The 52,929-nt window shown below is 72.0% G+C and carries 68 protein-coding genes and 1 riboswitch (2 of these 69 running past the window's edge); of the genes, 8 read left to right on the top strand and 60 right to left on the bottom strand.

Annotated features, from left to right (window positions below; genetic code table 11):
- The 6 genes from glmM to GA0070213_RS18940 all read right to left on the bottom strand — a co-directional run.
- Positions 1–1,226, bottom strand: the 5' portion of a protein-coding gene (gene glmM, locus GA0070213_RS18965; RefSeq protein ID WP_091065922.1) for a phosphoglucosamine mutase. 130 nt of this gene lie to the left of the window's left edge; 1,226 of the gene's 1,356 nt are visible here — the first part of the coding sequence; the start codon lies at positions 1,224–1,226; its stop codon lies beyond the left edge, outside the window.
- Between the two features lie 116 nt (positions 1,227–1,342).
- Positions 1,343–1,807 (bottom strand): 30S ribosomal protein S9, encoded by a 465-nt coding sequence (rpsI, locus tag GA0070213_RS18960; RefSeq protein WP_089155217.1) that lies wholly within the window; start codon positions 1,805–1,807, stop codon positions 1,343–1,345.
- A 20-nt stretch (positions 1,808–1,827) separates the two neighbouring features.
- Positions 1,828–2,271, bottom strand: coding sequence for a 50S ribosomal protein L13 (rplM, locus tag GA0070213_RS18955; protein WP_091065920.1), 444 nt, complete (start codon positions 2,269–2,271; stop codon positions 1,828–1,830).
- Between the two features lie 240 nt (positions 2,272–2,511).
- The gene (locus GA0070213_RS18950) at positions 2,512–2,805 is read right to left on the bottom strand and encodes a type II toxin-antitoxin system PemK/MazF family toxin (RefSeq protein WP_091065917.1); all 294 of its coding nucleotides are present in this window, start codon (positions 2,803–2,805) and stop codon (positions 2,512–2,514) included.
- Positions 2,795–3,055 (bottom strand): DUF6364 family protein, encoded by a 261-nt coding sequence (locus tag GA0070213_RS18945; protein ID WP_091065914.1) that lies wholly within the window; start codon positions 3,053–3,055, stop codon positions 2,795–2,797. Before GA0070213_RS18945 ends, GA0070213_RS18950 begins: the two co-directional genes overlap by 11 nt.
- A 74-nt stretch (positions 3,056–3,129) precedes the next feature.
- Positions 3,130–3,831: a class I SAM-dependent methyltransferase gene (locus GA0070213_RS18940; RefSeq protein WP_091065910.1), complete on the bottom strand. Its 702-nt coding sequence runs from the start codon at positions 3,829–3,831 to the stop codon at positions 3,130–3,132.
- 165 nt (positions 3,832–3,996) lie between these two features.
- Between GA0070213_RS18940 and GA0070213_RS31615 the strand changes: the two genes are divergently transcribed.
- Together GA0070213_RS31615 and GA0070213_RS18935 are read left to right on the top strand one after the other, a co-directional pair.
- Entirely contained in the window at positions 3,997–4,149 is a 153-nt protein-coding gene (locus tag GA0070213_RS31615; protein WP_175441403.1) for a hypothetical protein, read from the top strand.
- Positions 4,150–5,238 carry a uroporphyrinogen-III synthase gene (locus GA0070213_RS18935; protein WP_091065906.1) on the top strand — a complete coding sequence of 363 codons (1,089 nt, stop codon included), beginning with the start codon at positions 4,150–4,152 and terminating at the stop codon, positions 5,236–5,238. It abuts the gene before it with no gap.
- Between the two features lie 7 nt (positions 5,239–5,245).
- On the opposite strand, the gene GA0070213_RS18930 is transcribed toward GA0070213_RS18935, so the two are convergent.
- The 5 genes from GA0070213_RS18930 to GA0070213_RS18910 form a co-directional block, all read right to left on the bottom strand.
- Positions 5,246–6,193, bottom strand: a complete 948-nt coding sequence (locus GA0070213_RS18930) for a ferritin family protein (RefSeq protein WP_217628634.1) — start codon at positions 6,191–6,193, stop codon at positions 5,246–5,248.
- Positions 6,194–6,314: 121 nt separating this feature from the next.
- Complete coding sequence (locus GA0070213_RS18925) at positions 6,315–6,932, bottom strand: GTP-binding protein (protein WP_091065903.1); 618 nt, start codon at positions 6,930–6,932, stop codon at positions 6,315–6,317.
- Positions 6,913–7,275, bottom strand: coding sequence for a DUF742 domain-containing protein (locus GA0070213_RS18920; protein ID WP_091065900.1), 363 nt, complete (start codon positions 7,273–7,275; stop codon positions 6,913–6,915). Before GA0070213_RS18920 ends, GA0070213_RS18925 begins: the two co-directional genes overlap by 20 nt.
- Positions 7,276–7,337: 62 nt before the next feature.
- Complete coding sequence (locus tag GA0070213_RS18915; protein ID WP_013288588.1) at positions 7,338–7,745, bottom strand: roadblock/LC7 domain-containing protein; 408 nt, start codon at positions 7,743–7,745, stop codon at positions 7,338–7,340.
- The gene (locus GA0070213_RS18910; protein ID WP_091065896.1) at positions 7,742–10,762 is read right to left on the bottom strand and encodes a sensor histidine kinase; all 3,021 of its coding nucleotides are present in this window, start codon (positions 10,760–10,762) and stop codon (positions 7,742–7,744) included. The genes GA0070213_RS18915 and GA0070213_RS18910 overlap by 4 nt, the downstream gene beginning before the upstream one ends.
- Before the next feature lie 448 nt (positions 10,763–11,210).
- On the opposite strand from GA0070213_RS18910, the gene GA0070213_RS18905 reads away from it, so the two are divergent.
- Positions 11,211–12,392 carry an ABC transporter substrate-binding protein gene (locus GA0070213_RS18905; protein WP_091065893.1) on the top strand — a complete coding sequence of 394 codons (1,182 nt, stop codon included), beginning with the start codon at positions 11,211–11,213 and terminating at the stop codon, positions 12,390–12,392.
- Between the two features lie 214 nt (positions 12,393–12,606).
- Here the strand turns inward: GA0070213_RS18905 and GA0070213_RS18900 are convergent, their stop codons facing one another.
- Positions 12,607–13,446, bottom strand: a complete 840-nt coding sequence (locus tag GA0070213_RS18900; protein ID WP_091065890.1) for an ABC transporter permease — start codon at positions 13,444–13,446, stop codon at positions 12,607–12,609.
- 101 nt (positions 13,447–13,547) lie between these two features.
- Entirely contained in the window at positions 13,548–14,579 is a 1,032-nt protein-coding gene (locus GA0070213_RS18895; RefSeq protein WP_091065886.1) for an ABC transporter substrate-binding protein, read from the bottom strand.
- Between the two features lie 286 nt (positions 14,580–14,865).
- Here GA0070213_RS18895 and GA0070213_RS18890 point away from each other — a divergent pair, with 286 nt between their 5' ends.
- The 4 genes from GA0070213_RS18890 to GA0070213_RS18875 all read left to right on the top strand — a co-directional run bounded on the left by GA0070213_RS18890 (position 14,866) and on the right by GA0070213_RS18875 (position 19,645).
- Positions 14,866–15,651, top strand: a complete 786-nt coding sequence (locus GA0070213_RS18890; protein WP_091065883.1) for an ABC transporter ATP-binding protein — start codon at positions 14,866–14,868, stop codon at positions 15,649–15,651.
- A gap of 2 nt (positions 15,652–15,653) precedes the next feature.
- Entirely contained in the window at positions 15,654–16,604 is a 951-nt protein-coding gene (locus tag GA0070213_RS18885; protein ID WP_091065879.1) for an LLM class F420-dependent oxidoreductase, read from the top strand.
- Complete coding sequence (locus GA0070213_RS18880) at positions 16,601–16,909, top strand: cupin domain-containing protein (RefSeq protein WP_091065876.1); 309 nt, start codon at positions 16,601–16,603, stop codon at positions 16,907–16,909. The genes GA0070213_RS18885 and GA0070213_RS18880 overlap by 4 nt, the downstream gene beginning before the upstream one ends.
- 75 nt (positions 16,910–16,984) lie before the next feature.
- Positions 16,985–19,645, top strand: coding sequence for a hypothetical protein (locus GA0070213_RS18875; protein WP_091065873.1), 2,661 nt, complete (start codon positions 16,985–16,987; stop codon positions 19,643–19,645).
- 71 nt (positions 19,646–19,716) lie between these two features.
- Here the strand turns inward: GA0070213_RS18875 and thiC are convergent, their stop codons facing one another.
- The 12 genes from thiC to GA0070213_RS18815 form a co-directional block, all read right to left on the bottom strand.
- Positions 19,717–21,300: a phosphomethylpyrimidine synthase ThiC gene (gene thiC, locus GA0070213_RS18870; RefSeq protein WP_091065869.1), complete on the bottom strand. Its 1,584-nt coding sequence runs from the start codon at positions 21,298–21,300 to the stop codon at positions 19,717–19,719.
- Positions 21,301–21,317: 17 nt separating this feature from the next.
- Complete coding sequence (gene thiD, locus GA0070213_RS18865; protein ID WP_091065865.1) at positions 21,318–22,106, bottom strand: bifunctional hydroxymethylpyrimidine kinase/phosphomethylpyrimidine kinase; 789 nt, start codon at positions 22,104–22,106, stop codon at positions 21,318–21,320.
- Positions 22,103–22,786, bottom strand: coding sequence for a thiamine phosphate synthase (locus GA0070213_RS18860; RefSeq protein WP_091066150.1), 684 nt, complete (start codon positions 22,784–22,786; stop codon positions 22,103–22,105). Before GA0070213_RS18860 ends, thiD begins: the two co-directional genes overlap by 4 nt.
- Positions 22,787–22,791: 5 nt before the next feature.
- Positions 22,792–23,571, bottom strand: coding sequence for a thiazole synthase (locus GA0070213_RS18855; RefSeq protein WP_175441402.1), 780 nt, complete (start codon positions 23,569–23,571; stop codon positions 22,792–22,794).
- Entirely contained in the window at positions 23,568–23,768 is a 201-nt protein-coding gene (gene thiS, locus GA0070213_RS18850; protein WP_091065859.1) for a sulfur carrier protein ThiS, read from the bottom strand. Before thiS ends, GA0070213_RS18855 begins: the two co-directional genes overlap by 4 nt.
- Positions 23,759–24,889, bottom strand: a complete 1,131-nt coding sequence (thiO, locus tag GA0070213_RS18845) for a glycine oxidase ThiO (protein ID WP_425412841.1) — start codon at positions 24,887–24,889, stop codon at positions 23,759–23,761. The genes thiS and thiO overlap by 10 nt, the downstream gene beginning before the upstream one ends.
- Positions 24,883–25,509: a thiamine phosphate synthase gene (locus GA0070213_RS18840; protein ID WP_091065853.1), complete on the bottom strand. Its 627-nt coding sequence runs from the start codon at positions 25,507–25,509 to the stop codon at positions 24,883–24,885. Before GA0070213_RS18840 ends, thiO begins: the two co-directional genes overlap by 7 nt.
- A riboswitch (TPP riboswitch) is annotated at positions 25,504–25,615 on the bottom strand. Its footprint overlaps the gene before it by 6 nt.
- 459 nt (positions 25,616–26,074) lie before the next feature.
- Positions 26,075–26,476 carry a hypothetical protein gene (locus GA0070213_RS31610; RefSeq protein ID WP_175441401.1) on the bottom strand — a complete coding sequence of 134 codons (402 nt, stop codon included), beginning with the start codon at positions 26,474–26,476 and terminating at the stop codon, positions 26,075–26,077.
- A 320-nt stretch (positions 26,477–26,796) separates the two neighbouring features.
- Entirely contained in the window at positions 26,797–27,759 is a 963-nt protein-coding gene (locus GA0070213_RS18830; RefSeq protein ID WP_175441400.1) for an aldo/keto reductase, read from the bottom strand.
- Positions 27,760–27,999: 240 nt separating this feature from the next.
- Positions 28,000–28,797 carry a nucleotidyltransferase domain-containing protein gene (locus GA0070213_RS18825; protein ID WP_091065850.1) on the bottom strand — a complete coding sequence of 266 codons (798 nt, stop codon included), beginning with the start codon at positions 28,795–28,797 and terminating at the stop codon, positions 28,000–28,002.
- A complete protein-coding gene (locus GA0070213_RS18820; protein WP_091065847.1) occupies positions 28,794–30,473 on the bottom strand; it encodes an ABC-F family ATP-binding cassette domain-containing protein in 1,680 nt (559 codons plus the stop codon). The genes GA0070213_RS18825 and GA0070213_RS18820 overlap by 4 nt, the downstream gene beginning before the upstream one ends.
- Before the next feature lie 41 nt (positions 30,474–30,514).
- Positions 30,515–31,120, bottom strand: coding sequence for a class I SAM-dependent methyltransferase (locus GA0070213_RS18815; RefSeq protein ID WP_175441399.1), 606 nt, complete (start codon positions 31,118–31,120; stop codon positions 30,515–30,517).
- Positions 31,121–31,245: 125 nt separating this feature from the next.
- Between GA0070213_RS18815 and GA0070213_RS18810 the strand changes: the two genes are divergently transcribed.
- A complete protein-coding gene (locus GA0070213_RS18810) occupies positions 31,246–32,394 on the top strand; it encodes a hypothetical protein (protein WP_245716457.1) in 1,149 nt (382 codons plus the stop codon).
- A 69-nt stretch (positions 32,395–32,463) separates the two neighbouring features.
- Here the strand turns inward: GA0070213_RS18810 and truA are convergent, their stop codons facing one another.
- From truA to fusA, 35 genes are all read right to left on the bottom strand, one after another.
- Positions 32,464–33,300 carry a tRNA pseudouridine(38-40) synthase TruA gene (gene truA, locus GA0070213_RS18805; protein ID WP_091065840.1) on the bottom strand — a complete coding sequence of 279 codons (837 nt, stop codon included), beginning with the start codon at positions 33,298–33,300 and terminating at the stop codon, positions 32,464–32,466.
- Between the two features lie 74 nt (positions 33,301–33,374).
- Entirely contained in the window at positions 33,375–33,935 is a 561-nt protein-coding gene (gene rplQ / locus GA0070213_RS18800; RefSeq protein ID WP_091065837.1) for a 50S ribosomal protein L17, read from the bottom strand.
- Between the two features lie 34 nt (positions 33,936–33,969).
- Positions 33,970–34,992, bottom strand: coding sequence for a DNA-directed RNA polymerase subunit alpha (locus GA0070213_RS18795; RefSeq protein ID WP_007073009.1), 1,023 nt, complete (start codon positions 34,990–34,992; stop codon positions 33,970–33,972).
- Between the two features lie 95 nt (positions 34,993–35,087).
- Positions 35,088–35,714, bottom strand: coding sequence for a 30S ribosomal protein S4 (gene rpsD / locus GA0070213_RS18790; protein ID WP_091065834.1), 627 nt, complete (start codon positions 35,712–35,714; stop codon positions 35,088–35,090).
- A gap of 14 nt (positions 35,715–35,728) precedes the next feature.
- Positions 35,729–36,136, bottom strand: coding sequence for a 30S ribosomal protein S11 (rpsK, locus tag GA0070213_RS18785; protein WP_014440747.1), 408 nt, complete (start codon positions 36,134–36,136; stop codon positions 35,729–35,731).
- Positions 36,137–36,154: 18 nt separating this feature from the next.
- Complete coding sequence (rpsM, locus tag GA0070213_RS18780; RefSeq protein WP_013288614.1) at positions 36,155–36,535, bottom strand: 30S ribosomal protein S13; 381 nt, start codon at positions 36,533–36,535, stop codon at positions 36,155–36,157.
- 152 nt (positions 36,536–36,687) lie between these two features.
- Positions 36,688–36,801, bottom strand: coding sequence for a 50S ribosomal protein L36 (gene rpmJ, locus GA0070213_RS18775; RefSeq protein ID WP_012184307.1), 114 nt, complete (start codon positions 36,799–36,801; stop codon positions 36,688–36,690).
- Positions 36,802–36,889: 88 nt separating this feature from the next.
- On the bottom strand, positions 36,890–37,111 hold the full coding sequence (gene infA / locus GA0070213_RS18770; RefSeq protein WP_007073013.1) for a translation initiation factor IF-1: 222 nt from the start codon (positions 37,109–37,111) through the stop codon (positions 36,890–36,892).
- A gap of 239 nt (positions 37,112–37,350) precedes the next feature.
- Positions 37,351–37,890, bottom strand: a complete 540-nt coding sequence (locus GA0070213_RS18765; protein WP_245716456.1) for a DUF1707 SHOCT-like domain-containing protein — start codon at positions 37,888–37,890, stop codon at positions 37,351–37,353.
- A 283-nt stretch (positions 37,891–38,173) separates the two neighbouring features.
- Positions 38,174–39,025, bottom strand: coding sequence for a type I methionyl aminopeptidase (gene map / locus GA0070213_RS18760; protein WP_091065829.1), 852 nt, complete (start codon positions 39,023–39,025; stop codon positions 38,174–38,176).
- 82 nt (positions 39,026–39,107) lie between these two features.
- Entirely contained in the window at positions 39,108–39,761 is a 654-nt protein-coding gene (locus tag GA0070213_RS18755) for an adenylate kinase (RefSeq protein ID WP_091065826.1), read from the bottom strand.
- Entirely contained in the window at positions 39,762–41,087 is a 1,326-nt protein-coding gene (secY, locus tag GA0070213_RS18750; RefSeq protein ID WP_091065823.1) for a preprotein translocase subunit SecY, read from the bottom strand.
- Positions 41,088–41,323: 236 nt separating this feature from the next.
- Positions 41,324–41,767 carry a 50S ribosomal protein L15 gene (gene rplO / locus GA0070213_RS18745; protein WP_091065821.1) on the bottom strand — a complete coding sequence of 148 codons (444 nt, stop codon included), beginning with the start codon at positions 41,765–41,767 and terminating at the stop codon, positions 41,324–41,326.
- On the bottom strand, positions 41,767–41,949 hold the full coding sequence (gene rpmD / locus GA0070213_RS18740) for a 50S ribosomal protein L30 (protein ID WP_091065818.1): 183 nt from the start codon (positions 41,947–41,949) through the stop codon (positions 41,767–41,769). The genes rplO and rpmD overlap by 1 nt, the downstream gene beginning before the upstream one ends.
- Positions 41,949–42,563: a 30S ribosomal protein S5 gene (gene rpsE / locus GA0070213_RS18735; protein ID WP_013288621.1), complete on the bottom strand. Its 615-nt coding sequence runs from the start codon at positions 42,561–42,563 to the stop codon at positions 41,949–41,951. The genes rpmD and rpsE overlap by 1 nt, the downstream gene beginning before the upstream one ends.
- A 33-nt stretch (positions 42,564–42,596) precedes the next feature.
- Positions 42,597–42,986 carry a 50S ribosomal protein L18 gene (gene rplR, locus GA0070213_RS18730; protein WP_091065815.1) on the bottom strand — a complete coding sequence of 130 codons (390 nt, stop codon included), beginning with the start codon at positions 42,984–42,986 and terminating at the stop codon, positions 42,597–42,599.
- On the bottom strand, positions 42,983–43,525 hold the full coding sequence (gene rplF / locus GA0070213_RS18725; protein WP_091065811.1) for a 50S ribosomal protein L6: 543 nt from the start codon (positions 43,523–43,525) through the stop codon (positions 42,983–42,985). The genes rplR and rplF overlap by 4 nt, the downstream gene beginning before the upstream one ends.
- 16 nt (positions 43,526–43,541) lie before the next feature.
- Positions 43,542–43,949 carry a 30S ribosomal protein S8 gene (gene rpsH / locus GA0070213_RS18720; protein ID WP_091065808.1) on the bottom strand — a complete coding sequence of 136 codons (408 nt, stop codon included), beginning with the start codon at positions 43,947–43,949 and terminating at the stop codon, positions 43,542–43,544.
- A gap of 98 nt (positions 43,950–44,047) precedes the next feature.
- A complete protein-coding gene (locus GA0070213_RS18715; RefSeq protein ID WP_007073023.1) occupies positions 44,048–44,233 on the bottom strand; it encodes a type Z 30S ribosomal protein S14 in 186 nt (61 codons plus the stop codon).
- A gap of 1 nt (position 44,234) precedes the next feature.
- The gene (gene rplE / locus GA0070213_RS18710; RefSeq protein WP_091065804.1) at positions 44,235–44,804 is read right to left on the bottom strand and encodes a 50S ribosomal protein L5; all 570 of its coding nucleotides are present in this window, start codon (positions 44,802–44,804) and stop codon (positions 44,235–44,237) included.
- Entirely contained in the window at positions 44,804–45,124 is a 321-nt protein-coding gene (rplX, locus tag GA0070213_RS18705; protein WP_018217055.1) for a 50S ribosomal protein L24, read from the bottom strand. The genes rplE and rplX overlap by 1 nt, the downstream gene beginning before the upstream one ends.
- Complete coding sequence (gene rplN / locus GA0070213_RS18700) at positions 45,121–45,489, bottom strand: 50S ribosomal protein L14 (protein ID WP_007465279.1); 369 nt, start codon at positions 45,487–45,489, stop codon at positions 45,121–45,123. Before rplN ends, rplX begins: the two co-directional genes overlap by 4 nt.
- A gap of 97 nt (positions 45,490–45,586) precedes the next feature.
- Complete coding sequence (rpsQ, locus tag GA0070213_RS18695) at positions 45,587–45,865, bottom strand: 30S ribosomal protein S17 (protein ID WP_091065800.1); 279 nt, start codon at positions 45,863–45,865, stop codon at positions 45,587–45,589.
- Positions 45,862–46,098, bottom strand: coding sequence for a 50S ribosomal protein L29 (gene rpmC / locus GA0070213_RS18690; protein ID WP_091065796.1), 237 nt, complete (start codon positions 46,096–46,098; stop codon positions 45,862–45,864). Before rpmC ends, rpsQ begins: the two co-directional genes overlap by 4 nt.
- Positions 46,098–46,523: a 50S ribosomal protein L16 gene (rplP, locus tag GA0070213_RS18685; RefSeq protein WP_073834927.1), complete on the bottom strand. Its 426-nt coding sequence runs from the start codon at positions 46,521–46,523 to the stop codon at positions 46,098–46,100. Before rplP ends, rpmC begins: the two co-directional genes overlap by 1 nt.
- A gap of 3 nt (positions 46,524–46,526) precedes the next feature.
- On the bottom strand, positions 46,527–47,414 hold the full coding sequence (gene rpsC / locus GA0070213_RS18680) for a 30S ribosomal protein S3 (RefSeq protein ID WP_091065794.1): 888 nt from the start codon (positions 47,412–47,414) through the stop codon (positions 46,527–46,529).
- Complete coding sequence (rplV, locus tag GA0070213_RS18675; RefSeq protein ID WP_091065791.1) at positions 47,414–47,869, bottom strand: 50S ribosomal protein L22; 456 nt, start codon at positions 47,867–47,869, stop codon at positions 47,414–47,416. Before rplV ends, rpsC begins: the two co-directional genes overlap by 1 nt.
- 40 nt (positions 47,870–47,909) lie before the next feature.
- Entirely contained in the window at positions 47,910–48,191 is a 282-nt protein-coding gene (gene rpsS / locus GA0070213_RS18670; RefSeq protein ID WP_007073032.1) for a 30S ribosomal protein S19, read from the bottom strand.
- Positions 48,192–48,203: 12 nt separating this feature from the next.
- Positions 48,204–49,043 carry a 50S ribosomal protein L2 gene (gene rplB, locus GA0070213_RS18665; protein ID WP_091065788.1) on the bottom strand — a complete coding sequence of 280 codons (840 nt, stop codon included), beginning with the start codon at positions 49,041–49,043 and terminating at the stop codon, positions 48,204–48,206.
- A gap of 12 nt (positions 49,044–49,055) precedes the next feature.
- The gene (gene rplW / locus GA0070213_RS18660; RefSeq protein ID WP_013288632.1) at positions 49,056–49,358 is read right to left on the bottom strand and encodes a 50S ribosomal protein L23; all 303 of its coding nucleotides are present in this window, start codon (positions 49,356–49,358) and stop codon (positions 49,056–49,058) included.
- The gene (gene rplD / locus GA0070213_RS18655; RefSeq protein ID WP_091065780.1) at positions 49,355–50,020 is read right to left on the bottom strand and encodes a 50S ribosomal protein L4; all 666 of its coding nucleotides are present in this window, start codon (positions 50,018–50,020) and stop codon (positions 49,355–49,357) included. The genes rplW and rplD overlap by 4 nt, the downstream gene beginning before the upstream one ends.
- Positions 50,017–50,682, bottom strand: coding sequence for a 50S ribosomal protein L3 (rplC, locus tag GA0070213_RS18650; RefSeq protein ID WP_091065776.1), 666 nt, complete (start codon positions 50,680–50,682; stop codon positions 50,017–50,019). The genes rplD and rplC overlap by 4 nt, the downstream gene beginning before the upstream one ends.
- An 11-nt stretch (positions 50,683–50,693) precedes the next feature.
- Entirely contained in the window at positions 50,694–51,002 is a 309-nt protein-coding gene (gene rpsJ, locus GA0070213_RS18645) for a 30S ribosomal protein S10 (protein WP_007073037.1), read from the bottom strand.
- Between the two features lie 355 nt (positions 51,003–51,357).
- The gene (gene tuf / locus GA0070213_RS18640; RefSeq protein ID WP_091065773.1) at positions 51,358–52,551 is read right to left on the bottom strand and encodes an elongation factor Tu; all 1,194 of its coding nucleotides are present in this window, start codon (positions 52,549–52,551) and stop codon (positions 51,358–51,360) included.
- 224 nt (positions 52,552–52,775) lie between these two features.
- A protein-coding gene (gene fusA, locus GA0070213_RS18635; protein ID WP_091065770.1) for an elongation factor G crosses the window boundary here: on the bottom strand, positions 52,776–52,929 show its 3' end. The gene runs 1,943 nt beyond the window's last position; only the last 154 of its 2,097 coding nucleotides appear in the window; its start codon lies beyond the right edge, outside the window; the stop codon is at positions 52,776–52,778.

Below are 52,929 nucleotides of genomic sequence, written 5' to 3'. Positions count from 1 at the left end.
CGGCCGGTCTCGCCCAGCTCGGCCTCGGCCCGCTCGACCTCGGCGCGCACGGCCGGTGCCGCGGCGCCGACGGTACGGTCGCCGACCGGCACGTTGATCAGCACCTGGGGCAGCTTGGTGACCACGGCGGCCAGTTCGGCCAGGGAGGTGCCGGTGGCGGCCATCCGGGCCATCAGGTGCAGGCCGGTGAGTACGCCGTCGCCGGTGGTGGCGTACGCGGGCAGCACGATGTGGCCGCTCTGCTCGCCGCCCAGCGCCAGGCCGGAGGCGCGCAGCTCCTCCAGCACGTACCGGTCGCCGACCTTGGTCTCGACCAGCCGGATGCCGTGCGCGGACATGGCCAGCCGCAGGCCGAGGTTGCTCATCACGGTGGCGACCAGGGTGTCCTGGGTCAGCTCGCCGGCCTCGCGCATGGCCAGGGCGAGGATCGCCATGACCTGGTCGCCGTCGACCTCCTCGCCGTCGGCGGTGACCGCGACGCACCGGTCGGCGTCGCCGTCGTGGGCGAGGCCGAGGTGCGCGCCGTGCTCGACCACGGCGGCGCGCAGCGCGTCGATGTGGTTGGAGCCGCACTCGTCGTTGATGTTGAGCCCGTCCGGCTCGGCGTGGATGGCGATCACCTCGGCGCCGGCCTCCCGGTAGGTGACCGGGGCGACGTCGGCGGCCGCGCCGTTGGCGCAGTCGACCACCACCTTGATCCCGTCGAGGCGGTGCGGCACGGTGCCGACCAGGTGCTGCACGTAGTGGTCGGCGCCGTCGAGCAGGTCGTTGACCCGGCCCACGCCGGCGCCGATCGGGCGCTCCCAGGCGGTGGTGGCGTTCGCCTCGACGGCCGCCTCGATCCGCATCTCGATCTCGTCGGGCAGCTTGTGCCCGCCGGCGGCGAAGAGCTTGATGCCGTTGTCGGGCATCGGGTTGTGCGACGCGGAGAGCATCACGCCGAGGTCGGCCTTGATCTCGGCGGTGAGGAACGCCACGGCCGGGGTGGGCAGCACGCCGACCCGGACCACGTTCGCGCCGGCGCTGGTCAGGCCGGCGACGACGGCCGCCTCCAGCATCTCGCCGCTGGCCCGGGTGTCCCGGCCCACCACCGCGAGCGGCGGATGGCTCCGGTCCGTCTCGGCCAGTGTGTGGGCCGCGGCCACCGCGACCGCGAGCGCCAACTCCGGGGTGAGATCCGCGTTCGCCCGCCCGCGTACGCCGTCCGTGCCGAACAACCGGCCCATACCCGCCAACCTCCGTGGAACTGCCGTTGAGGAGAGAAACACGGAACGGCCGGGCCGCCCCCGCAGAAGGGAGGCGGACCCGGCCGTCCGTCAGAAGTACAAGACGCTGTCGGTGATCAGCGCTTCGAGTACTGGGGAGCCTTACGGGCCTTCTTGAGGCCGTACTTCTTGCTCTCCTTGACCCGGGCGTCACGGGTCAGGAAGCCGGCCTTCTTCAGGGCCGGGCGGTCGTCGGGCTCGTTGACGATCAGCGCCCGGGCGATGGCGAGCCGCAGCGCGCCGGCCTGACCGGTGGTGCCGCCGCCCCGCAGGTTGGCGATCACGTCGAAGGCTTCCGGCTTCTCGGCGGTGACCAGCGGGTCCTTGATGAGCTGCTGGTGCACCTTGCTCGGGAAGTAGGCCTCGAGGTCGCGGCCGTTGCAGGTGATCTTGCCGCTGCCCGGGATGATCCGGACCCGGACGATGGCTTCCTTGCGACGGCCCACGGTCTGGATCGGGCGGTCACCGCGGGGCGCGCGCGCGACGGGCGCCGGCGCCTCGGTGGCCTCGGGGGCGACCTCGGTCTCGGTGATGTCGGTCATGCTGCTTCCTTCGCCCGCGCTCACTGCGCGATCTGCTTGATCTCGAACGGCGCCGGCTGCTGCGCGCCGTGCGGGTGCTCGGCACCGGCGTAGACCTTCAGCTTCTTGAGAATCTGACGGCCCAGCTTGTTGTGCGGGAGCATGCCCTTCACGGCCAGCTCGACGGCCCGCTCGGGCCGCTTGGTGAGCAGCTCGTCGTAGCCGACCCGCTTCAGACCACCCGGGTAGCCGGAGTGGCGGTAAGCGACCTTGGTCTGGCGCTTGTTGCCGGTCAGCGCGACCTTGCCCGCGTTCACGATGACGACGAAGTCGCCCGTGTCGACGTGCGGCGCGAAAGTCGGCTTGTGCTTGCCACGCAGCAGCGTGGCGGCGTGGGTCGCGAGGCGGCCCAGCACGACGTCAGAGGCGTCGATGACGTGCCACTGACGCTCGATCTCACCCGGCTTCGGGCTGTACGTACGCACAGGTCTACCTTGTCTCGTCGTCGGTCTGGGGTCGCGCGCCGAGGTAACCGGGGCTTCCCAGTCGAACCAGCGCGCACGAACGACCAAGCGTACCTGATGCGGCACGCCTAAGAATGTCGTACAACAGCAGGCAACGATACCGGGCCGTCGGGTGGCAGGTCAAAACGGGGTCACCCCGCGCGCGGCCTGCGCCTTCGCATGACGCCTGTCACACGCCGTCCGGTCCACCCGGCTGCCCGGTCACAGCTCCTGGAGGATCCGCAGCGCGCGGCCGACCCGCTGCATGGTCTCGGTGTCCGCCACGTCCACGCACTCGGTGAACCACTTCTTCATCGGCGCGGAGAGCCGGTCGGGCATCACCACGAAGCCGCCCATCCGCACGGCGAGCGGCGAGTCGCGCAACAGCGACTCCTCGACCACCTCGGCCACGATCACGATCGGCACGTCGGTGGAGTTGTAGACGTCGGAGCTGATGACCAGGCCGAACCGCTCCCGGGCGCCGGAGATGCGCCAGACCTCTCCCCTACGCAGCACGCGGGCGTCCGCCGCCGAACAGGGCGTCGTGGACCATGCCGACTTCCTGGGCGTCAGCGAGGGCGGCGGATTCCAGGTCCAGCCCGGCGCGGCCGACCGCCTCGGCGTGCGCGGTGAACACCTCGCGCAGCGCCTTCTCCCGGGCGGCCCGGTCCATCCAGGCGGAGAGGGAGAGCCCCTCCCGCTTGGCGAACCGGCGCGCCTCCTCGATCGTCTCGTCGGAGAACGACAGTGTCACCTTGGCGGTCATGCCGAGCAGATTACCCAGTGGTATGACCGCCAGTCATCCCCGCTCGCGCCGGTCGCGGAACCGGACACCCGGGCTCACTCGGGGGGACGACGGCCGCCGAAGACGGCGAAGCGCCACTCCTTGAAGAAGCAGTCCACGTCGACCAAGCCGGCCTCGCCCAGCCAGCGGCACTGGTCGGCGACCGTGGCCGGCCGGTCGTAGCGCATCCGCCCACGGGAGGCGGCGATCTCCTCGGCGTCCGAGCCCAGCTCGGCGATCCGCGCCATCCACACCTCGTCGTAGCGCCGCTCCAACGCCGGGGTCGGGCCGGCCACCTGCTCGGCGTTGACGAACACGCCGCCGGGTGCCAGCGCGTCGGCCGCCCGCCGGTAGAGCCCCCGCTTGCCGTCGTCGTCCAGATGGTGGATGGCGAGCGCGGAGACCACCGCGTCGTAGCGGCCCTCGGGCAGCGGGTCGGCCAGGTCGGCGTGGACGGTGTGGTGCGACACCCCGCGGGCCGCCAGGTGGCCGGCGGCCACCGCCAGCATGCTGGGCGCGCCGTCGACGAGGGTCAGCCGGGCGCCCGGGACGGCCGCGGACAACAGCAGGGAGAGCAGGCCGGTGCCCGCACCCAGGTCCAGCACATCGGGGGTACGCCCGGCAGCCAGCGCCGCCCGCAGTGGCGGCACGGCGACTTCGACGGCTGCTCCGTAGAAGGCGTCGAAGCAGGGCACCAGCCGGCGTCGGGCCTCGTCGTAGGTGCCGGCCACGGCGTCGAACACGTCCGTCACACTCATGCGCGTCTCCCATTAAATGAGACAGTTTTCTCACATTCTAGATCCCCTGGCGGGTTCCGTCACGCCCGTGCGGTGTGAGGCGCTCTTGACAGGACCGAAACAGGGGGGACCCGGACCGGAAACCGCCCGACGGCACGCTTTCGTGGCATGACGGACGGTGCACGCGTGACCACGCAACCGGGGACACGTCCCCGAGTGGAGGTGACGCTTGCCTCTCCCCTGCACAAGCAGGTCCACGACCTCACCACCGGCCGCCGCCCCGGCCCGCCAGGCGGGCGGTACGGCCCGGTCGAGGTACGGCTGCGGCAGGAGGAGTGAATGCGGGACGAACTGGCGGGCTTCACCATCGGGGTCACCGCGGACCGGCGGCGCGACGAACTGGCCGCGCTGTTCCAGCGCCGGGGCGCCCGGGTGGTGCTCGCCCCGGCGCTGCGGATCGTGCCGCTGGCCGACGACAGCGATCTACGCGAGGCCACCCGGGCCTGCCTGGAGCACCCGCCGGACGTGTTGATGGCCAACACCGGCATCGGGATGCGGGGCTGGCTGGAGGCGGCCGAGGGCTGGGGGCTGGCCGACCCGCTGCACGCCATGCTCGCCCGCGCGTACGTGGTGTCGCGCGGGCCGAAGGCGACCGGGGCGATCCGCGCCGCCGGCCTGCGCGAGCACTGGTCGCCCGCCTCGGAGAGCTGCGACGAGGTGGTCGAGCACCTGGTCCGGCGCGGGGTGGCCGGTCAGGTGGTGGCGTTGCAGTTGCCCGGTGACCGGCAGCCCGAGTGCACCGAGGCGCTGGTCGCGGCCGGGGCCACGGTGATCGAGGTGCCGGTCTACCGCTGGGCGCCGCCGGCCGACCCGGCGCCGCTGCACCGGCTCATCGACCTGGTCGCCGGGCGGCTGGTCGACGCGGTCACGTTCACCTCCGCGCCGGCGGCCGAGGCGCTGCTGCGGGCGGCCGGGGACCGTACCGAGACGGTGCTGGCGGCGCTGCGTGGCGACGTGCTGGCCGGGTGCGTGGGCACGGTCACCGCCGAGCCGCTGGTACGGCGTGGGGTGCCGGTGAGCGCGCCGAGCCGGGCCCGGCTCGGCGCGCTGGTCCGGACGATCGTCGAGGAACTGCCCCGCCGTACCGTTTCGGTGAAGGCGGCCGGGCACGTGCTCACGTTGCGCGGTCACGCCGCCGTGGTCGACGGCGAGCTGCGCCAGTTGGCGCCGGCCCCGATGGCCGTGCTGCGGGCGCTGGCGGCGGCGCCGGGAAAGGTGCTCTCCCGCACCGCGCTGCTGCGGACGCTGCCGCGCGGTGCGGACGAGCACGCCGTGGAGATGGCGGTGGCCCGGCTGCGGGTGGGGTTGAAGGCGCCCCGGGTGGTGCAGACCGTGGTGAAGCGCGGCTACCGCCTGCGGGTGGACTGACGCCGGCTCAGTGCCGCCGGGCCGCGCCGACCTGGAGGTCGACCAGGGCGAGCAGGAACGCCGACGCGTGGCCGGCCTCGTCGTGCGCGATCTCGGCGAACAGGTCCGCCGCCTCGTCCTCACCCACCGAGGCCGCCTGCCGGGAGAAGGCCGGATACATGGTGCCCGCCTCGTAGACCTCACCGTCGATCGCGTCGCGCAGGTTGTCGGCGTCGCCGCGGACCAGGCCGGCGAGCGTGGCCGCCTCGGCGAAGTGCTCGCCGAGCTCCTGACTGGCGGTGTTGTCCCAGAGCCGGGCCAGGCGCGGCTGGCCGCCGTCGCGGGCGTGCCGGGCGTAGAGGGTGTACTTGGCGTACGCGAACGCCTCGCCGCGCACCGTCGCCTCCAGGTTGTCCTGGGTGGCGCCCGAGCAGACCGGGCGACCGGCGGTGACGGGGACCGGTGGGACCGCCTCGCCGACCGGGATGCCCACGCCGGAGCCGGGGTGGGTGATCGCGTACCGGGCGAGGCGGAAGCGGGCGGCGTGCCGGGCCTCGTCGCCGGCCAGTTCCTGGAACAGTCGCGCGGCCCGCGGGCAGCGGTCCCGGCGGGCCTGCCGGGCGTAGCCCGGGTAGACCACGGTGGCCTCGTGCCACTCGCCGTTGATCGAGTCGCTCAGGTTCGCCTCGTCCGAACCGACGAAGCCGATCAGCGCGGCCTCCTCGGTGAAGTGCTCGGTCAGCTCGGTGGCGCCGGTGGTCCGGAACAGGTCGGCGATCCCGTCGTGGCCGGTGCGTGCCGCCGCCGCCCCGTACGCCAGGTACTTGGCGTGCGCGAAGGCCTCTCCCTTCATCGCCGTCAGCGTGTTGGCGCGGGTCCTGGCGTCGGTCACCGCGGCCTGCGCGGGCGCCGCCGTCAGGCCCACACCGAGCAGGGCGCCGACGACCAGCGCGGTGATGCCTCTGACTGTCCGCATCGGGATTCCCCTCTCACTTGCGCCCACTGTGAAAGACTCTTCACACAGCGTGACGATGCTCGGGGGAATCCTAAGTTTGCGCAGGTCAGGAGCGGAAGAACCGCAATCCGGCGGGTCGCCCTCAGCCCACCGACGCCGGGTAGCCGTGCTCGGCCTGGAGCCGGAGCATGGCGTGCTCCACCACGGTCACCAGCACCTGCTTGACCGAGTCCCGCCGCCGGGCGTCACACATCACCAGCGGCACGTCCGGTGAGATGGCCAGCGCCTCCCGGATCTCCTCCAGCTCGTAGTGCGGCGCGTCGTCGAACCGGTTCAACGCCACCACGTACGGCAGCTTGCGGTTCTCGAAGTAGTCCAGCGGCGCGAACGCGTCGGTGATCCGGCGCGTGTCCACCAGCACCGCCGCGCCCACCGCGCCCCGGATGATCTCGTCCCACATGAACCAGAAACGCGTCTGGCCCGGCGTCCCGAAGAGATAGAGGATCAGGTCCTCGGCCATGGTGATCCGGCCGAAGTCCATGGCGACCGTGGTGGTCTCCTTGCCCGGCACCTTCGACGGGTCGTCGATGCCCACCCCGGCCGCGGTCATCAACGCCTCGGTGGTCAGCGGCTGGATCTCGGAGATCGCCCCGACCAGGGTGGTCTTGCCCACCCCGAAGCCACCCGCGATCACGATCTTCGCGGAGATGATCTCCCGGCCGCGGCTCGCCCCGTCGGGGTCATAGTTCGCGAAGTCCACTTAGCACCCTTCCAAGCAGGTTCATCCGCGCCGCGAAACCCGTCGCGGGAGCGGCACTGTGTAGCGTCAGCAGGCCCTCGGCCACCATGTCGGCGACCAGCACCCGGGTGACGCCCAGCGGCATCCGGGTGTAAGCGGCGATTTCCGCCAGCGACTGTGCCCGGCCTTCACAGACCGAGGAGATGCGGTACTTGTCGTGCCCGGCGAAGCGCGCCTCGGCGGACTGGGTGGCCGTGCTCGACAGCACCGCCTCGAGCGCGATGTTCTGCAACGGCTCGGTGCGGCCGCGGGTGACCGCGTACGGTCGCACCAGCGCGCCACGCGGATCACGTCGCGGTTCCATCTCGCGATCACCTCCCCTCGTACGGAGCCGGAGCGGCCCCGGATCACCAGGTCAACAGCCGGTCAGGACCGGACGGCGTCCCTGGGCAGCGGCACCAGCGCCTGGCCGACCCGCTCCACCAGCAGCGCCATCTCGTAACCCACCTGGCCGACGTCGCAGCTGCGCGCCGCGAGCACGGCCATCGAGGAGCCGTCGCTGATGGACATCAGGAAGAGGTACCCGCTGTCCATCTCGATCACGGTCTGCAGCACCCCGCCGGCGCTGAACATCCGCGCCGCGCCCTCGGTGAGGCTGACCACGCCGGAGGTGATCGCGGCGAGCTGGTCGGCCCGGTCACCGGGCAGGTCCCGGGAGGAGGCGAGGAGCAACCCGTCCGCGGACACCGCCACCACGTGGGCGATACCCGCCACGCTGTCGGCGAAGTTGGTGAGCAACCAACCCATGTCCTGCATGGCCGCAGGCCTGTTCATCGGTTCGTCTCCTTGGTCGAGGTGCTGTTCAGGTCGGTGCCGGCCGTACGACCCCGCTGGACGCCACGGTGGTAGGCGGAGAGCAGACCCCGTACCTCGTCCGGCGTGCGCCGGCTGCGGTCCCGGCCGCTCTTCGGTTCGATGCCGCCGGGCACGAGCTGCGCCTGCGGCACCCGCTTGGGCAGGCCGGAGCGGGTGGTGCCACCGGTGGTGGGCTCCGAGGCCTGGCTGGCCCGGCTCCACCCGTCGTCGGCCGCCGTCCGCCAGGCCTCCGGGTCGATCGCCGGGGCCGCGGCGGGCTCCGGCGCGGGCGTCACCGGGCTCGCGGGTGCGGGGGCTGCCGGCGCGGCGGCCGCCGCGGCGGGCGGGGCGGTCGGAACCGCCGGCGGGCTGTACGCGGGTGGGGTGGACAGCCCGGACGCCTGGGCGCCCGGGGTACGGGTGGGCAGCGGTGGCCGCGCGGCCGCGGCGGGTTGCGCCGGGGCGGGCGGCGGCTCGTCGAACCGGGGCCGGGTGAAGATGGTGGTCTCGTCCTCTCCGTGCGAGCGGAACCAGACCGCCTCCATCTCCCGGAATATCGGCGCCTCGGCCGGTCGGGCCGGTCGGGCCACCACCGGTGCGGCCGGGGTGGACTCGACCGCCGGTGCGGCGGCGAGCGGCTGGTAGGCCGGCGGGGCCGGCGCGGCGGCCGGTTCGGCCTCACCGCCCGGCGTCCGCTTGGGCAGCGGGTCGAGGGCGGGGTACGCGACCGTCGGCCCACCCGCCGACCAACCGGCCCCCGAGGCCGGCGCGGCGGCCGGCGCCGGGGCCGGGGCCGGCATCCCGCCGAGCTGGACGGCCGGCGTGGTGTCCCGCACCTCGGCGGGCGTCTGCCACCGCGCGGGCGGCGGGGTGGTCGTGTTGCGCCACTGGTCGGCCAGGGTGGCGGTGCCGCCCCGGCCGGCACCGGCCAGCGCGTCGGCGGCGCCGACCTGGCTGAGCGGCGACGGCTCCACGGCCAGCGGCTGACGCGGCCGGGTCAGCGGCGCCTGGCCCCGGTTGGCCGGCAGCACCACTGTGGAGTTCGGCAGGGTCACCTGGGCGACAGTGCCGCCCTCGACGTTGCGGCGCAGCTCCACCCGGATCCCGTAGCGGGAGGCGAGCCGGCTGACCACGGCCAGACCCATCAGCCGGAACGCGGCCACGTCGACGGTCGGCGGCGCGGCCAGGCGGCGGTTGAGCGAGTCGAGCTGGTCGTCGGTGAGGCCGAGGCCCCGGTCCTCGACCTGGATCAGCACGTAGTCCCGGATCCGCCGGCCGTCGGCCACCACCACCGTGTTCGGCGGCGAGAACCGGCTGGCGTTGTCGAGCAGCTCCGCCACCAGCCGGACCACGTCGTTGACGGCGTGCGCGGCGACCGAGATGTCGGTGTCCACGGTGCCGAACTCGATCCGGTTGTAGAGCTCCACCTCGGACTGGGCGGCGCGCAGCACGTCGACCAGGAGCGCGTCGTCGCGGCGCGGCACGGCCGAGTCGGCACCGGCCAGGACCAGCAGGTTCTCGTCGTTGCGGCGCATCCGGGTGGCCAGGTGGTCCAGCTCGAAGAGCTGGGCGAGACGCTTCGGATCCTCCTCGCCGCGCTCGATCGCGTCCAGCTCGCCGATCATCCGGTCGACCAGGCTCTGCGAACGGCGGGCCAGGTTGAGGAACATCGCCGAGACGCTGGTCCGCAGCGCGGCCTGCTCGGCCGCGACCCGGACCGCCTCCCGGTGGACCACGTTGAACGCCACCGCCACCTGACCGACCTCGTCGCGGTTGGTCAGCTTGATCGGGTCCCGCACCTGCTGGACGATCTCGTCCACGCCACCGTCGCCGATGGCGTTGACGTTCTGCAGCCGGCTCACCGCGTCCGGCAGGTCGTGGTTGGCCACCGAGAGCGCGCCCTCACGCAGCCGCCGCAGCGAGTCGTTGAGCGAGCGGGCGAGCACCACGGCGAGCGTCACGGCGACGGCCAGGGTGAGCAGCACGAGCAGGCTCTCCACGAAGGCCTGCCGGATCACGTCGGTACGCACCGCGTCGGCGTCGGCGAGCAGCTCGTCCAGAAGCTGGGTCTCCGCCCACCGCATCAGGTCGTCGACCGCGCCGACGGCGGCGGACGCGTCGAGCGCGGTCACCAGCGCGGGCCTGCCGACCGACCGGGACAGGTCGCCGGCGACCCGGTCGGCGAGCTGGACGGCGTCGCCGGAGACGGTGCGGTCCACCAGGGCCCGCTGCTCCGGGGTGGCGGCCCGGGAGAAGGCGAGCAACGCCTCCTGCTGACCGGTGAGCGTGGCCACGAAGGAGGAGAACTGCTCCTCGTCGATCCGGCCGCCGGCGGTGAGCGCGGTGAAGGCGACCGCCTCCTCCTCCTGCACCTCGGCCTTGGCGTGGGCGAACGCGGCAACCGCCCGGCGGGCGTCGGCGAGACCCTCCGCGCCGGGCTGCTGAGCCAGCGTGTCGCCGTACGCGACCAGGTCGTCGAGGACGATGCCGTAGCGCAGGCTCGCCTCGGCCACCGGCATCTGCGCGCGGTCGAGCACCTCCTGGCGGGTGCCGTTCAGCGTCTCCAGGTGGTCGTCGATCACCTTGAGCCGGTCCCTGACCGAGGTCGACACGTCGCCGAGGGTGCCGCGTTCCTCCTTGTAGGCCGCGATCCGCTCGTCGGTCCGGCGCACCCGCAGGTTGTAGGCGTCGGGCGTCACCGCCGGGTTGGCCAGGAAGATGGCCGCCGCCATCCGCTCCTTGTGCAGGTCCTGGGCGAGCGCCGAGACGTCGACCGAGACCGCGGTCAGCGCGCGCACCTGGTCCGCCTCGTACGCACCCTGGCCCACCGAAATGAGTCGGATAGTTGCCAGTGCAATGACAGCGGCCACCGGGACGACCAGGATGAGGGCGAGCTTGGAGCGGATCCGCGCGTCACGCAGCCGGGGCAGGCGCCGTCGGCGGCTCCGCTGATCGGCGTGGGGGCTCCCGGGCAGGGTCGTAGGTCCGGTGCTCACGACATCGCCTCCGTCGTTTCTTCCACGCGTGACCCGCTGACCCGTGCCTGGTGCAGCGGCCAGCGCCACGCGCGGCACGGCCGCGATTTCATCAGACGAGATCCTTTTTGGGAAGCCGCGGTGAGGTAGGAAACGGTCGGTGTCGACGCAAGCCGCGATCCGGTCACCTAATACCTTCTTTTCTCCGACGCCCTGAACTGGGGATGTCACTCCAGAGTGGCCGCGCGCATCTGGGCAGTAATTGTCAGTTAACGTTTCGTGTCCCCAACATGTGGGATGAGCGTCCCGAAACGGCATCCGGCCGCCGCGCTTGACCACGGGGCCCGGCATTGGCAAGGTTTTGCAGGCTTCGCGCACACCGTACGGCACACCAATCCCGTTCTTCCACTGAGGACGGACAAGCGGCGGTGGTCGGGCGCCGGCCCGCGCCGCACCCTGGAGGACTGAGTTGAGCCCCATCCGCTCCGCGCGCATCGCGGCGCTCGCATCGGCCGTGCTGGCCACCACGCTCACCGGCTGCGGGATCGGCGGGGAACCGCAGGACACCAGCCCGATCGTGATCGCCGCCGACCTCGAACTCTCCGGCGCTTCCGCGCCCATCGGCAAGGTCTACCAACGGGCCCTGGAACTGAAGGTCGACCAGATGAACACCTCCGGCGCGCTCGGCGGCCGGAAGATCGAACTGAAGGTCAAGGACAACCGCTCCGACGCGGCCGAGTCGTTGCGCAACATCAATGATTTCAGCGCCGACTCGAAGGTGGGCGCCGTCATCATGGGCGGCTGCAACGAATGCGCCGTCGGCGCCGCCCGCACCATCAACGACAAGCGCATTCCGACCATCGCACTCGCCTCCGCCGGCGCGGTCACCGAACCGGTCGACCAGCGTCGCTACGTCTTCAAGCTGGCCCCGAACGCGGTCGACAGCGCGGCGGCGCTCACCACCGAACTCACCCGCCGCGACATCCGCAAGGTGGCGGTGCTGCACAGCGCCGACGGGTACGGCCAGGAAGGGCTCACCGCGCTGCGCCGCGAGTTCGACAAGACCTCGCTGCGGCTGGTCGCCGACGAGTCCGTGCGCACCACCGACACCGAGGTGAGCACGCAGATCGGCGACCTGGTCAAGAAGAAGCCGCAGGCGCTGATCCTGTGGACGCCGCCGGAGCAGGCGACGCTGGCCGCCACCACGGCACGGCAGCAGAAGTTCGGCGGGGCGCTCTTCTTCGACGCCTCCGCCGCCGGTGACCTGTTCCTCGGCCCGTCGGCACGCTCCACCGAGGAAGCCACGCTGATCTTCACCCAGACCATGGTGATCGACGACGTGATCGCCACCACCCCGGCCAAGGCCGCCCGGCGGCAGTGGTTCCAGGACTACACCGCCCGGTGGGGCGGCTACAACGGCTTCTCCTCGTTCGCGGCGGACGCCGTCCAGCTGATCGCCGACGCCGAGCAGCGCGCCGGCGGCGAGCCGGGCGAGGTCGACCGGGACGCCCTGCGCGAGGTCCTGGAGACGTCGCAGCTCGACGGCCTCTCCGGGCCGATCCGGATGACGCCGGACAACCACTCGGGGTTGATGCCGCAGGCTCTGACGACGCTTGTCGCGCGGGGCGGTCGTTGGCGGTTGGCCGGCTGAGTCTGTCGTTGCGCTGGGGGTGTGGCCCCACCGCAACCGGCTTCGGGCGGTCAGGCTTGATCCCTACGCCGGTTGCGGTGGGGCCACACCTGTCGTGGTCGGGCGCCGTCCGGCCGTCACCGGGGTGGGCTTGTGTGTCCCCGGTCGACCTGGTGTTCTCGGTCGGCGGGGTGGGTTGGCCCGTCTCGGTCCGGGACGCGTTCTCGGGGGCGGGTCAGCGGGCGGAGGTGGTGGCGCGGACCCAGGGCAGGGCGAACCGCTCGATCGCGCTCAGGGCCGCATAGAGCACGATGCTCATCAGCGCCACCAGCACGATGGCCGCCCAGGCGGTCGCCGTGTCGCCGACGCCGTTGTACTGCAGGATCTGGTAGCCCAGGCCGGGCCGGTCCGAGTAGAACTCGCCGATCACCGCGCCGATCGCGGCCAGCGGCATGGCCACCTTGAGACCGACGAAGATCTGCGGCAGCGCGGCCGGCAGGCGCACCTTGCGGAACGACTGCCACCAGGAGGCGTTGAGCGACCGCCCCAGCTCCGCCAGGTCGGCCGGGGTGGTGGTCAACCCGGTGGCGGTGGACAGCACGATCGGGAAGAAGCAGAGCAGGAAGACCATGGTCAGGATGGGCTTCTGACCGAAGCCCACGGCCACCACGAGCAGCGGACCGAAGGCGATCTTCGGAACCGCGTTCACCGCCACCAGCAGCGGCGCGAACATCCGCTCCACCCGGCCGGAAGCCGCCAACGCCATCCCGATCAGCACACCGACGACCGCCGAGAGCAGGAAGCCGGAAAGGGTCATCCAGGTGGTGATCCCCAGCGCGGGCAGCAGCACGTCGGTGGTGTCGGCCAGCGAGCGGGCCACCGCCTGCGGCGGCGGCAACGCGACCGGGTGCACCAGGTGCAGCCCCGACGTGACCAGCCACCAGGCGGCCACCGCGATGACCAGGCCGAGCACCGGCAACCCGACCGCGGCCGGAGATACGCCCCGGCGACGCCGGGCGACCGCCGGGGGCGGTTCCGCCGGCGCTCCCGGCGGGGCCTCGGTCAACTGCGTCAACGTGTCCTCCTTCTCCGGCCGGTCGCGACGACCGGCACGCGAAGGGGGTACGACCCACCGGGTGTCCGGCGGGTCGCACCCCCGTGGCCCGAGCCGACCGGTCAGGCCTTCGGCGCCAGGTCGAAGTCGATGATCTGGTCGGGGGTGAGGTTCTGCTTGAGCGCGCCCGCGCCCTGCAACAGCGCGATGCTCTTGGCGACCCGGCCGCTGTCCAGCGTGCCGATGGCGGTGCCGGAGTTGCTCGACCGGACGTACGCGGCCATCAGCTGAAGCTCGGCGGCGGACGCGGCCGGGTTCGCGGCCGGCACGTTCTTCTTCAGGATCTCGCCGGCCTCGTCCGGGTGCTCCAGCGAGTACTCCAGGCCCTTGAGCAGCGCGGCGGTGAACTTCTTCACCATCTCCGGCTTCTCCTTGGCGATCTTGCTGGAGGTGATCAGCGCGTTGCCGTAGAGGTCCTGCATCACGTTGCTGTAGGGCAGCACGACCGGCTTCTTCTTGGTCACCACCTCGACGGTGGGCTGGCCGACGACGAACTGGCCGATGCCGTCCACCGCACCCGAGCCGAGCATGCCGATCAGGCCCTGGGCCTCACCGTTGACCCAGGTCACCTTGCTGTTGTCGATGCCGGCCAGCCGGGCGTACGTGGGGAAGAGGTTGCGCACGACGGAGGTCGGGGTGTCGGCGAGCTTCTTGCCCTCGAGGTCCTTCGGGGTGGCGATGTTCTTGCCCTCGACCGTGACGATGGCGGCCATGGTGCGCTGCTGGATCGCGGCCACCGCGACGAAGTCCTTGGCCTGGCCGTTGCCGAGCTGCAGGATGCCGCCGGTCAGGTCGATCGGGCCGAAGTCGGCCTGGCCACCGGTGATGGTCTGGATCACGGAACCGGTGCCCTGGCCGGGCTTGATGTCGACGTCGAAGCCGGCCTCCTTGAAGAAGCCCTTGTCCTTCGCCACCCAGGCGTAGGAGTCACGGCCGAAGTTGCCGAACGAGGTGAGGTAGGTCACCTTCTCCAGCGCCGCTCCGTTGCCGCCGCTGCCGCCCTCGGACTTGTCCGAGTCGCTGCTGCAGCCGCCCACGAGGGCGAGGGCGGTCGCCAGCGCCGCGGCGGCGACCGTACGGGTCAACCTTCTCATCAGTGCACCATGTCCTTTCCGACCAGGAGATCTTCGCCGGTCGGGTCGTGGGTCCGACGGGGTCGGCAGGAGGTGCGGCCGACTGGACCGTCGCGAGGGGACTCTTCGCGCGCAACAGCGTACGAGAAGGCTGATGACGCGCCGCAACCGTCCGGGTTGCGGAAAGGAAACGAAGTGGGGTGACGGAAAGCGGACTGACGTCCACCCCGGACGGTGCTATAAGCACCGGCCCGTTACGCTAGCCCGGCTCGCGTTCGCGACGACGATGGAAGGGAGCCGGCGGGAGATGATCCGACTGTCCGGGGTGTCCCGCACCTTCGACGGCCGCTCGGGGCGGGTGGAGGCGCTGCGCGGCATCGACCTCGACGTCGCCGAGGGCGAGTTCGTCGCCGTCCTCGGCCGATCCGGCTGCGGCAAGTCCACGCTGTTGCGCATGATCGCCGGGCTGCTGCCGGTCACCGCCGGTGAGATCACCGTCGCCGGCACGCCGATCACGAAGCCGCGCCAGGACGTCGCCATGCTGTTCCAGCGCCCGGCGCTGCTGCCCTGGCGCTCGGTGCTCGACAACGTCCTGCTCCCGGTGGAGATCTTCGGCTGGAGCCGGGCCAAGCACCGCGACCGCGCCCGCGAGCTGCTGGAGATGGCCGGGCTGGGCGGCTTCGAGAAGCGCCTCCCGCACGAGCTGTCCGGCGGCATGCAGCAGCGGGTCTCGCTGTGCCGCTCGCTGATCGGCTCGCCGCGGGTGATGCTCATGGACGAGCCGTTCTCGGCGCTCGACGCGCTCACCCGGGAGGAGCTCTCCGGCGAGCTACAGCGGGTGCACATGGACACGAAGGCGACCATCGTCTTCGTCACCCACTCGATCGACGAGGCGGTACTGCTGGCCGACCGGGTCGTCGTGCTCAGCCCGCGCCCCGGCCGGATCCGCGAGGTGGTCGAGGTGGCCGTCCCCCGGCCCCGCACCCTGGGCCGGCACGCGCACCTCGCCGACGTCGCCCGGATCAGCGCCGAGCTGCACGAACTGCTGATGGAGCGGGACGCCCCCGGCGTGGCCGCGGCGGGAGGACGGTGAGCATGCGGGTCTCGGTCTTCACCGAACCCCACCGCGGCGCGGACTACGACGACCAGCTCCGGTTCGCCCGGCTGGTCGAGGACGCCGGCTTCGAGGGCTTCTTCCGCGCCGACCACTACCGGTCGATGGGGGACGAGCCGGCTCTGCCGGGGCCCACCGACGCCTGGCTGACGCTCGCCGCGCTGGCCCGGGAGACGTCCCGGATCCGGCTCGGCACACTCGTCACCTCCGCCACCTTCCGGCTTCCCGGCCCGCTGGCCGTCATGGTCGCCCAGGTCGACCGGATGAGCGGCGGCCGGGTGGAGCTGGGCATCGGCGCCGGCTGGTTCGAGCGCGAGCACACCGCGTACGGCATCCCGTTCCCGCCGGTCAGCGAGCGCTTCGACCGGCTGGCCGAGCAGTTGGAGATCGTCACCGGGCTGTGGCGCACCCCGGACGGGGAGACCTACAGCTACAGCGGCGAGCACTACCGGCTGGTCGACGCGCCCGCGCTGCCCAAGCCGGTGCAGCGCCCCGGCCCGCCGGTGATCGTCGGCGGCAAGGGCCCGAAGCGCACCCCCGAGCTGGCCGCCCGGTACGCCGACGAGTTCAACATGCCGTTCAAGAACGTCGCCGAGACGGCCGCCGCGTACGAGCGGGTCCGCGAGGCGTGCGACCGCACCGGGCGGGACGCGTCCGGGCGCGCGCCGCTGACCCTCTCCGCCGGGATCGTGGTGGCGATCGGGCGCACCGACGCCGAGGCGCAGCGGCGGGCCGCCCCGCTGCACGTCGCCAGCGCGCTCCCGCCGGAGGACCCGGTGGTCGGCTCCCCGGCCCAGCTCGTCGACCGGCTCGGCGAGTTCGCCGCGGTCGGCACCACCCGGGCGCACCTGCGACTGATCGACTTCGACGACCTCGACCACGTGGAGCTCATCGCCGCCGAGGTGCTCCCCCAACTGGACGGAACGCGATGAGCGAACTCTCCACCGACCTCGAACTCGGCCCGGTGGGCCAGGAGATCGTCTACGAGAACGACCGGGTCCGCGTCTGGCACATCCGGCTGGAGCCGGGTGAGCGGCAGCCGCTGCACCGGCACGACCACCCGTACCTGGTGGTGGCGGTCCAGGGCGCGAAGAACGTGGTGCAGACCGTCGACGGCGTCACGATCGACGCCGACGAGCCCACCGGCGGGGTGGTCTACCGCGACCCGGGCGCGGTGCACATGCTGACCAACGTCGGCGACACCACCTACCTCGCCCGTCTGGTCGAGTTGAAGTAGCCACGTCGGCGCGGTTCGCCGCGCCGCGCGGTGGCAAGGTGGCGAAGCATCCCACCGGGCCGTAACGTGCCCGACATGGCCTTTCGGACGTGGGGCAGGCTGCTGCTCACGGCGCTCGGGGTGAGTGTGTTGGCCGGCGCCGGCCAGCTGGGCATCGCGTACGGCTTCGGAGTCGTCCGCCTCGACGGCGCGTTCGTCGACGGCTCGGTGAACCGGTGGCCGGCCCAGCTCGTCTGGGTCGCCTGGTTCGCCGCGGTCGCCGCCGTCGCTGGCGCTGTCCTCACCGAGCGCCTCGCCCGCCGCGACGACCGTCCCGGCGGCACCACCGAACTGCTCTCCATCGCCGGCGTGAGCGCGCTGGGCGCGATCGTGGTCGCCCCGCTCTGCATGCAACCGGCCCGCGCCGCCGAGCTGGGTGGCTCCGTCGACCCGGTGTGGGCGGCCGGCATCTGCGCCGTCCTGGGCGCGGTGGTGGGCGCGGGCGCGGCGATCGCCGTGCTGCTGAAACCACCGTTCGGCTGGGGCGTCGCGGCCACCGCCGCGATCGTCTGGCTGCTGGCCCTGCTCTCCGTGGCACCGGGGATCGTCACCAACCGGCCGCTGGCCACCGTGCGGCTCGGCGTTCTCGAACCGTCCTGGCTCGACGCCGGGACGGCGCAACGCCTGGCGATGCTGCTGCTGCCCACGCTGGCTCTGCTCGCGGGCGGCGCGCTCGGCGTGCTGGCCCGCCGCGCCGGTCACCCGCCGCTCGTCGGCGGCGCGGCGGGGGCGGCCGGGCCGGTGCTGGTGGCCTTCGCCTACCTGACCGCGGGCCCGGGCACCGCGACCGACCGCTACCAGGTGGCGCCCTACTACGGCGCGTTGATCGCGATCGTCGCCGGGGCGCTCGGCTCGACCGCCACCACGGTGCTTCCCCGGCCCGTCACCGGGACCGACGCCGTCGACCCCACCGACATCCTCGCGCCGCTGCCGACCGGCGCCCCACTGCCGACCGGCGCGTCCGCCCCGGCAACGGCGACCCTGGCCACGACCGGCGCGCCGGCACCCGCGCACTGGGACTGGCCCGACGCAGGTGGGCCGACCGCACCACGGCGCGTCGCCGCCGTGCGGACCGACCAGCCGACCGACGCCGGGCGGGCCGACCGACAGGCGTCGCCGGACGACGAGGACGCGACCCGTGGTCTGCCGATGCCCGGCCTGTTGCCGCCGGGCCGGCGGACCTCGGCGATCGACGTCCTGGCCGCCGGCCGCCCCGGTCCGCAGCCGCCGGCCGGGCCGGATCCGCTCGGCACCGGCACCCGGGCACCGACGGGTGGACCGGCCGAGGCCGCGCAACCGCCGACCGCCGCACCGCTCCAGGCCGGGGCCGAACCACGCACGGTCCCGACCGACGCCGAACCACGCACGGTCCAGGCCGGGGCCGAACCACGCACGGTCCAGGCCGGGGCCGAACCACGCACGGTCCCGACCGACGCCGAACCACGCACGGTCCCGACCGACGCCGAACCGCGCACGACCCCGGCGACTGCCGATGCCGCGACGGCCGATGCCGCGCCCACCGACGCGGCCACGCCGGAAGCGACGCCGCGGACCGCCCGGCCGCGCCGTGGTCGCACCGCCGCCGGGTCCACGCCAACGGCGGACGGACCGACGCCGACGGACCGTTCCGCTGAGCCGTCGGTGGGCGCGGCCACGAGGGCCGGCGGCCCTGCCCCGGCACCCGTCGGGAACGACGCCGCTCCGGCCGCTGTCCCCCGGCGGCGCGCCGCACGCCGCCCCGCGGCCCCGCAGCCCGTGACCGCACCGGCCACCGCCCCGCAGCCGGTGGCCCCGCCACCCGCCGCCCCGCAGCCGGTGACCCAGCCGGCCGTGACCCCGCAGCCCGTGGCCCAGCCGGCCGTGACCCCGCAGCCCGTGGCCCAGCCGGCCGTGACCCGGTCGGACGACCCCGTCGCGCCGGCCGAGCCGCCGGTCGCCGCGCCGGCGCCGGCCCGTCGCCCGCGCAGCTTCTTCTTCGCCCCCGAGCCGGCCGACAGCTCCGAACCGTCCACGTCGCCCCGACCGCGGTACCCCATCTTCGACGACGTGACCGAACGGCCGGGAGACGTGCGGCCGGCCTGGCCGATCCCCCCGGCGGCGAGCCGCCCGACCGACACCACCGGCACGGGAGAGCCATCGACCGGCCCCGGGAAGCCGCCGGGCGAGCCGGCCGTGACGGGTGAGACCGCCGCGACGGGTGCGCCGGTCAGCGCACCGGGCCGGGCCGTGACCGACCGGGACGGCGATGACGCGAGGGTCCGGGCCGAGACGGCACCTCGCCCGCGCCATCAGGGTCTCCCCGAGCCGGGCCGGAGCACGGGATGGGACGCCCTCGCCACCAACGCCCGCCGCGCCGGCCGGACCGGATCCGGCGTGACCGTGCCGGCCCAGGGCGACGACGCGGGACCGGATCCGACCGGATCGGCCGGTCCGGGTGCGGAGGCTTCCGACCGGGAGACGACCCCGGGCCGGCACGCCGGGGCGGACGACGCCGAAGCCGCCGGTGGGAAGTCGAAGGGCCGGCGCGGCCTGTTCCGACGCAACCGGGACCGGAGCGGGTCGGCACCGGCCGACGACGCGGCCGAGCCGAGCGCCACCCCGGACGAGGAGTACGTCGACTGGGTCGCCGGTCTCGCCTCCGACGACAATGCCGACGACGCCCACTCCCTGCGTACCGGCCGGCACCACCGCGACTGATCCTGGGCCGGCGCGCGTGCTCGCCCGCCGGCCACCAGATCTCCCCGCATCTGGACGAGCGGGCGGGGTGCTCAGGCCAGCGGCAGGTAGACCCGGGAACCTCCGGCGACGAACTCCTCGGACTTGTCGCGCATGCCCCGCGCCGCGTAGTCCTTCAGCTCCTGGGTGATCTTCATGGAGCAGAACTTCGGCCCGCACATCGAGCAGAAGTGTGCCGTCTTCGCCGGCTCGGCCGGCAGCGTCGCGTCGTGGTACGCCCGCGCCGTCTCCGGGTCCAGCGCCAGGTTGAACTGGTCCTCCCAGCGAAACTCGAACCGGGCCTTGGAGAGCGCGTCGTCCCAGGCCTGCGCGCCGGGGTGCCCCTTGGCCAGGTCGGCCGCGTGCGCGGCGATCTTGTAAGCGATCACGCCCGCCTTCACGTCGTCCCGGTCCGGCAGCCCGAGGTGCTCCTTCGGCGTCACGTAGCAGAGCATCGCGGTGCCGAACATGCCGATCATCGCGGCCCCGATCGCGGACGTGATGTGGTCGTACGCGGGCGCGACGTCGGTGGTCAACGGACCGAGCGTGTAGAACGGCGCCTCGTGGCACCACTCCTGCTGGAGGTCCACGTTCTCCTTGATCTTGTGCATCGGCACGTGCCCCGGCCCCTCGATCATCACCTGGACGTCGTGTTCCCAGGCCACCGTCGTCAGCTCACCCAGCGTGCGCAGCTCGGCGAACTGGGCCTCGTCGTTGGCATCCGCGATCGAGCCCGGGCGCAGCCCGTCACCGAGGGAGAAGGTGACGTCGTACGTCGCGAGCAACGAGCACAGCTCGGCGAAGTGGGTGTAGAGGAAGTTCTCCTCGTGGTGCGCCAGGCACCAGGCCGCCATGATCGAGCCACCCCGGGACACGATGCCGGTGACCCGGTCCACGGCCAGCGGCACGTACGGCAGCAGCACCCCGGCGTGCACCGTCATGTAGTCGACGCCCTGCTCGGCCTGCTCGATCACCGTCTCGCGGAACACCTCCCAGCTCAACCTCACCGGATCGCCGCCGACCTTCTCCAACGCCTGGTAGATCGGCACGGTGCCGATCGGCACCGGCGAGTTCCGCACGATCGCCTCGCGGGTCTCGTGGATCCGCTTCCCGGTGGACAGGTCCATCACGGTGTCCGCGCCCCACCGGGTGGCCCAGGTCAGCTTCTCCACCTCGTCGGCCACCGACGACGTCACCGCCGAGGTGCCGATGTTGGCGTTCACCTTCACCAGGAACGCCCTGCCGATGATCGCCGGCTCGCACTCCGGGTGGTTGACGTTGAGCGGCAGCACCGCCCGCCCGGCCGCGATCTCGTCCCGGACGAACTCCGGCGTCACCCGCTCCCGGATCGCCACGAACTCCATCTCCGGCGTGACGGTCCCGGCCCGGGCGTACGCGAGCTGGGTCGGCCGGGTTCCCGCCAGCGGGCTGCCGGCGCCCCGGACCGGCGCGACATCGCCCCGCTCGGCGATCCACGGCCCGCGCAGCGCGGGCAGCCCCACCTCCGGGTCGGAACCCGGGCCGGAGGTGTCGTAGAGCCGCACCGGCGGGTTGTCCCCGGTCAGCGTCACCTCGGCGAACGGCACCCGGACGCCCGGCCGGGTCCCCTCCACGTACACCTTGCGACGTGCCTGCATGACAGCCTCCCTGTCGCTCAAGCGGACCAGCCGAAGTGGTCCAGCGGGCCGTGTCCCGCGCCCAACGCCCAGCTCCGCGCGCCGGTCAGCGCGCGGGTCACGTACTCCTTGGCGGCGGCCACCGCGACCGGCGGCGGATCGCCGGCGGCCAGCCGGACCGCGACGGCCGCCGCGAACGAACAGCCGGTGCCGTGGTTGTGCCGCGTCGCCACCCGCGGCGCGCGCAGCAGCCGCGTCGTCCCGCCTCCGGCCAGCACGTCCACCGACTCGCCGGCCGCGTCGACGTCACCGCCGGTGACCACCACGAACGCCGGTCCGCGCGCGGCCAGCGTCTCGGCCGCGGCGACCATCTCCTCGACCGTGCCCACCTCGCGTCCGGTGAGGGCCGCGGCCTCCGCGCAGTTCGGCGTCGCCACCTCGGCGTACGGGAGCAGCCGCTCGACCGCCTCCACCACACCGAGCCGGTGCCCGCTGGTGGCGACCAGGACCGGGTCGACGACCAGGTGCGGCAACCGGCCGCCCCGGGCCACCTCGGCCACCGCGTCGGCGACCGCCGGGATGCCGAGCATCCCGGTCTTCACCGCGCGGACGGCGAAGTCGCCGAGCACGCTGTCGAGCTGGTCGCGCACGGTCTGCGGGGGCAGCGGCAGGACCGCGTCCACGCCCCGGGTGTTCTGCGCGGTGACGGCCGTGAGCACGCTGGTCCCGTACGCGCCGAGCGCGGCGAACGTCTTGAGGTCGGCCTGGATGCCGGCGCCCGCGCCGGAGTCGGAGCCGGCGATGGTGAGAACTGTCTGCGGCGTCACTGCGTTCCTCTGGTGGTTGCGGTGGGGGGTGGCGGGGTGAGGGCGTCGTGGAAGGCGCTGGTCAGGGTGGTGGCGGTGTCGGTGGGGTCGGTGGCGCGCATGAGCGCGCCGAGGACGGCGACGCCTGTGGCGCCCGCGTCGACGCAGGCCGTCACCTGGTCCGGGGTTTCGATGCCACCGAGGGCGAGCACCGGCACGGGGCTCACCTGCACCAGTTCGCGGAGGCCGTCCGGGCCGAGCGGCGGGCCGTAGCCGGGTTTCGTGCGGGTGAGGTGGACCGGGGAGAGGGTCGCGTAGTCCTCGGTGGTGAGTCGGGCCAGTTCGGCGGCGTCGTGGCAGGAGCGGCCGACCAGCCCGAGGCGCGGCGGCGGGTACGGGCCGGCGGCGGGCAGGTGCACGGCGTCCCCGTCGAGCGGGTCGGGGCCGGCCACGATCAGGGTCCCACCGGCGTCGGTGAGCACCGCCCGCAGCGCGACGGCGAGGGCGAGGCGTTCGGCGCGGGGCAGGTCCTTCTCCCGCAGCACCACCCACCGCACTCCCCCGGCGACGGCCGCCGCGACGGCCCCCACCAGCGGCCGTCGAGCCACCCGCCGGTCCGTCAGCAGCACGACGCCGCGCGGGCCACGTCCGGACGCCTGTCCCGCCGGGGCAGGGCGCGGCGTGCCGGTGCCGGCGCGCACGTCGGTCACAGGTCCGGTCGACCTTCGTCGGGAGTGGACGGGAGGGCGTGGTCGCGGCGGGGGATGCGTCCCGCGCCGTACGCCAGGTGGCCGGCCTCGACCGCGTAGCGCATCGCGGTGGCCATCGCCACCGGGTCGGCGGCCCGGGTGACGGCGCTGGCCAGCAGCACCGCGTCGCAGCCCAGCTCCATGGCGAGCGCCGCGTCGGAGGCGGTGCCGACGCCGGCGTCGAGGATCACCGGCACGTCCACCGCCTGCCGCACCAGCCGGATGTGGTGCGGGTTGCCGATGCCCAGGCCGGAGCCGATCGGCGAGCCGGCCGGCATCACCGCCGCGCATCCCACGTCGGCCAACCGGCGCGCGAGCACCGGATCGTCCGAGGTGTACGGCAGCACGGTGAACCCGTCGGCGACCAGGTCCTCGGCGGCGCGCAGCAGCTCCACCCCGTCGGGCAGCAGGGTGCGCTCGTCGCCGATCACCTCCAGCTTCACCCAGTCGGTGTCGAACGCCTCCCGGGCCAGGTGCGCCGTCTTCACCGCCTCCACCGCGGTCCGGCAGCCGGCCGTGTTCGGCAGCAGCCGTACGCCGCAGCGCGCCAACAGGTCGAGCAGCCCGCCCGGCCCGCCCGGCGTGGTGTCCACCCGGCGCAGCGCCAGCGTCACCAGCTCGGTGCCGGAGGCGCGGATCGCCGCCTCCAGCACGTGCAGGTTGGCCGCGCCGCCGGTGCCGAGCACCAGCCGGGAACCGAACGCGACGCCGCCGATCTCCAGGGACATCCCGCTCACCCGCCCTGCGCGGCGCTGAGCACCTCGACCCGGTCGCCGTCGCGCAGCACGCTCGCCGGCCAGCCGCCGCGCGGCACCACCTCGCCGTTGACCGCGACCGCGACGCCGCGCTGCTGCCCGGTGACCGTGCGGACCACCTCGGCCACCGTGACGCCGTCGGGCAGCGTCCGTCCCGTGCCGTTGACGATCAGTTCCACCGGGGCTCCTTCGCAAACCGGTCCGGGGTGAAGGGGGCGAGCGCCGGATCCGGCTCGCCGGTGACGATCAGTTCGGTGACCAGGTCGGCGGTGACCGGGGTGAGGACGATGCCGTGCCGGTGGTGCCCGGTCGCGGCGAGCACGTCGGGTCGGCCGGGCAGCGCACCGATCACCGGCGCGTTGTCGGGGGTGCCCGGGCGCAGCCCGGCGACCGCCTCCACCAGCTCGTACTCGGTCAGCTCCGGGACCAGCTCGGCGGCGGCGCGGAGCAGCCGCAGCACGCCGCCGGCGGTGACCTCGGTGTCCGCGCGTTCCTCGACGGTCGCGCCGACCACCACCTCGCCACTGCCCCGGGGCACCAGGTAGACCGGCTCGCCGTCGGCGTACCCCCGGATCACGTGCCGGAAGCCCGGCGGACCGCCACCGGGCGCGCGGAGCCGGAGCACCTGCCCCTTCACCGGCCGCACCGGCAGCCCGGTCAGCGGGGCCGTGCCGCAGCCGGCCGCCACCACGGTGACCCGCGCGTCCACCTCGGACAGCACGCCGACCCGCGCCGGCCGGAACTCCACGCCGGCCCGCTCCGCCGCGACGCGCAGCGCGGCGACCAGCCGGCGCGGATCGACCTGGTGGTCGCCGGGCGCGACCGCGCCGCCGCGCACCCGGGTGGCCAGCGCCGGCTCGCGGTCGCGCAGCGCCGACGGGCGCAACGGCGTGATCGGCAGTCCCAGCCCCTGCTGGTACGCCCACAGCCGCCCCGCCTCGGCCAGGTCGTCGGCGGTGAGCCCGACCACCAGCGTGCCCTCGGTGCGATACCCCAGGTCGACGCCACTCGCCCCGGCCAGCTCGGCGGCGAAGTCCGGCCAGCGGGCCGCCGACTCGACGAGCAGCGCGGTCAGCTCGTGCTCACCGAAGTACGCCTCGGCGACCGGGGAGAGCATGCCGGCGGCGACGTGCGACGCGCCGGACCCGGGACGGTCGTCGTACACACTCACCCGCAGCCCCCGCTGCGCGCACCGCCACGCGATCGCCAGCCCCACCGGCCCCGCCCCCACCACCCCCACCTGAGTAAGGAGGGGGCCCCTGTTAACGCTTTCGGTAGAGGAGGGGGCCCCGCTTAACACGTCAGCGCCCCGAGCAGCTCCGCGGTGGCGTGCGCGGGGTCGGCCGCCGCGCTGAGCGCGCCGACCACCGCCACCCCGTACGCCCCGGCGGCCCGCAACGCCGGCACCGACGCGGCGGTCACCCCGCCGATGGCGATCACCGGAACGGTCACCGCCCCGGCGACGGCGCGTACCCCGTCCGGGCCGATCGGCGCGGGCAGGCCCGGCTTCGTGGTGGTGGCGTGGCACGGGCCCACGCCCAGGTAGCCGGCCCCGGCGGCCACCGCGGCCCGGGCGGTGGCCGGTTCCCGGGCGGTCGCGCCGAGCACCGCGTCGCCGCCCAGCACGTGCCGCGCGGCGGCCACCGGCAGGTCGTCCGCCCCGACGTGCCCGCCGGCCGCGCCCACCGCGAGCGCCACGTGCAGCCGGTCGTTGACCAGGCAACACGCCCCGTACGGCCGGCACTCCTCGACCACCCGGCGGGCCAGTTCGTACGCCTCGCGATCGGTGGCGTCGTCCGCCACCCGCACCTGCACGACGAGGTCGGCGCGGGCCACCGGCAGGGCGGCGCGCAGCACGCCGAGCGGATCCCGCCCGGGCCGGGTGTCGGTGATGAGATGCAGTCGTCCCAGGGACGGCACGGCAACGCTCCTCCCTGCGCCGGCATTATCCGGATCAGGTTCGACGGTCGGGGGCTGTCAGCCCCCCTCTCAGCCCGGTCCACACCGGGCTCCCGTGGGTCACTTGCGGCCTACCGTACGACGGTTCCCGGCCGGAACGGAAGACCGGGTGACGTTTTTCCCAGGGAACCGTCCACCCGCCGGATCGGGACGGCGGGTGACCGTCGCATCACGACACGCTGCCCGGATGGCCGTATCCGCGTGCGTCCCGCACCGCCTGTCGTCAGTGCCGTTCCGCGGCAGCCGAGCCGTCTCCGAAGGGCTGCTGACCTGGACGATGCTGCGTGGACCGACCTGGGTTCGCCTGCTGCCGGACGTGTACGTGCACCGGGGCGGCTTCCGGGTCGACGACCACCGGATGTGGTGCGACGCGGTCGCGTTGCTCCTGCCACCGGGCACCGCGCTGGCCGGCCGCAGCGCGGCCTGGCTGTTCGGTGTCGACCTGCTCACCCGGGACGAGCCGGTGACCGTGCTCCTGCCGACGACCGCCCGGCTGCGCCCGCACCCCCGACTGTCGATCGTGCGGTCATCGGCGCCCGACGCGGATCGCACCGGGTTCGCCGGGCTGCCCGTCACCACCCCGCTGCGCACCGCCTTCGACCTCGGCCGTCAGGGTGCTCGGGCGGAAGCCCTGGTCGCCGTGGACGCGCTGCTGCGTCGGCGAGTGGTGAAGCTCCCCGCCCTGCGGGCCTACGCCGCCGACCGACCAGGCTGGCCGGGTTCGCCGCTGCTGCGTGAGGTGTTGGCGCTGGCCGAGCCGCTGAGCGAGTCCCCGATGGAAACCCGCCTGCGGCTGCTCCTCCTCGACGCCGGTCTCGGCCCGCTCACCGCCCAACACGAGGTGCTCGCCGGAGGGCGCTTCGTGGCCCGGGTCGACCTGGCCTGGCCGGCGCTTCGCCTCGCGGTCGAGTACGACGGCGACCACCATCGCGAGGGGGCCCACTTCCGACGGGACGTGGCACGGCTGAACGCGCTCCGCTCGGCCGGCTGGATCCCCGCCCGCCCGCCGGGCAACGCGCTAGCCGGCACACCCGTGGGCGTCGGAGCGCTCGCAGACACCCACTCACCGCAGTCACGGATCGCGGGTGGAACGCCATGGGTGTCTCACCGCCCGTTTGACACCCATGGCGTTCCACTCACCACGAGCACTGACCGTGGGTGGAACGCTATGGGTGTCAATTGGGCCGGCGGCATTCCGCCGGGCGGTGACGCCGCAGCACGCGGGGGCAGCAGCACACGGGGGGACGGTCAGAGGAGGGCGTCGAGGGTGTCCTGGTCCTCGTCGGTGGGCTGCCAGGTGCCCGCCTCGGCGTTGGCGCGTACCTGCTCGGGCGTGGTGGCGCCGGCGATCACCGAGGTCACCGCGGGTCGGGCGGCCAGCCCGCCGATGGCCACCTGGAGCATGCTCACCCCGCGTTCGGCCGCGTACGTCTCGATCGCCTCGATGGTGTCCCAGCGCGCCGCGGCCAGCCGCTCGGCGTACCGGCCGCCGCCGGCGAGCCGGCTGCCCTCCGGGGGCTGCTGACCACGCTTGTACTTGCCGGTGAGCAGCCCGTTGGCGAGCGGGAAGAACGGCAGCATGCCGAGGCCGAACCGCTCGCAGGCGGGGATCACCTCGTCCTCCACTCCGCGTTCCAGCAGCGAGTAGTGGTTCTGCGCCGAGATGAACCGGCTGCGGCCCTGCGACGACGCGGTCCAGTCGGCGTCGGCGATCTGCCAGCCGGCGAAGTTGGAGTTGCCGAGGTAGCGCACCTTGCCGGCGGTCACCAGGTCGTCCAGCGCGGCGAGCGTCTCGTCGATCGGCGTGCCCGGGTCGGGCTCGTGCATCTGGTAGAGGTCGATGTGGTCGGTGCCGAGCCGGCGCAGCGACGCCTCGACCGCGCGGGCGATGTAGCGGCGGGCGCCCCGGGCGCCGTGGTCCGGCCCGTTCGCGCCGTGCATGTCCATGCCGAACTTCGTGGCGACCACCACGTCGTCCCGGCGGCCCTTGAGCGCCTGACCGAGCAGTTCCTCGGAGCCGCCCTGGGGTTCGCCGTAGATGTCGGCGGTGTCGAAGAAGTTGATCCCGGCGTCGAGCGCGGCGTCCACCACCGCCCGGGTGCCGTCGAGGTCGAGCTTGCGGCCGAAGTTGTTGCAGCCGATGCCGACCACGGACACCACGAGCCCGGAGTCGCCCAGCCGGCGATAGGTCATCTCACTCACGGAATCCACCCTATGCCGGTCGCCGCGCACCCACCCGGCCAGCGCCGGCACCGGCACCGGCACCGGCACCACTGCGGGTGACTCATCCGCGCCATCAAGTTCGTCGCCGCCCGCCGGGCCCCACCGGCCGCAAACCCACCGCCCGGCCGCGCCGGGCCGGGCCGCACCGCGCCAGGCCAGGCCCGCACCGGGCCAGGCCACGCCGGGACAGGCCACGCCGGGCCAGGCCAGGCCGCACCGGGCAGGCCGTCAGCCGAGCACGTCGTGCGCCAGCGCCCGGGCGGCATCGACCGTCGCCCCCAGTTCCTCCGGGGTACGCCCCACCGCGCCGAGCAGCGCCTGCGCCCGTTCCGCGAAGTCCGGCGGCGTGCCGGGCAGCCGCCCTGCCGACGCGAGCATGCCCTTCTCGTTGACCAGCCACCGCCCGGCCCGGCCGTGCAGCGCCTGCGCGAGCACGCCGACCACCCGGAACAGGCAGCCGGCCACGTAGCCGGCGTCGCCGCCGGACGCGCCCTTGGCCGCGCCGTCGAGCAGCAGGCCGGTCTCCCAGCCGCCGGCCACCAGCGCGGCGCCGAGCGCGGGCGGGTAGTCGACGGTCTCGGCGCGCAACGCGGTCAGCTCGCCGGTCGGGTCGGCGAGGACCCGGCCGAGCGCCACCTCCCCGGCGTACGCGTGCGAGTAGAACCCGAGCGGGTGGCCGGCCTGCACGGCCACCGTGTAGCGGCCGGCCTGGCAGTCCGCCCAGACCCGGCGCACCCGGTCCAGGTCCCGGTAGATCCAGTCCACCGCCGCCCCGCCGACGCGCAGCCAGCCGCCGCCGTCGACCCAGGGGCCCCAGCCGCCGGGGGCGGTGAGGTCCACCGGGCCGTCGGCGACCGAGGCGGCGACCGCGCGCAGTCCGGCCAGGTCCGGCGTACCCCGGTAGTAGAGGCCGAGGTCCCAGTCGGAGTCGGGCCGGTGCTCGCCGCGGGCCCGGCTGCCGCCGAGCGCCACCCCGACCACGCCGTCGACCGCGCAGAGCCGGTCCGCCAACTCCTGGTCGATCATCCGACGTCCCAGACCGGCTCCGGCGTCTCCACCACGTCCCCGTCGCCGCGGAACAGCACGAACCGGTCGAAGGTGCGGGTGAACCAGCGGTCGTGGGTGACCGCGATCACCGTGCCGTCGAACGCGCCCAGGCCCGCCTCCAGCGCCTCGGCGGAGGCCAGGTCGAGGTTGTCGGTCGGCTCGTCGAGCAGCAGCAGCGTGGCCCCGGACAGCTCCAGCAGCAGCACCAGGAAACGGGCCTGCTGGCCGCCGGAGAGCGTGCCGAACCGCTGGTCGCCCTGGCCGGCCAGCTCGTAGCGGGACAGCACGCCCATGGCCGCGTGCCGGTCCATCCCGGCCCGGTGCTCGTCGCCCCGCCACAGGATCTCGACGAGCGTCCTCTCCACCAGCTCCGGCCGGTCGTGGGTCTGCGAGAAGTGCCCGGGCCGGACCCGTGCGCCGAGCCGGACCACGCCGTCGTGCGCGACCGGGGTGAGCGCGGCCGCGCCGTCGACCGGGGTGTTGCCCGGTTCGGGGTCGGTGCCGCCGCGGGCCAGCAGGCGCAGGAAGTGCGACTTGCCGGTCCCGTTCGCGCCGAGCACCGCGACCCGGTCGCCGTACCAGATCTCCAGGTCGAAGGGGTAGGTCAGGCCGTCCAGCTCGAGCTGCTCGGCGATCACCGCGCGCTTGCCGGTCCGCCCGCCGGTCAGCCGCATCCGGATGTCCTGGTCCTTCGGGGGTACGGGCGGCGGCCCGGCCTCCTCGAACTTGCGCAGCCGGGTCTGCGCGGCCTGGTACCGGGAGGCCAGCCCGTCGTTGTACGCGGCCTTCTGCTTGTACATCAGCATCAGCTCGCGCAGCTTCTGGTGTTCCTCGTCCCAGCGTCGGCGCAGTTCGTCGAGGCGGGCGTGCCGGGCCACCCGCGCCTCGTGCCAGCTCGCGAAGCCACCCGGGTGCACCCAGGCGCTGCCGCCCTCCACGGCCACCACCCGGTCGGCGGTCTGCGCGAGCAGCTCGCGGTCGTGCGAGACGTAGAGCACCGACTTGCCGGACTCGCGCAGCCGCGCCTCCAGCCACCGCTTGCCCGGCACGTCGAGGAAGTTGTCCGGCTCGTCGAGCAGCAGCACCTCGTCCGGGCCGCGCAGCAGCAGCTCCAGGGCGAAGCGTTTCTGCTGGCCCCCGGAGAGGGTGCGGACCGGCCGGTCCCGGGCGCTGTCCCACGGCAGGTCGAGCACGATCGTGGTGACGGTGTCGAAGAGCACCTCGGCGTCGTACCCGCCGCACTCGCCCCAGGCGGCCAGCGCGTCGGCGTACGCGAGCTGGGCCTTGCCGGCGGCGGAGCTGTACTTGCCGCGGACCTCGGCCGTGCGCATCGCCGCCTCGGTCTCGACGAGCCGGCGCCCGGCGTCGCGCAGCGCCGGCGGGGCGAGCGACAGGGCCAGGTCGGCGAGCGTCGACTCGTCGCCGATCATGCCGATGAACTGCCGCATCACGCCCAGCCCGCCGGAGCGGGCGACGGTGCCGGTGCGCACCGGCAGGTCGCCGGCGACCATCCGGAGCAGCGTCGTCTTGCCGGCGCCGTTGGGGCCGACGAGCGCCACCTTGGCGCCCTCACCGACCCGGAACGACACCTCGCCGAACAGCTCCCGCCCGTCCGGGAGGATGTGCCCGACCCCTGCCACGTCCACGTATCCCACGCCGGCATCCTGCCCGAGCCGACGGTGCGGGCGACACCTGATTACCGGGTGACGCGGAGCACCCGGTAGCCCTTCTGGCTGGCGTGCCGCTCGACCTGCCAGCCCTGCTCGACGAGCCAGCGGTGCAGCGAGTCGCCGCCGAGGTGGCGGGCGACGACGAGCCAGGCCACGCCGTCCGGGGTGAGCCGGGGCAGCCAACGCAGCAGCAGGTCGTGCAGTTCGGCCTTGCCGATGTGGATCGGCGGGTTCGACCAGATCTGGGCGAACGTGACGTCCGCCGGCAGGTCGTCCGGCGCGACGGCCCGCACCCGGTCGGCGGCGCCGATCCGGCCGGCGTTGGCGGCGGTGAGGGCGCGGGCGCGTTCGTTGACGTCGACCGCCCAGACGGTGGCGGCCGGCGCGACGGTGGCCAGGACGCAGGTGATCGGGCCGAACCCGCACCCGATGTCGAGCAGCGGGCCGGCGACGTCGACACCCGGCAGGTCGGCCTTGCGCAGCAGCACCGCGGTGCCGGGGTCGAGCCGGTCGGCGGAGAACACTCCGCCGGCCGAGCTGAGCGCGTAGTCGCGCCCGGCGACGGAGAACTCGACCTCGCGCGGCCGGGCCGGGGTCGTGGGTTCAGCGGTGAAGTAGTGGTCGCCGGTCACGTCGGCATTCTCGCACCGCGGGGTGGCGGGCCGGGCGACGGTACGGCGGGCGGGGGCGCACGCCACTCTGCCGGAATTTCCCGATATTGCCCCCGAAAGGGACAATCGGTCTTACTCTATCCCACATGGTGTACCGGTACGAGTCCGATGAGGACGCCTTCCTGGAGTACCCGGAGCCCGGGCCCGCGGCCACGACGCCGCCTCCGGCAGGTCCGTCGCCCTCCCGTTTCCCGACGCCGTCGCTGCCGCCGGCCCGGACCACCCGCCCGGACCTCGACGACGCCCGGGCGCCTGCTCCCGCGCCGCCCGCTCCCGCGCCGACGCCGGGCCCACCCGCGCCGCCCGGGGAACCCTCGCCGGTGCCGCAGCCGCTGCCGCCCATGCCGCAACCCGTGCCCGCCGCGTCGACGCGGCCCACCGTGCCGATACCGGCCAGCCCGACGTTCCGCGCCACCGACGTGTCCGAACTGCCCCGCAGCCGGCGCGCCGACCGTCGCGGCGGCCGGGTCTGGCAGACGCTGATCGGCGGCGCGGCCGTACTGCTCCTGCTCTCCCTCACCGGCCTGGCCGTCGCGGCGCTGCTCGACGAGCGGGCCGCCACGCCCCCGGCGAGCCAGCCCACCGCGCAGCCCACGGCGGCGGAGACGGACCCGCCGGGCCGGTCCGACCTGGACTCCCGGGACACCGACCAGACGTCCCTCACCGTCAAGGAACTCTTCCCCGGCAAGCAGCTGGTGGTCACCGACGGCAAACCCGCCTACCGGGTGCTGAAGACCCAGGCGAGTGCGAACTGCGCGGTCGCGGCCACCGGGGAGATCGCCGACCTGCTGGTCCGGCTCGGGTGCAACCAGGTCGTCCGGGGCACGCTCCGCTCCCCCGACGGCGACCACCTGCTCACCGCCGGTCTGTTCAACCTCACCGACCTGGCCAGCGCCCAACGGGTACGCGACCGGATCCGACCGCTGTTGGACGACCAGCAGGGACGGTTCCGGGGCCTGGCCGCGGGCGACGACGACACCGAGGTGGTGGAGAAGGCCGCCGCCCGGGTCGGCTGGCAGGTACGCGGGCACTACATCGCCTTCTGCCTGGTCACGCGCGCCGACGGGGAGCGGATCCCGACCGACGACGCACGCGCCCGCGAGATCATGTACGACCTGGTCGAGCTGCACCTGAACCGGGGCGTGCTGGACCGTCGCGCATCCTCCGGGACGGCCGGACAACCCAGCGGCGGCCCGAGCGACGACAGCGCCGGCCAGCAGAGCACCGACGACTGACCCGGGCACGGCGACGGCCCGTCACCGCGGCAGGGTGGCGGGCCGTCGCCGTGCCCGGGTACGGCGCGCTCAGCCCTCGACGACCGGCACCCGCAGCCGGCGGGTGAGGTCGGCGCGGCGGGCGTAGTCGGCCGGGTCGACCGGGTAGCCGACCTCGACCAGGGCGAGGCCGTGCGCCGGGGCCACTGTCACCTCACTGGACCGTTCCCGACGGGTCAGCAGGCTCGCCGGCCAGGTCACCGGCCGGCGACCGTCGCCGGCGACCAGCATGGCACCGACCAGGCTGCGCACCATGTTCTGGCAGAACGCGTCGGCCCGCACGGTGGCCACCAGGATCCCGTCCGGGTCGCGGCGCCAGTCCAGCCGGGTCACCTCGCGCAGCGTGGTGGCGTTCTCCTTGCGACGGCAGTACGCGGCGAAGTCGTGCTCGCCGACCAGACCGGCCGCGGCCTCGTTCAACGCGACCAGGTCCAGCGGCTTCGGCCAGGCCAGGGTGTCCCGCCGGCGCAGCGGCTCGGCGCCCCAGGGTGCGTCGGTGACCCGGTACTCGTAGCGGCGGAAGGTGGCCGAGAACCGGGCGTCGAAGTCGGCCGGCACCTCGGTCATCGCGCGTACCCGGACGTCGGTGGGCAGCAGCCGGGCCAGCCGGCGCAGCAGCCGCCCCTCGTACGCGCGCCACACCTCGGTCGGCAGGTCGAGGTGGCAGACCTGCCCGGTGGCGTGCACCCCGGCGTCGGTGCGACCGGCCACGGTCAGGCCGGTGACCGTGCCCGCGCCGAGGACGAGATCCAGCGTCTCCATGAGCACCCCGGCCACCGTGCGCCGGGTGGGCTGGGGGGCCCAGCCGGAGAAGTCGGTGCCGTCGTACGAGACGTCCAGCCGCAACCGGGTCCGCTCGTCGTCCACCTCGTACCTCCCGTTGACGGCGTCGGGCCCGGCACCCCGCGAGGGGATGCCGGGCCCGACGATGCTGCCTGCGATCAGGCCTTGTCGTTCTCGGTGGCCTCGTCGCTGTCCTCACGGGCAGCGGCGGTGTCGCCGGTGGCGGAGACCGGAGCCTCCGCGTCCTGGTCACCGGCGCTCGTCTTCGGGGCCTCCTCGGCCGGGGCCAGGGCCTCGACCTTGTCCTGCTGGGCGGCCTTGCGGGCGGCGGTCTTCTTGTTCGCCTTCGGCTCGGCGACCTGAAGCTCCTCCACCAGCTCGATGATCGCCATCGGAGCGGCGTCACCCTTGCGCGGACCGGTCTTCACGATCCGGGTGTAGCCACCGTTGCGGTTGGCGTACCGGGGCGCGATCTGGTCGAACAGGGAGTAGACCACGTCCTTGTCCTTGACGACGCCCGCCACCCGCCGGCGCGAGGCGAGGTCGCCACGCTTGGCCTTGGTGATGAGCTGCTCGGCCAGCGGGCGGAGCCGCCGGGCCTTCGTCTCGGTGGTCTGGATCTTGCCGTGCTGGAACAGCGCGGTGGCCAGGTTGGCCAGCATCAGCCGCTCGTGCGCGGGGCTGCCGCCGAGGCGGGGGCCCTTGGTGGGCGTGGGCATGCTTGGTGCTCCTCAGGTGTGGCGGCAGCGCGGACTAGAGCTGCTCGGTCTCGCGGTAGTCGTCGGTGTCGTAGTCGGCCTCGCCGAAGGCGTCCACGACGTGCGCCGGGTCGAAGTTCGGAGCCGAGTCCTTCAGCCCCAGGCCCATCCCGGCGAGCTTCATCTTGACCTCGTCGATCGACTTCTGACCGAAGTTGCGGATGTCGAGAAGGTCGGCCTCGGTACGCCCGATCAGCTCACCAACGGAGTTGATGCCCTCGCGCTTGAGGCAGTTGTAGGAGCGGACGGTGAGGTCCAGCTCCTCGATCGGCAGAGCCAGGTCCGCCGCCAGCTGGGCGTCCTGCGGGGACGGCCCGATGTCGATGCCCTCGGCGGTCTCGTCCAGCTCACGGGCGAGGCCGAACAGCTCCACCAGCGTCGAACCGGCGGAGGCCAGCGCGGTACGCGGGCCCATCGACGGCTTGGTCTCGACGTCGATGATCAGCCGGTCGAAGTCGGTCCGCTGCTCGACGCGGGTCGCCTCGACGCGGTACGTCACCTTGAGCACCGGCGAGTAGATCGAGTCGACCGGGATCCGGCCGATCTCGGCGCCCGCCTGCTTGTTCTGCGCGGCGGTGACGTAGCCCCGGCCCCGCTCGACGGTCAGCTCCATGTCGAGCCGGCCCTTGCCGTTGAGGGTGGCGAGCTTCAGGTCCGGGTTGTGCACCGAGACACCGGCCGGGGGCTGGATGTCGCCGGCGGTCACGTCGCCCGGGCCCTGCTTGCGCAGGTACATGCTGACCGGCTCGTCGTGCTCAGAGCTGACGCACAGCTCCTTGATGTTCATGACGAGCTCGACCACGTCCTCCTTGACCCCGGGGATCGTGGTGAACTCGTGCAGGACACCGTCGATCTTGATCGAGGTGACCGCCGCACCGGGGATGGACGACAGCAACGTACGCCGCAGCGAGTTGCCGAGCGTGTAGCCGAAGCCGGGCTCCAGCGGCTCGATGGTGAACCGGGACCGGGTCTCGTTGATCGACTCTTCGGAGAGAGACGGTCGCTGGCTGATGAGCATCTTTTCTCTTCTCTTCCGGGGCGCCCGCTATTTGACGCCCACGACACAACTGTTCCGGTGGCCCGCCCCGGGGGACGGGCCACCGCAACGAGCCCTTACTTGGAGTAGAGCTCGACGATCAGCTGCTCCTGGACCTGGGTGTCGATCACCTGGCGGGCCGGGAGCGAGTGCACGAGGACCTTCATCTGGCTGGGGATGGCCTCGAGCCACGCCGGAACGGTCTTGGAGCCGGCCTCGGCCTGCGCGACGATGAACGGGGTGAGCTCCTTGCTCTTGCCCCGGACCTCGACGATGTCGTGCTCCTTGACGCGGTACGACGGGATGTCGACCTTCTTGCCGTTCACCGTGAAGTGACCGTGCTTGACCAGCTGACGGGCCATGTCCCGGGACTTGGCGTAGCCGGCCCGGTAGACCACGTTGTCCAGCCGCGACTCGAGGATCTGCAGCAGAACCTCACCCGTCTTGGCCTTCTTGCCCACGGCCTCTTCGTAGTAGCCGCGGAACTGCTTCTCCAGCACGCCGTAGACACGGCGGGCCTTCTGCTTCTCACGGAGCTGGAGCAGGTACTCCGTCTCCTTCGTGCGGCCGCGGCCGTGCTGCCCGGGCGGGAACGGCCGGGACTCGAACGGGCACTTCGGGCCATCGCACTTGCTGCCCTTGAGGAACAGCTTCATCTTCTCCCGCCGGCAACGGCGGCAGTCAGCACCGGTGTAACGAGCCATCTCTCTCTAACCTCTCAGACCCGGCGACGCTTCGGCGGACGGCACCCGTTGTGCGGCTGCGGCGTGACGTCGGAGATCTGCCCGACCTCGAGGCCGGCGGCCTGCAGCGAACGGATGGCGGTCTCCCGGCCGGAGCCGGGTCCCTTGACGAACACGTCGACCTTGCGCATGCCGTGTTCCATGGCCCGACGCGCGGCGGCCTCGGCGGCCAGCTGCGCGGCGAACGGGGTCGACTTGCGGGAGCCCTTGAAGCCCACCTGGCCGGAGGAGGCCCAGGAGATGACCGCACCGGTCGGGTCCGTGATGGACACGATGGTGTTGTTGAAGGTGCTCTTGATGTGCGCCTGCCCGTGGGCGACGTTCTTGCGTTCCTTGCGCCGGACCTTCTTGACGGCGGCTCCGGCACGAGCCTTCGGTGGCATAAGTCTGTGCGCTCCTAGTTACTTCTTGCCGGGCTTCTTCTTGCCGGCCACGGTCCGCTTCGGGCCCTTCCGGGTGCGCGCGTTGGTCTTGGTGCGCTGACCACGCACGGGCAGACCACGACGGTGCCGGATACCGGCGTAGCAGCCGATCTCGACCTTGCGGCGGATGTCAGCGGCGACCTCGCGGCGCAGGTCGCCCTCAACCTTGTAGTTGCCCTCGATGTGGTTCCGGAGCTCGACGAGCTCCTCGTCCGTGAGGTCCCGAACGCGCTTGTCCGGCGAGATGCCGGTCGCGGCGAGCGTCTCCAGGGCGCGGGTGCGACCGACCCCGAAGATGTAGGTGAGCGCGATCTCCATCCGCTTCTCGCGGGGGAGATCCACGCCGACTAGACGTGCCATGTGCGGGCGTACTCCTCATGATTGTGGCGGAGGTGTGGACCCGTCCCACCCCGCTGCCCGAGCGGGCCCCGGCCTCCGACCGGGGGTCAACCACGAGGGGTACGCGACACGCGCACCGTCCGCGGCTGGGACGAGCTTGGTGATGTGGGGCGTCAGCCCTGGCGCTGCTTGTGGCGCGGGTCGGTGCAGATGACCATGACCCGGCCGTGCCGGCGGATAACCCGGCACTTGTTGCAGATCCTCTTGACGCTCGGCTTGACCTTCACGGTTGCCTTACTTCCCATCTGGCCCGGAGCGCGCAAGCGCGACCCGGACGTCGAAGACGGACACGGGACGTCCCGGCCGCCGTCAGGCTTACTTGTAGCGGTAGACGATGCGCCCGCGGGTCAGGTCGTACGGCGACAGTTCGACGACGACCCGGTCCTCCGGCAGGATGCGGATGTAGTGCTGCCGCATCTTGCCGCTGATGTGCGCGAGCACCTTGTGGCCGTTCGCGAGCTCCACCCGGAACATGGCGTTCGGCAGGGGCTCGATGACCCGACCCTCGATCTCGATGGCTCCGTCTTTTTTCGGCATGTACTCCGCTGTCCTGACGTCGGTTGCTCCGGACGGCCCACAACGTCTTACACGGGCCACCCGATCAAGATCAGGAAGCCCGCGCCAGCCGCGGCTCCGACTCCCACCGAAGCGCAGGGTGGGCATGGCGGAGTGGACGCTGTGCGCCGATCTGAAAGTGTACGCCCGCCCGCGCACCGCCGCCAAACCGCCCGGCCCGAACGACCGATTTCCGTTCCCGCTGTGACCAGCGGCACAGATCAGCGGCGGCGGTCGGGCCGCTTCCGGCCGTGATCCACCCCGATCAGCCCGACCGACTGCATCAGCACCAGGCCGCCCCACGGCCCCAGCACCCAGAGCGGCCAGACACCGGCCACGTGGCCGGTGGTGATCACGCTGATCAACCAGATCGGCAGCAGCAGCGCGGCGACCCGTAGCCACGGCATCCAGAGGCCGAGCAACCGCGAGCGGGTGTCCGGCGCCTCGGCGGCCACGTCTCCCGCCCCGGGCTCGGCGGTCGCGCCCGGCGCGCCGGCCGGGCCGTGCTCGCCGGGGGCCGCCGGCGCGGGCGGCGGAACCGGCGCGACCGGCACCACGGCAGACCGCTCGGCCGGGGCCGGGCCCGGCAGGTCCGCCACCACCTCGTCCAGCTCGGCGTAGGTACGGGCGCCGTACGCGCGGCCCAGCCGCTCGTCGTACTCGTGCAGGCCGAGCCGGCCCTCCTCCAGCGCCAGCCGGAGCCGCTCCGCCGTGGCCTCCCGGTCCCGGTCGGCCGCCCGCATCTCCCGCTCCCCGTCCATGACGGCAAGGATGCCACCGACCCGCCAGCGGACGGAAACCCGGCCCCACGCGAGCGCTGACCTCGACCGCCACCACGTCGACCCCCGTTGCGGCGCGGTCGGACGACTCGCCACCCGCCCGCGGTGGACAACCATCTTTTCGCCGGTATACCTCTCGGTCATATTTATGACGGAGAGGTATACCGCAGAAAAGGGAAACCCGCCCGGCCGCGGATCCCGCCCTGACGTCGCCGTCGCCATCGGAACCACGGGTCACCGGTGATCCGGCCGGGTGACGGACGGGTCAGCGGGCCGGGGAGTCCGCGGGCTGGCGGGAGGTGACCAGGTCGCCGAGGCGCGCCCGGCCGCCGTCGACCGCGGTCAGCACCCACACGCCGTCGTCCAGCAGCGCCATCGAGTGCTCCACGTGCACCGCCATGGACCGGTCCCGGGTCACCACCGTCCAACCGTCGGCCAGTTCGACGGTACGCGGGGAGCCGGCGGTGATCATCGGCTCGATGGCGAGCGCCAGGCCGGGCACCAGGCGCGGGCCCTTGCCGGGGCGACCGTGGTTGAGCACGTGCGGGTCCTGGTGCATCTCGGTGCCGATGCCGTGGCCGCCGTAGCCGTCCACGATGCCGTACCGGCCGCCCTTGCGGACCGCGGTCTCCACCGCGTGCGAGATGTCGGTGAGGCGGCCCCGACCGGACGCGGCGCCCCGGGCCGCCGCGGCGATCCCGGCCCACATCGCGTCCTCGGCGACCTCGGCCATCCGCAGCAGCGCCGGGTCGACCTCCCCCACCGCCACCGTGACCGCCGCGTCGCCGTGCCAGCCGTTCAGCACCGCGCCGCAGTCGATCGAGATCAGGTCTCCCTCGCGCAGCACCTGCTCCGGCGACGGGATGGCGTGCACCACCTGTTCGTTGACCGAGGAGCAGATCGACGCCGGGAAGCCGTGGTAGCCCTTGAACGACGGAACGGCCCCGGCCTCCCGGATGGTCGTCTCGGCGATCGCGTCCAGGTCGGCCGTGGTCACGCCGGGCGCGACCGCCTCCCGCATCCGAGACAGGGCCCGGGCGACCACCAGACCGGCGGCCCGCATCAGCTCGATCTGCTCGGGGGTCTTCAGCTGGATGTCCAGCTGGGGACGGCGCATGACGGCGTCACCTTTCGTTACACGGAACAGCGGGGCACGTCTCGCGTACCCCGCTGTTCGTACTCTATCCGCCGGTGGGAGGTCAGCCGCCGTACGACCGCAGCGCGTCGATGGCGCGGACGGTGACGTCCTCCACCGGCCCCGCCGCGTCGATGCCGACCAGCTTGCCCTGCGCGCCGTAGTAGTCGACGAGCGGCGCGGTCTTCTCGGAGTATTCCCGGAGCCGGGCGGCGATCGTCTCCGGCTTGTCGTCGTCCCGCTGGAACAGCTCCGCGCCGCAGCGGTCGCAGACGTCCTCCCGGCTGGGGGCGTCGAACTCGACGTGCCAGATCTTGCCGCAGCCGCGGCAGGTGCGCCGGCCGGAGAGCCGCCGGATCACCTCGTCGTCGTCGACCACCAGCTCCAGCACCAGGTCCAACGCGCTGCCCAGGTCGGCGAGGAGCTTGTCCAGCTCGGCGGCCTGCGGCGTGGTCCGCGGGAAGCCGTCGAGCAGGAACCCCTCACCGGCGTCCGGCTCGGCGAGCCGGTCCCGGACCATGTTGATGGTGACGTCGTCCGGGACCAGCTTGCCGGCGTCCATGTAGCGCTTCGCCTCGACCCCCAGCGGCGTGCCCTGGGTGACGTTGGCCCGGAAGATGTCGCCGGTGGAGATCTTCGGCACCGAGAGGTGAGCGGCGATGAACTCCGCCTGTGTGCCCTTGCCCGCGCCCGGCGGGCCAACCAGAACGAGTCGCATCTACCGCAGGAACCCTTCGTAGTTCCGCTGCATGAGTTGGCTCTCGATCTGCTTCACGGTCTCCAGACCGACGCCGACCATGATGAGCACAGCGGTGCCGCCGAACGGGAAGTTCTGGAACTGCTGGTTGTCCAGCCAGATGAAGAAGAAGTTCGGCAGGATCGCGACGATGCCCAGGTAGAGCGCGCCCGGCAGGGTGATCCGGCTGAGGATGAAGTCGAGGTACTCGGCGGTCGGCTTGCCGGGGCGGATGCCCGGCACGAAGCCGCCGTACTTCTTCATGTTGTCCGCGACCTCGGTCGGGTTGAACGTGATCGACACGTAGAAGTACGTGAAGAAGATGATCAGCAGGAAGTAGATCGCGATGTGCTCCGGCGCGCTCGCCTTCACGATGTGGTTCTGGATCCAGGCCTGGGTCTTGCCCGGGTCGTTCTGGTCGAAGAACTGGAGCGCGAGCGTCGGCAGGTAGAGCAGCGACGAGGCGAAGATGACCGGGATGACGCCGGCCTGGTTCACCTTGAGCGGGATGTAGGTCGACGTGCCGCCGTACATCCGCCGGCCGATCATGCGCTTCGCGTACTGGACCGGGATCCGGCGCTGCGCCTGCTCGATGAACGTGACCGCGGTGATCACCAGCAGCACCAGGGCGATGACGAGGAGGAACATCCCCCAGCCCTTGGTGGTCTTGATCTTCCAGCCCTCGCTGGGGAGCCGGGCCGCGATCGAGGTGAAGATCAGCACGGACATGCCGTTGCCGACACCCCGGTCGGTGATCAGCTCGCCGAGCCACATCACCACGCCGGTGCCGGCGGTCATGGTCAGGACCAGGATGGTGAGCGTGAGCCAGTCCGGGATGCCGGTGCCCCTGGGCACGATCGGGAACTGGTCGCACTGGTTGTTGAACAGCTGCCCGGAGCGGGCCAGCGCCACGAACGCCGAGGACTGGAGGATGCCCAGGCCCAGCGTGAGGTAGCGGGTGTACTGGGTGATCTTCGCCTGACCGGCCTGGCCCTCCTTGCGGAGCTGCTCCAGGCGCGGGATCACCACCGTCAGCAGCTGCAGGATGATCGACGCGGTGATGTAGGGCATGATGCCCAGCGCGAAGACCGAGAGCTGGAGCAGCGCGCCACCGGAGAAGAGATCCAGCAGGTTGAGCACGCCGGTGCTGCCCTGGATGGTGTCGAGGCACTTCTGCACGTTGCCGTACGAGACGCCCGGGCTGGGCAGCGTGGCGCCCAGCCGGTAGACCGCGATGATGCCTACTGTGAACAGCAGCTTCTTGCGCAGGTCAGGCGTACGGAACGCACTGAGAAAGGCGGACAGCAACTTCTTCCTCCTGCGCGACGCGGGCCGCCGGTGACGATCCCTGGCGGGGCGGGGTGGATTCCGGGCCCAGTGCCCGGAATCCATGGCTGGCAACGGACTCTAACAGCCCGATCCCGGTCCGGGCAGATGTGCCCGGCTACATAAAACGAATCCGATGTTACCCGGCGCACACGTGGCCGGTAGACCATGACGCCCGCCCAGTTGCGAACAACTGAGCGGGCGCCACGAACATGCCCTTACAGCTCGGTGACCGAGCCGCCGGCCGCGGTGATCTTCTCCTTGGCCGACGCGCTGAACGCGTGCGCCGACACCTGGAGGGAGACACCGCCGAGGTCGCCGGTGCCAAGCACCTTGACCGGGTGGCCCTTGCGGACCGCGCCGGACTCGACCAGCTCGACCGGGCCGACCTGGCCGCCGTTCGGGAAGAGCTCCGCCAGCCGGTCCAGGTTGACCACCTGGAACACGACCTTGAACTTGTTCTTGAAGCCCTTCATCTTCGGCAGGCGCATGTGGATGGGCATCTGCCCACCCTCGAACGCCGCCGAGATGTTCTTCCGGGCCTTCGAACCCTTGGTACCGCGACCGGCGGTCTTGCCCTTCGAGCCCTCACCGCGACCCACACGGGTCTTGTCGGTCTTGGCTCCGGGCGCCGGGCGCAGGTGGTGCACCTTGATCGTCATTACTCGACCTCCTCGACCTTCACGAGGTGGTTGACCGTGAAGATCATGCCGCGGATCTCCGGCCGGTCCTCCTTGACCACCACGTCGTTGATCCGCTTGAGCCCGAGCGAACGCAGCGAGTCACGCTGGTTCTGCTTGCGCCCGATCCCGGACCGGACCTGGGTGACCTTCAGACGTGCCATCAGGACGCCACCCCCGCACGCGACGCCAGCATGGCGGCCGGCGCGACGTCCTCCACCGGCAGGCCACGACGCGCCGCGACCTGCTCGGGGGACTCGAGCCCCTTCAGGGCCGCCACGGTGGCGTGCACGATGTTGATCGGGTTGGACGAGCCGAGGCTCTTGGAGAGCACGTCGTGGATGCCCGCGCACTCCAGCACGGCACGCACCGGACCACCGGCGATGACGCCCGTACCGGCCGAGGCCGGCTTGAGCAGCACCACACCGGCGGCGTCCTCGCCCGTGACCGGGTGCGGGATCGACTGACCGATCCGCGGCACCTTGAAGAAGTGCTTCTTGGCCTCCTCGACACCCTTGGCGATCGCCGCGGGCACCTCCTTGGCCTTTCCGTAGCCCACGCCGACGGTGCCGTCGCCGTCGCCCACGATCACGAGGGCGGTGAAGCTGAAGCGACGACCACCCTTCACGACCTTGGCGACGCGGTTGATCGCGACGACCCGCTCGAGGTGCGGGGTCTTCTCGACGGGCGCGTTTCCGCGGCCGCCCTCACGGCGGTTGTCGCGGCGACCACCCTCGTTGCCACCGGACCCGCCGCCACGGCGCTGTTGACCTGGCATCAGCAGCCTTCCTTCTCTCTCGTGACGGGGTTTCTAGAACTCGAGCCCGGCTTCGCGGGCGGCGTCGGCAAGCGCGGCGACCCGCCCCGCGTACCGGTTGCCACCGCGGTCGAAGACGACCTTCGAGACGCCGGCGGCCTTGGCACGCTCGGCGAGCAGGGCGCCGACCTTGCCGGCCAGGGCGCTCTTGTCGCCCTCGGAGCCGCGCAGCGAGGCGTCCATGGTCGAGGCCGACGCCAGGGTGTGACCCTTGGTGTCGTCGACGACCTGGGCGACCATGTGCCGCAGGGAACGGGTGACGACGAGGCGGGGACGCTCGCCGGTGCCGCTGACGTTCTTGCGGACCCGGAAGTGCCGACGCGCACGCCCGACGGCACGCTTGGCGGCAACGCCGCGGCGGCGCTTGAGCAGCGTGGCGCTCACTTCTTACCTGCCTTTCCAGCCTTGCGGCGGATGACCTCGCCCTGGTACTTCACGCCCTTGCCCTTGTAGGGCTCCGGCGGGCGGATCTTCCGGATGTTGGCGGCGACCTCGCCGACCTGCTGCTTGTCGATGCCGGCCACGTGGAACAGCGTGGGCCGCTCGACCGTGAAGGTGATGCCGTCCGGCGCCTGCACCACGACCGGGTGCGAGAACCCGAGAGCGAACTCCAGGTCCTTGCCCTTGGCGGTCACGCGGTAACCGGTGCCGGCGATCTCCAGGCTCTTGCGGTAGCCCTCGGTCACCCCGACGATCATGTTCGCCACCAGGGTACGGCTCAGGCCGTGCAGTTCCTTGGCCTTGCGCTCGTCGTTGGGCCGGTTGACGAGCAGCTCGCCGTTGTCGCTGCGCTCCGCCGTGATCGGCTCGGCCAGCACGTGGCTCAGCTCGCCCTTGGGGCCCTTGACCTTGACGGTCTGGCCGTCGATCGTGATGTCGACGCCGGATGGCACCGGGATCGACTTACGTCCAATACGCGACATTTCTACCAGTCTCCCGTTACCAGACGAAGGCGAGGACTTCCCCGCCAACACTCCGCTTGCGGGCCTGCCGGTCGGTGAGCAGCCCCTGGGACGTCGAAATGATCGCCACGCCCAGCCCGCCGAGCACCCGCGGGAGCCCGTCCGACTTGGCGTACACCCGGAGACCGGGCTTGGACACGCGCTTGATGCCGGCCAGGCTCCGCTCGCGGCTCTGGCCGTACTTCAGCTCGACGACCAGTCGCTTGCCGACGGCACCCTCCTCGGGGTCCTCGACCGACCAGGCGGCGATGTAACCCTCGGCCTTGAGGACCTCGGCGATGTTCGCCTTGATCTTCGAGTAGGGCATCGTCACCCGGTCGTGGTACGCCTGGTTGGCGTTACGCAGACGCGTGAGCATGTCTGCGATCGGGTCGGTCATCGTCATGAAAACTCGTCAACCTTTCTCGCCGGGGTTCCCCGGGCCAGGCCCGGGGCCTACGGCGAAGAGACAGTTCAGCTGACGCGCCGGAGCGCGCCGGGCTATTACCAGGAAGCCTTGGACACGCCGGGCAGCTCACCGCGGTGGGCCATCTCCCGGATGCACACCCGGCAGAGACCGAACTTGCGGTAGACCGCCTTCGGACGCCCGCACCGCTGGCAGCGGGTGTACGCGCGAACCGAGAACTTCGGCTTCGCGGCCGCCTTGAGGATCAGCGCCTTCTTGGCCATCTCAGTTCTCCTTGAACGGGAAGCCCAGGAGCTTGAGCAGCGCCCGGCCCTCGTCGTCGGTCGTGGCGGTCGTGACCACCGTGATGTCCATGCCCCGCTGGCGATCGATCTTGTCCTGGTCGATCTCGTGGAACACCGACTGCTCGGTCAGACCGAACGTGTAGTTGCCGTGCCCGTCGAGCTTGCGCCCGTCCAGACCGCGGAAGTCGCGGATACGCGGCAGCGCGATGGACAGCAGCCGGTCCAGGAACTCCCACATCCGGTCGCCCCGCAGGGTGACCTTCGCGCCGATCGGCATGCCCTCGCGGAGCTTGAACTGCGCGATGGACTTGGTGGCCCGCCGGACCAGCGGCTTCTGACCGGTGATCGTGGCCAGGTCGCGGACGGCGCCGTCGATCAGCTTGGCGTCCCGAGCGGCCTCGCCGACACCCATGTTGACGACGATCTTGACCAGGCCGGGCACCTGCATGGGGTTGCCGTAGGCGTACTGCTCCTGCAGCTTCGCCACGACCTCGTTGCGGTACCGCTCCTTGAGACGCGGCAGGGTCTTCGTTTCGGTAGCCGTGGTCATCACAGGTCCTTACCGGTGCTACGCGCGATGCGGACCTTCTGGCCGTTGTCGTCGATCCGGTAGCCGACGCGGGTCGGCTTGCCGTCGGAGTCCACGACCATCACGTTCGAGACGTGGATCGGGGCCTCCTGGGTGACGATGCCACCGGTCTTGGCGCCACGCTGGGTGGTGCTGATGCGAGTGTGCTTCTTGACCCGGTTCACGCCCTCGACCAGGACCTTGTCCTGCCGCGGGTAGGCCGCGATGACCTTGCCCTTGGCACCCTTGTCCTTGCCGGCGATGACGACGACCGTGTCGCCCTTCTTGACCTTCACGGTCACAACACCTCCGGCGCGAGAGAGATGATCTTCATGAACCGCTTGTCCCGCAGCTCGCGGCCCACCGGGCCGAAGATGCGGGTGCCGCGCGGGTCCCCGCCGTCCTTGATGATGACGGCGGCGTTCTCGTCGAAGCGGATGTACGACCCGTCCGGCCGCCGCCTCTCCTTGGCGGTCCGAACGACGACGGCCTTGACGACGTCGCCCTTCTTCACGCCGGCACCGGGGATCGCGTCCTTGACCGTGGCCACGATGACGTCGCCGATGCTCGCGTAGCGCCGACCGGAGCCACCGAGAACCCGGATGCACAGGATCTCCCGGGCACCCGTGTTGTCGGCGACGCGCAGTCGCGACTCCTGCTGAATCACGTCTATCTCCTATGTCTGCCGGTTCTCCGGCCGCCGGGGGCGGCCGGAGCCTGGCGGAACCTGCGCCCGACCGATACCGGCCGAGCTCGAGCCTTCGCTACTTGGCCTTCTCGAGGATCTCCACGAGCCGCCACCGCTTGGTGGCGGAGAGCGGCCGGGTCTCCATGATCAGGACCCGGTCACCGGTGCCGGCCGAGTTCTGCTCGTCGTGCACCTTCAGCTTGCTCGTACGGCGCATGATCTTGCCGTACAGCGCGTGCTTGACCCGGTCCTCGACCTCGACCACGACGGTCTTGTCCATCTTGTCGCTCACCACGAGGCCCTCACGGACCTTACGGCGGGCCCGCACGGTGGCGGTGGCGTTCTCGTCACTCATGATGCAGTCACCTCAGTCGGCGCGGTCGAGAGACCCAACTCACGCTCACGCATGATCGTGTAGATCCGGGCGATCTCCCGACGGATGACCTGCAGCCGCCGGTTGTTGTCCAGCTGCCCGGTCGCGCCCTGTACGCGGAGGTTGAACAGCTCCGCCTTCGCCTCGCGCAGCTTCGTGACCAGCTCCTCCTCGGAGAGCTCACGCAGCTCGGAGGCCTTGACGCCCGCTGCCATCAGGATTCACCCACTTCGCGCGTAACAATGCGGCACTTCATCGGGAGCTTGTGGATCGCGCGACGCATCGCCTCTCGCGCGATCTGCTCGTTGGGGAAGGACATCTCGAAGAGGACCCGCCCCGGCTTCACGTTGGCGACCCACCACTCGGGAGAACCCTTACCGGAACCCATCCGGGTCTCGGCCGGCTTCTTGGTGAGGGCCTGGTCCGGGAAGATCGTGATCCAGACCTTGCCGCCACGCTTGATGTGGCGGGTCATCGCGATACGCGCCGACTCGATCTGGCGGTTGGTCACGTACGCCGGCTCGAGAGCCTGGATCCCGAACTCGCCGAACACCACCCGGTTACCACCCTTGGACGCGCCGTGGCGGTCCGGGTGGTGCGGCTTGCGGAAGCCCTTCGGGGGCTTGCGCGGCATCAGCATCTGTCAGCCCTCCTGCTGCTGTTCTGCCGGCTGGTTGGCGGCCGGAGCCGAGGCGGCCGCGGCGACAGCGCTGCTGTCGACCGGGTCACCGGCCGGCGTCTCCGCCTGCTGCGCGATGGTGGTCGCGGCAGCCCGGCCGGCCTCGGTACCGCCGGCGGTCGTACCCGACGAACCCGACCGGCCACGACGCGGCCGGTCCGGCCGGTCGCCACGGTCGCGGCGCGGGCCGCGCGACGGGGCGGTCTCGGCCGGGGTCTCGCGACCCGGGACGGCGTCGCCCTTGTAGATCCAGACCTTCACGCCGATCCGGCCGAAGGTGGTACGGGCCTCGAAGAAGCCGTACTCGATGTTGGCCCGCAGCGTGTGCAGCGGGACGCGGCCCTCACGGTAGAACTCGGTCCGGCTCATCTCGGCGCCGCCGAGACGGCCCGAGACCTGGACCCGGATGCCCTTGCAGGCCGGGTTCTTCATCGCGGACTGCATCGACTTGCGCATGGCCCGACGGAAGCTGACCCGGCTGGACAGCTGCTCGGCGACGCCCTGGGCGACCAGCTGAGCGTCGGCCTCGGGGCTCTTCACCTCGATGATGTTCAGCTGGACCTGCTTGCCGGTGAGCTTCTCCAGCTCGCCGCGGATCCGGTCGGCCTCCGCACCCTTACGGCCGATGACGATGCCCGGCCGGGCGGTGTGGATGTCGACGCGGACCCGGTCCCGGGTGCGCTCGATGTCGACCTTGGAGATGCCGGCGCGCTCGAGGCCCTTGGACATCATCCGGCGGATCTTGACATCCTCGCCGATGTAGTCCTTGTAGAGCTTGTCCGCGAACCAGCGGGACTTCCAGTCGGTCGAGATGCCGAGCCGGAACCCAGTGGGGTGAACCTTCTGACCCATTACTCGGCACCCTCCGTCGTGCTCTGCGCCTGCGCCGGCTCGGCCTGCTTGGCCGGAGCGGCCTTCTTGGCCGACTTCCTCGGCGCGGCCGGAGCCACCGCCTCGACCGCCACGGTGATGTGGCACGTCCGCTTGCGGATCCGGTACGCCCGGCCCTGCGCCCGCGGCCGGAACCGCTTCATCGTCGGGCCCTCGTCGACGAACGCCTCGCTGACGAGCAGCGCGTCGGGGTCCAGCCGCTCGTTGTTCTCCGCGTTGGCGATCGCGCTAGCGAGCACCTTGTACACCTGCTCGCTCGCAGCCTGCGGCGCGAACTGCAGCACCGTGAGCGCCTCCTTCGCGGGCAGGCCGCGGACGAGGTTGACCACCCGGCGCGCCTTCATCGGCGAGATGCGCACGTGCCGCGCAACCGCCCGCGCGCCCGGAAGCACCGGAGCGTCGCCCTTTCCTGGCATCGCTGTAACCCCTTGTTCCTCTATCCGTATGCCCGCGGCGTCAGCGCCGGCGGCTCTTCCGGTCGTCCTTCTCGTGACCCTTGAACGTGCGGGTCAGCGCGAACTCGCCGAGCTTGTGCCCGACCATGGCCTCGGTCACGAAGACCGGGACGTGCTTGCGTCCGTCGTGCACGGCGATCGTGTGACCCAGCATCTCCGGGATGATCGTCGAGCGCCGCGACCAGGTCTTGATCACGTTCTTCGAGCCCTTGTCGTTCTGCGTCTCCACCTTCTTGAGCAGGTGGTCGTCGACGAACGGGCCCTTCTTCAGGCTGCGAGGCATGTCTTATCTCCCTCAGCCGCGCTTACGCGTGGCGTAGCGGCGGCGGACGATCAGCCGGTCGCTCGGCTGGCCCTTACGACGGGTGCGGCCCTCGGGCTTACCCTGCGGGTTGACCGGGTGGCGACCACCGGAGGTCTTACCCTCACCACCACCGTGCGGGTGGTCGACCGGGTTCATGGCGACACCACGGACGGTCGGGCGCTTGCCCTTCCAGCGCATGCGGCCGGCCTTGCCCCAGTTGATGTTCGACTGGTCGGCGTTGCCGATCTCGCCGACGCTGGCGCGGCAGCGCACGTCGACCCGCCGGATCTCGCCGGACGGCATACGCAGGGTCGCGTACGCGCCCTCACGGCCGAGCAGCTGGATGCCGACGCCGGCCGAGCGGGCCAGCTTGGCGCCGCCGCCCGGACGCAGCTCCACGTTGTGGATGGTGGTACCCACCGGGATGTTGCGCAGCGGCAGGTTGTTGCCCGGCTTGATGTCGGCGCCCGGACCGGACTCGACGCGGTCGCCCTGCTTCAGGTCCTTCGGCGCGAGGATGTAGCGCTTCTCGCCGTCGGCGTAGTGCAGCAGCGCGATGCGCGCGGTGCGGTTCGGGTCGTACTCGATGTGGGCGACCTTCGCCGGCACGCCGTCCTTGTCGACCCGCTTGAAGTCGATCAGACGGTACTGCCGCTTGTGACCGCCACCGTGGTGCCGGGTGGTGATCCGGCCGTGGGCGTTGCGTCCGCCCTTCTTCGGCAGCGGAGCCAGCAGCGACTTCTCCGGCGTGGACCGGGTGATCTCGGCGAAGTCGGCGACGCTCGAACCGCGTCGGCCCGGCGTCGTCGGCTTGTACTTACGGATAGCCATTGTCTACACCCCTCAGCTGACCGGGCCGCCGAAGGCCTCGATACGGTCACCGTCAGCCAGCTTCACCATCGCGCGCTTGGTGTCCTTGCGCTTGCCGAACCCGGTGCGGGTCCGCTTGCGCTTGCCCTCGCGGTTGAGCGTGTTGACCGTCAGGACGCGGACGTTGAAGATCTGCTGGATAGCGATCTTGATCTCGGTCTTGTTCGCGTCCGGGTGCACCAGGAAGGTGTACCAGTTCCGGTTCAGCTCGCTGTAGCTCTTCTCCGAGACGACCGGCGCGACGATGACGTCACGCGGATCGGCGATCGTGCTCACTTGCCACCCTCCTCGGTGGTCTCGGCTGGCACGCCCAGGAACTCGTCCAGGGCCTCCTTGGTGAAGACCACGTCGTCGGCCACCAGCACGTCGTAGGTGTTGAGCTGGCCGGCCTCGATCAGGTGCACCCGGCTGTCCCGCGCGTTGCGCAGGTTCCGCAGCGACACCCAGTTCAGCTCGTCGGTGCTGCTCAGCACGATCAGGACCCGACGGGCGCTGGTCAGCTTGGTCAGCGTGGCCAGGGCCGCCTTGGTGGACGGCTGCTCGCCCGAGACGAACGCCTCGACGACGTGCACCTGGCCGGCGCGGGCCCGGTCGGAGAGGGCGCCACGCAGGGCGGCGGCCTTCATCTTCTTCGGGGTCCGCTGGCTGTAGTCGCGCGGCACCGGGCCGTGGACCACGCCACCGCCGGCGAACTGCGGCGCGCGGGTCGAGCCCTGGCGGGCACGACCGGTGCCCTTCTGCTTGTAGGGCTTCCGGCCACCGCCGGAGACCTCGCCGCGGCTCTTGGTCTTGTGCGTACCCTGCCGGGCCGCCGCGAGCTGAGCCACCACGACCTGGTGCATCAGCGCGATGTTCGCCTGCACGTCGAAGATGTCGGCCGGCAGCTCGACGGAGCCGCTCTTGCCGCCTTCGACGTTGAGGACGTCAACGGTGGTCACTTGGCCACACCGCCCTTCTTCACCTTCGCCTTGGCCGCGGTGCGGACCAGGACCAGCGCGCCCTTCGGGCCAGGGATGGCACCGCGGACGAGCAGGAGGTTGTTCTCGGTGTCGACCGCCTGGACGGTCAGGTTCTGGACGGTGTAGCGCACGCCACCCATCCGGCCCGCCATCCGGGTGCCCTTGAAGACGCGACCCGGGGTCGCGCAGGCGCCGATCGAGCCGGGCGAGCGGTGCTTGCGCTCGACACCGTGGCTGGCGCGCAGACCGTGGAAGCCGTGCCGCTTCATCGGGCCGGCGTAGCCCTTGCCCTTGGTCTTGCCGGTCACGTCGATCACGGCGCCGACCGGGAACTCGCCGACCGTGACCTCCTGGCCCGGCGCGTAGTCCGCGGCGTCGGCGGTGCGCAGCTCGACGATGTGCCGGCGCGGCGCGACGTCCGCCTTGGCGTAGTGCCCGGCGACCGGCTTCTTGACCTTGCGCGGGTCGATGGCTCCGTAGGCGAGCTGAACGGCGGAGTAGCCGTCCTTGTCGGCGCTACGGACCTGGCTCACGACGCACGGGCCGGCCTCGACCACGGTCACGGGGACAACCTTGTTGTTGTCCCAGACCTGGGTCATGCCGAGCTTGGCGCCCAGGATCCCCTTGACTTGCCTGTCCATTTGATCGATCCCTACAGCTTGATCTCGATGTCGACGCCAGCCGGCAGGTCGAGGCGCATGAGCGAGTCGACCGTCTTCGGGGTCGGGTCGATGATGTCGATCAGACGCTTGTGCGTGCGCATCTCGAAGTGCTCGCGCGAGTCCTTGTACTTGTGCGGCGAGCGGATGACGCAGAAACGGTTGATCTCCGTGGGCAGCGGCACCGGGCCCGCGACCTGCGCCCCGGTACGCGTCACCGTCTCGACGATCTTCCGAGCCGACGAGTCGACGACCTCGTGGTCATAGGCCTTGAGCCGGATGCGGATCTTCTGTCCCGCCATGGTGGCTTCTGTTCCTTCTCTCGATGCCGCTGTCTTGCGGGCACCCGCACCGGCTGGTGCAGGCCCCACTTCGCCGACCCCCGCGGTCGGGCGTGTCGCGCCCGTGGACCAGGCTCCGCCCCGAGGCTCCGGAGCGATTCTCTGACCGCGCGGTGGGTCATGACGCCGATCGCGGATACCGCGACCCGGACGCCGCGCGAGGGTGGTTGACCGCCGATGGCGATCAACCACCCCACGCGAAACGATCTGACTCCCGGAGGTCCAGCCTCAACCGGACGCAGGTGACCGACCGTCGTTACGCAACCTGACTAGTATGCCGCACGACCGGCGGCAACGCTAATCGGGGTTACCCAGCTCACTTGATGATCTTGGTGACGCGACCCGCGCCGACCGTACGACCACCCTCGCGGATCGCGAACTTCAGGTTGTCCTCCATGGCGATGGGCTGGATCAGCTTCACCGACATCGAGGTGTTGTCGCCCGGCATGACCATCTCGGTGCCCTCGGGCAGCGTGACGACGCCGGTGACGTCCGTGGTCCGGAAGTAGAACTGCGGGCGGTAGTTCTGGAAGAACGGGGTGTGGCGGCCACCCTCCTCCTTGGAGAGGATGTAGACCGTCGCCTCGAACTCCGTGTGCGGGGTCGTGGTGCCCGGCTTGACGACGACCATGCCGCGCTCGACGTCCTCGCGCTTGGTGCCACGCAGCAGCAGGCCGACGTTCTCGCCTGCGCGGGCGTCGTCCAGGGTCTTCCGGAACATCTCGATCGCGGTGACCTTGGTCTTGAAGCCCTTCTCGCGGATGCCGACGACCTCGACGTCCTCGTTCGGGAGCAGCACGCCACGCTCGACACGACCGGTGACGACGGTGCCACGACCGGTGATCGTGAACACGTCCTCGACGGGCATGAGGAACGGCTTCTCGGTCTCGCGCTCCGGCTGCGGGATCGCGGTGTCAACCGCGCTCATCAGCTCCAGCAGCTTCTCGGTCCAGACCGGGTCGCCCTCGAGCGCCTTCAGCGCGGAGACCTGGACGACCGGCAGGTCGTCACCCGGGTACTCCTGCGAGGAGAGCAGCTCGCGGACCTCGAGCTCGACGAGCTCCAGGAGCTCTTCGTCGTCGACCATGTCGCTCTTGTTGAGCGCCACGACGATGTACGGCACACCGACCTGACGGGCCAGCAGCACGTGCTCGCGGGTCTGCGGCATCGGGCCGTCGGTCGCCGCCACCACCAGGATCGCGCCGTCCATCTGCGCGGCACCGGTGATCATGTTCTTGATGTAGTCGGCGTGACCGGGGCAGTCGACGTGCGCGTAGTGACGCGCCTCGGTCTGGTACTCGACGTGCGCGATCGAGATCGTGATGCCGCGGGCCTTCTCCTCCGGCGCCTTGTCGATCTCGTCGAACGGCGTGTACGGGTTCAGGTCCGGGTACTGGTCGTGCAGGACCTTCGTGATGGCCGCCGTCAGCGTCGTCTTACCGTGGTCGATGTGACCAATGGTGCCGATGTTGACGTGCGGCTTAGTCCGCTCGAACTTCGCCTTCGCCACTGGTGTCCTCCTGGTGGACTTTCTTGGTTCGTTCGCCCCGGTGCGCCGGTCGGCGCGTAGGACTCTGTCGACAGCCTTTCCGGCCTGACGGCCGGATAGCCTTTGTGGGTTCTGCGGCGATGAAGCCTACAGGCCCGGATTCACACAACCCGACCGAGGTGGCCGCGGGCGGGAGACCCCTCCCGCGACCGGCCCCGGATCACCGGGTCAGCTACGGGTGAGCGTCACTCACCCGTCGCCTTGGCGATGATCTCCTTCGCCACGCTCTGCGGCACTTCGGCGTAGGAGTCGAACTGCATGCTGTAGCTCGCCCGGCCCTGGGTCTTCGACCGCAGGTCGCCGACGTAGCCGAACATCTCCGACAGCGGCACCAGAGCC

It is taken from the genome of Micromonospora humi, assembly GCF_900090105.1.
Lineage (GTDB): Bacteria > Actinomycetota > Actinomycetes > Mycobacteriales > Micromonosporaceae > Micromonospora > Micromonospora humi.
The sequence above is the reverse complement of the archived record's forward strand: the minus strand, read 5'-3'. Positions and strand labels throughout refer to the sequence as shown.

Excerpts from the sequence above, each read along its gene's own strand:
- rplQ (WP_091065837.1), bottom strand. The coding sequence starts at position 33,935 with ATGCCCACGCCCACCAAGGGCCCCCGCCTCGGCGGCAGCCCCGCGCAC.
- rplF (WP_091065811.1), bottom strand. The coding sequence starts at position 43,525 with ATGTCGCGTATTGGACGTAAGTCGATCCCGGTGCCATCCGGCGTCGAC.
- rpsD (WP_091065834.1), bottom strand. The coding sequence starts at position 35,714 with ATGGCTCGTTACACCGGTGCTGACTGCCGCCGTTGCCGGCGGGAGAAG.
- rplE (WP_091065804.1), bottom strand. The coding sequence starts at position 44,804 with ATGACCACGGCTACCGAAACGAAGACCCTGCCGCGTCTCAAGGAGCGG.
- rpsE (WP_013288621.1), bottom strand. The coding sequence starts at position 42,563 with ATGCCAGGTCAACAGCGCCGTGGCGGCGGGTCCGGTGGCAACGAGGGT.
- GA0070213_RS18890 (WP_091065883.1), top strand. The coding sequence starts at position 14,866 with ATGATCCGACTGTCCGGGGTGTCCCGCACCTTCGACGGCCGCTCGGGG.
- GA0070213_RS18920 (WP_091065900.1), bottom strand. The coding sequence starts at position 7,275 with ATGGAACCGCGACGTGATCCGCGTGGCGCGCTGGTGCGACCGTACGCG.
- rpsM (WP_013288614.1), bottom strand. The coding sequence starts at position 36,535 with ATGGCACGTCTAGTCGGCGTGGATCTCCCCCGCGAGAAGCGGATGGAG.
- rplB (WP_091065788.1), bottom strand. The coding sequence starts at position 49,043 with ATGGCTATCCGTAAGTACAAGCCGACGACGCCGGGCCGACGCGGTTCG.
- rpsK (WP_014440747.1), bottom strand. The coding sequence starts at position 36,136 with ATGCCACCGAAGGCTCGTGCCGGAGCCGCCGTCAAGAAGGTCCGGCGC.
- thiC (WP_091065869.1), bottom strand. The coding sequence starts at position 21,300 with ATGCAGGCACGTCGCAAGGTGTACGTGGAGGGGACCCGGCCGGGCGTC.
- GA0070213_RS18875 (WP_091065873.1), top strand. The coding sequence starts at position 16,985 with ATGGCCTTTCGGACGTGGGGCAGGCTGCTGCTCACGGCGCTCGGGGTG.
- rpsH (WP_091065808.1), bottom strand. The coding sequence starts at position 43,949 with ATGACGATGACCGACCCGATCGCAGACATGCTCACGCGTCTGCGTAAC.
- GA0070213_RS18885 (WP_091065879.1), top strand. The coding sequence starts at position 15,654 with ATGCGGGTCTCGGTCTTCACCGAACCCCACCGCGGCGCGGACTACGAC.
- GA0070213_RS18715 (WP_007073023.1), bottom strand. The coding sequence starts at position 44,233 with ATGGCCAAGAAGGCGCTGATCCTCAAGGCGGCCGCGAAGCCGAAGTTC.
- map (WP_091065829.1), bottom strand. The coding sequence starts at position 39,025 with ATGCGCCGTCCCCAGCTGGACATCCAGCTGAAGACCCCCGAGCAGATC.
- GA0070213_RS18755 (WP_091065826.1), bottom strand. The coding sequence starts at position 39,761 with ATGCGACTCGTTCTGGTTGGCCCGCCGGGCGCGGGCAAGGGCACACAG.
- GA0070213_RS18795 (WP_007073009.1), bottom strand. The coding sequence starts at position 34,992 with ATGCTCATCAGCCAGCGACCGTCTCTCTCCGAAGAGTCGATCAACGAG.
- GA0070213_RS18935 (WP_091065906.1), top strand. The coding sequence starts at position 4,150 with ATGCGGGACGAACTGGCGGGCTTCACCATCGGGGTCACCGCGGACCGG.
- GA0070213_RS31610 (WP_175441401.1), bottom strand. The coding sequence starts at position 26,476 with ATGGTGGTCGCCGTCGTACTCGACCGCGAGGCGAAGCGCCGGCCAGGC.
- rpsC (WP_091065794.1), bottom strand. The coding sequence starts at position 47,414 with ATGGGTCAGAAGGTTCACCCCACTGGGTTCCGGCTCGGCATCTCGACC.
- rpsJ (WP_007073037.1), bottom strand. The coding sequence starts at position 51,002 with ATGGCGGGACAGAAGATCCGCATCCGGCTCAAGGCCTATGACCACGAG.
- GA0070213_RS18945 (WP_091065914.1), bottom strand. The coding sequence starts at position 3,055 with ATGACCGCCAAGGTGACACTGTCGTTCTCCGACGAGACGATCGAGGAG.
- rpsI (WP_089155217.1), bottom strand. The coding sequence starts at position 1,807 with ATGACCGACATCACCGAGACCGAGGTCGCCCCCGAGGCCACCGAGGCG.
- GA0070213_RS18880 (WP_091065876.1), top strand. The coding sequence starts at position 16,601 with ATGAGCGAACTCTCCACCGACCTCGAACTCGGCCCGGTGGGCCAGGAG.
- infA (WP_007073013.1), bottom strand. The coding sequence starts at position 37,111 with ATGCCGAAAAAAGACGGAGCCATCGAGATCGAGGGTCGGGTCATCGAG.
- rplO (WP_091065821.1), bottom strand. The coding sequence starts at position 41,767 with ATGACGATCAAGGTGCACCACCTGCGCCCGGCGCCCGGAGCCAAGACC.
- rpmD (WP_091065818.1), bottom strand. The coding sequence starts at position 41,949 with ATGGCACGTCTGAAGGTCACCCAGGTCCGGTCCGGGATCGGGCGCAAG.
- GA0070213_RS18825 (WP_091065850.1), bottom strand. The coding sequence starts at position 28,797 with ATGATCGACCAGGAGTTGGCGGACCGGCTCTGCGCGGTCGACGGCGTG.
- rpsQ (WP_091065800.1), bottom strand. The coding sequence starts at position 45,865 with ATGAGTGACGAGAACGCCACCGCCACCGTGCGGGCCCGCCGTAAGGTC.
- GA0070213_RS18940 (WP_091065910.1), bottom strand. The coding sequence starts at position 3,831 with ATGAGTGTGACGGACGTGTTCGACGCCGTGGCCGGCACCTACGACGAG.
- rplP (WP_073834927.1), bottom strand. The coding sequence starts at position 46,523 with ATGCTGATGCCGCGCAAGCCCCCGAAGGGCTTCCGCAAGCCGCACCAC.
- GA0070213_RS18765 (WP_245716456.1), bottom strand. The coding sequence starts at position 37,890 with ATGGACGGGGAGCGGGAGATGCGGGCGGCCGACCGGGACCGGGAGGCC.
- rplV (WP_091065791.1), bottom strand. The coding sequence starts at position 47,869 with ATGCCAGGAAAGGGCGACGCTCCGGTGCTTCCGGGCGCGCGGGCGGTT.
- GA0070213_RS18915 (WP_013288588.1), bottom strand. The coding sequence starts at position 7,745 with ATGAACAGGCCTGCGGCCATGCAGGACATGGGTTGGTTGCTCACCAAC.
- rplC (WP_091065776.1), bottom strand. The coding sequence starts at position 50,682 with ATGGACAGGCAAGTCAAGGGGATCCTGGGCGCCAAGCTCGGCATGACC.
- rpmC (WP_091065796.1), bottom strand. The coding sequence starts at position 46,098 with ATGGCAGCGGGCGTCAAGGCCTCCGAGCTGCGTGAGCTCTCCGAGGAG.
- rpsS (WP_007073032.1), bottom strand. The coding sequence starts at position 48,191 with ATGCCTCGCAGCCTGAAGAAGGGCCCGTTCGTCGACGACCACCTGCTC.
- GA0070213_RS18810 (WP_245716457.1), top strand. The coding sequence starts at position 31,246 with ATGGTGTACCGGTACGAGTCCGATGAGGACGCCTTCCTGGAGTACCCG.
- GA0070213_RS18930 (WP_217628634.1), bottom strand. The coding sequence starts at position 6,193 with ATGCGGACAGTCAGAGGCATCACCGCGCTGGTCGTCGGCGCCCTGCTC.
- GA0070213_RS18895 (WP_091065886.1), bottom strand. The coding sequence starts at position 14,579 with ATGAGAAGGTTGACCCGTACGGTCGCCGCCGCGGCGCTGGCGACCGCC.